Raw genomic sequence first — 57,671 nt, forward strand, 5'->3', positions numbered from 1 at the left:
AAATGAAGGAATAAAAGTGCTGTTTTGATGCCCCTTTAACTCAAATTTCGTAGCAAAGTCTTCGTGTCCTCACCGAGCGAAGCAATGGCAAAAATTCAAGAATAGAGCGAAAATGTCCGTTAAATCCGTGTCCTTCGCGTTCCCAAAAACTATCACGAAGCGAAAGATGCTCAAAAAGAACCAACAATCAAAGATAGAAACTCCAAATGTTATAGAACATCCCTCAAAAACAATCCGCAATGCCGTGTTGGTCGGCACTGCGGAGAAATAAGCGATAGTCGGTCTTACCCTGTGGCAATCGCTATTTTAGAGACTGCCATTCGCCAAGAAGGTCGGCAAGAGGCTTTGCGGCTTCATTGCCAATCTTGGTTATGAATGCTTGGGCATCACTTTCCTGATAAGGCTCGTTCTGGTCGTTGGTATAGGTTTTCTTGCCGTCTTTCTCCGTAGCGGTGAAGAGTTCATTGAAACCCTCGCTCTCTGTCTGCTCGTAATATGTGGTTTTGTCCTTATCGTTCACCACGAGCGCACTGCCCTGAATACTGAGCGTCTGACCGTCTTTTAGCGCGATTCCATCGAAGTTTTCTGCATCTTTCATGTCTTTGTAGAACGACAGCAGCAGGCAATCTTTGCCGTCCTCACTGCCCACAACCACATAGTCGCCGGCAACAGCGTATTTGGTGAATTTCTTATCACCAAACGTCATTTCCCATAAAGCCTGAATGTCCTCCTGATGGCTCTTTATGTTGTTAAGCGCAACATCCATGCCCTTGTTGTCTGTTGCCACTGTGTCCGCTTTGCTGACTTCCGTTTCTTTCACTTCCGGTTTACCCGTGCAGCACACAAACAGCATTCCAACTGCTATTATGCCGACAATGCTGCATAAAATGTTCCTTCTTTTCATGGTTTCCTGATTTGTTTTTTATAAAATTTTTGTTGAACATATTCATTGCAAATTTAGAATAAAACCTACATTACACCAAACAGAAAAAGTGTGGACTTTCAGTATTTCTTCCAAAAATCAACACCCCTGCCACCCCTAGCTTCCATGAAACGCTTTTTAACCGAATCTGTTGTCTGTTTTAGGAAGAAACGTTATTTTTGCGTTTCAAATCAATAAGAAACCTTATGCCATTTTATTGTTTCTTGGCGCTTTTCGCCTGCGGAGTCACGTCGATAGTGCTTTCTGTGGTACTCGCAGGAGTTAAGATACGCAAGGATGAATCTTTGACTAAGTATCGCACTGCACACTGGTTCCTGTGTGCAGCCCTGCTCTTCTACGGCTTGTCAAACTTCTTTCAGATAAGCCTCGAAGACGCACAGGAAGAAACGCTCTCGGGATTGCTCATGATAACTGTCGGAAGCCTGCAGGCAATGATGTTTACAATGGTGGCCCTCATTTTCATCCGGCCTGCCGTTGTTACCTTGAGAAACGTTTCTGTACAGTTTACCATAATAGCCTTGCTTTCAGCATTTCTCTTCTTTGCGCATTTCACCTTCCCGCCGAGTGTATATACAGTCATCTTCCGCTTTTACATCGCAGCCTATGTGACACTGCTGGCAATATATACTTACATCTTCCTGAAGAGTTACAAAGTGTTCAGGAAGCAGATGATGGACTACTATGAGGAAGAAGAACTGCTCTATCGCACACGCCGGATAAAGTGGATCTTCTGGTCGGCTCTCGCAGTGGGCATCATGGCATTGCTGCTCAACATCGACAGCCATTACGTAAACATGCTGTTTACCTCCCTTTTCACGGCATATTTCATCCTCGTTACAATCTCGTATATCAATTATCAGCAGTATGCACAACTCATAGTGCATGCGTACGATTCCACAACCACTCAGCAGGACACACCACAAAAGTCATTGACACCGGAAGAGGCAGACGAACTGAAGACAAGAATCCATGAGTGGGTAAGACAGAAAAAGTTTGCTGAAACGGACAAATCTGTCGATGAAATCGCAGGAGAACTGGGTACCAAGTGCAACACACTGCGGGAATATTTCACGAATTGCGTAGGCGAGGATTTCCGCAGTTGGCGAAACAGGATACGCATAGAGGAAGCAAAGCGACTCATCGATGCCAATCCGTCCATGAAGATAACAGAAGTGATGGCACAAACAGGCTTCAACGACCGACCCTATTTCTACCGCATTTTCACAAAAATCGCAGGAACATCACTTGCTGATTACAGAAAAGACAAAGCCGAGAGACAACTCCCGGCAAAGTCGTAAAGTATGTTGCGACTCAGTCGCAACACACTAACTCTCAACAGTCAACTCTCCTACCTCGTTCTGATAGGAACCTTTATGTTCTCAACAACTGTCTTAGTATTTACTCTTATAGAAAGTGTAGAAACACTCAGGGGAATAGCAGGATATTCTATCTTAAATGTGTATGGTCCATCGTAACTACTACCCAAAGAACTGAAGTTTAATCCTCGATTTACAGACCAACTCTTTTCTGTATCATAATCTACTAAGCTGCCTATGACAACATTACCCGTACTGCCCTGACCAGTGTACCGCAAATGGACTATGGTACTCTTGTTGGAGCGTATGACTTTTGTAACCTTGTAGAGTCTGTTGTTGGCGGTTTGGCTGGGGTTTTCGAAAGAAATATTGTAACCATTCGTAAGCAGGGCATTCTTGTCATACACCTTAGGCTTGTTTGCGGGCGGATTGTTGGATGCAGCAGGTTTGGTGGACGTTGCAGACTTGTTGGTTGTCGAAGTATTGTTTTGAATCGGCAATGCAATGTTCCTGACTACCCACCCGTTTTGCGCTTTTGGAGATGCCTTGAAAGTAACCACGGACGTGTTGCGGGGCAACGGCGGAAATTCTATCTTGTACGTGGCAGTGCCCACATACTTCGTGCCCCACTTGAAATTCAAGGCAGCAGTGGCTGTGTAAACTTTTCCTGTGGCTTCATCGGTCAGTATAGGAGTAGCATTTATCCAACTATTGGTATTAGCATTTTCAGGCGTATATTTCAGATAGACCACGGTGGAGTTTGACGTTCTTTCAACCTTTATCACCTTCAGGTTTTTTGATGCCTGGCCCTGACGGGGATTATTGTAGGTCTGTGCTGCAACAGTCATTGACACAACGAGCACCACCATCATTAAAAGCAGTTTTTTCATGACTTTTCTTTTTTCTTTGTTTTATGGGATAATACTTTTATAATTATTTCGAACCGTTGCTAATTGGCCGACATGGCAATGCGCAAACCCAGGCTGCCGAATACGTAACCTGGCGTATATCCACGACTCGACACACGACAACCGTCGCCTTTTTCATCAGAAAAATTGCCGCCACGAACAACCTGTCCTTTCGACTTGCCGGGATTCTCCACCATCGGGTTATCCTTGTTCTTTTTGCTGTAAGGGAGGTAGTCGTCAGCGCAATATTCATCTACATTGCCGCTCATGTCGTAAATGCCCAGTTCGTTGGGAGCCTTGCCTTTCACCGCGTGCGACTTGTAGTCCTTGTCGTTGAACCATGCCACCTCCGAAAGGTTGTCTGAGCCGGCATATTTGTAGCCCTTGCTCTTGTTGCCGCCACGAGCAGCATATTCCCATTCTGCCTCTGTAGGCAGTCGGAATGTGCGACCGGTAAGGGCACTGAGTTTTTCGATAAACTCCAGGCAGTCAACGATATATAACGTCTCTGCAGGCAAGTCCGCACCGACGTTGTCTGAAGGATTTTCGCCCATGACGGCCTCGTACAAGGCCTGAGTAACCTCTGTCTCACCGATGTAATAGTCAGAAAGCGTAACGTTGTGTGCAGGACGCTCATCCTTCTTGGCATCCTTGCCCTGCTCTTTCGTGGCACCCATCATGAACGTGCCGCCCTTAACGAATACCATCGTGAAGGTTACGCCTTTCACTGTGAACGACACATTCTCTTTGTCTATACCGTCTTCGGGGCTGCCGACAGTAGGTTTCGACATTTCATTTATAGCGGACATGGGCACTGCCGCAAGAACAAAAAGCGCTAAGGCAATAATCTTTTTCATCTTCAAAGACCTTTTAATCATTTGCTGTTAGTAAAATTCAAAAAGAACCATTTGTCGGCTTCATACCCCTTCTGTTCAGGGTCTTTGCCTACAGGCTCAAACTCCATGGCATCTTCACCGGCAGGCTTCATTGCCTCAACCTTCGCCTTGAAGTCGTTGAAATCTGCCTCGCTGCGGAAAGCAATACTGCCGTAAGCCACCGACTCGGCTGTGATGTAAACGATTATGGCGTTGTCCGATTCGGCTGTGGATTTCGTTAATTGACCTTCGCCGTCAAGTTCCACGGCTGCACCTCTGCCAAAATAGTACTGCATGTTGTCGCACTGAGCATCTTTCGCTTCTTCCTTAAACTTCTTCAATACCTTGAAGCCTAAGTCGTCGAGCATGGTCTGAGGTACAGAGTCCCAGTCTGCATTTACCAAAGCCTGTATCTTTTCCGGTGTTACGCTCACTGGAGCCTCGCTCGCGGGTGTTTCGCCGCCTGCAGCAGCCACTGTGTCTTTCTCCTGACTGTCCTTACCTGTAGAAGGGGGCGACTGACATGCTGCAACAAGGAAAATAACCAAGGCAGACAAAATCACAAAAATGCTGTTCTTCTTCATAATTCAAAATATTTTGGGTTTAGTTATTGCATATCATGCTAAGCCATTTGCAAAAATATCTTCCTTCTGATTAAAACGAAAAAAAAGAAATGTGGACTTTTGCAATTTACACCAAAAGTCCACATTTATTATAAAAGAAAGGTGCTTCGTTAAGCCCCTAAATCGTATCTTCTTCGCCTTCTGCCAGACAGCGCTGGAAATGAAATTCTTTTTCCGACTTTTCCCGACTGAAAGCGAAGTAGAGACAGGTGCACGTCGTACAGAGTTCGCCCGCTGCATCATACAGTTCGCCTTCCACTGTTACGAGGTTCCTGCGCTGTTCCTTGATGCGGGCGCGCAGGGTTATGTCGCCGTCTGTGGTGCGCACAGCCTTCCTGTAGCGCGTCTCCATCTGTGCCGTAACGCCTGCTGTCTGCAACTTGCGGAAAATCACCCAACCGCAGATTTCATCAAGCAACACGCATTGCACACCGCCGTGCAGGGTGTCAATCCAACTCTGGTGGTTCTGTGTGGGCGACCAATGGCAAACGATGTCGTCGCCGTCCTCCATGAAGTGCATGTGAACACCCATGGGATTAGTAGGCGAACAACCGAAGCAGTTGTAGCCCTCAACACCGATATAAGGATTTTGTATTTTCTTCATGGTTTCCCTGATTTACAGAGCAACCCCTTAAATGGGATACCACTCGCCCTCTTCGTCATCTTCTTCCGGAGTATCCTTCTTGGCAGGTTCCTTCTTAGCCGGCTGTTCCGGAGCATCTTCTTCATATATGGGGTCGTCCTCGCTCTCGTCATAGACGGGGTCGTCGTCCTCTTTTTCCGGCTGCTTGGGCGTCTCTTTCTTGGCAGGCTCTTCCTTGGCAGGTTCAGTCTTCGTAGGCTCGGGTTTAGCAGGTTCAGTCTTCGTAGGCTCTTGTTTAGCCGGTTGCTCGGGCTGGGCAGGTATTGTAGGAGTAGGCTCTTCCTTGGCAGGCTCTTTCTTAGTCGGTTGCTCGGGCTTAGCCGGTGCTTCGGGCTGGGCAGGTGGCGTAGGAGTGGGCTCTTCCTTGGCAGGCTCTTCCTTTTTCGTAGGCTCCGGTTTAGCCGGAGCGTCCGGTTGGGCAGGCGCGGGTATTTCTTCCGACGGAGTGTCGTCATTGCCCGTATCTGTTGACGGGAGGATAGGAATCTCTTCCGTCTGTCCGCCCGTGTCGTCGGTCTTTTCTTGCGCAACGGGGATGTCCTCGCCTTCGTTCGCACTCGGTGTGGCAGGAACGTCGATGGGGATTTCCTCGTATTGTTCGCCGTTGTCGCCGCTGATGTCGTATTCGTCGCCGTCGTTCTCGTCTGTGATGCGGTTCGCTTGCGGGTCATCGGGTACTTCGTCCTCGTAGTACATCTTTACGGCAGGATCTTCGTCAACGGTCAGCGTAGAGTCGAGTTTGAGCGGAGCAAACATCTTCTCATAGTATTTAGCGTAGTCATCGAAACTATAGTTCACGCCGATGAGTTTCTGGTTCTTTTCGCTCACAAGGAAGATGCGCGTGCGGCGGAGTGTCGGCGCGAGGTCTTTGTCCTGGTATATCTTGTGGGCATAGCCGTGTGCTTCCCTGTGGTTCTCAAAACCGGTGATGCGGAACTGTGTCAGACCTCTTGCCGACTCTATCGACATGTCGTAGTTGCGCGAGGTGTATTCGCCGAAGTTGAACCTCGCGAGGTTGTAGAGCAGCGTGTTGTCGTCCAGTGAGTCGGAGGGGTAGGCTATGATGCAGACGAAGGGGATGTCGCGCTCGGCCGAAAGTTGGTTGGCGGCAGAGGCGGAGTCTAATGCCACGGAGTCGCTCGATGTGCGGTAGGACCATAGCGAACTCATATCGTAGCCGCCTTGTCCCACTTTGCGCCCTGCCTCTATGCCCTTCACTATCATACCTGCCAGTTTGCTCACGTCGCTGTCGGGGAATTTCTTTACGAGTTCGCGAAGTTCCTTGGCTATTTCCTTGTCGGTCTCGGGGGTGAGACGGCTTAGGGCACTGACGAAGAGGAATTTCGGGCGGTTGATGCCGTCGGGGAATTCTTCGCCGGAGATGCGGGTGTTTTCTTCCACTGTGGCATAGTCGTGTAGTTTGAAGGCCTCGTAGGTCTCGGTATAAAGCCTGTCTTCCAACTCTCGTCCGAATTTCATGTTACGCTCGAAATTGGGGTTCGTAACAATCTTCGTCGTGTCGCTCTCGGGATATTGCTCTTGCAGGAGTAACTTGTAGCGTTCGGCTTTGTCGGGCTCATTCCAGCGCAGATACATCAGGAACAGTTGGTAATACACGTCCTGCATCTGGCTGTATGTGGGGTATTGGTTCACCACGCGCCCCAGCATCGATTCGGCAAGGTCCTTGTCCTCCATGTCGTCCTTCATGATGACGCCGGCATGGTGCAGACCGTCCATGATGATGAGGTTTGAAGCATCTTTCTGTTCTTGGGTGAAAGGTATCTGCTTCATGTAGTAGTCGCGCTTGAGCGGATTGTTCACGTCGAGGCTCATGCTGTCCTTTTCAGCCTTCGCTATGCTGTCGGCACGGGCTTCTTCCTGCGCAAGGCTGTCTTTCTGCTCGTCGGTGAGGTTGTCGAGATCTATCTCTTCCTTGATGTCTGCCAGAACGGTGCGGTTCGAGCGTCGCCAGTTGTCTTCATTCTTGCGCTGACCCCATATTTTCCGGAAGTTCTCCTTGCCCTGAAGCACAGCCTGAGGGTTGTAGAAGTACCATGTAACCGTCTCGCCGGTGTTGTTGGCGTTGCCTTTGCTGTTGTTGCGGTTGTTATTGCCAGGGAGGGTACCATTGTCGCCATCCATCTCGTTGGCACGCGCCTGAGCGGCAGAGTCTTTCTTAGCCTTGCGTTCAGCCTCCTGACGTGCCTTTTCCATTTCTATGGCACGGTCGATGGCGGCATTGCGGTCCTTCTCGTCCATCACGGAGAGTGCCTGAAGGGAGTCCTGCAGATGTACGGCATTAGTGTAGGGCACCAGTTTGTCAAGCACCTTGGAGCGACGCGTGGCTTCGTCGTAGCCCTCGCGCTTCTTGTCGAGCATGCCGATGGCTTCGCTGTAGCATTTCTGTGCATGGTCGTAGCGGCGGATGTCCCAGTAGAGTTCGCCCAGTTTCAGCAACAGCACACCTTTCTCGATACTGCTGCTTGTGGATTTCGTGCGCCCTTTCTCATACGACGCGATGGCATTGGTCGTGTCCTCGCGGGCAAGGTAGATGTTGCCCATCGCAAAGTACACCTGTTCAAGGTGATCCTTGTACTTCGGGTTGTGCGACATACGTTTCAGTTTCGAAATCATGCGCACACCCTGACTGCTGTTTGTAGAGAGCACCTGTGTCTGCATGATGCGGGCTGCGAAGTCAAGTTCGAAGGGAGGATTCTTGCTGATAGTCTTGCTCAAAGACTTGTAGGCGAGTTTCGTGTCGCCCTTCATGCGGTAAAGTTGGGCTAAGAGGAACCACAGCCTTGCCTTCTGCAGACTGCTGCCTGTGTGCTTGGCGGAGTAGGTCAGGAAGGGGATGGCGGCATCAAATTGTTCCTGTCGTACCAGTAGGTCTGCCATCGACAGTTGGTATTCCTTGCTGATGCGGCTCGTCATGGAGTCCTTGCTCACTAAGCGCAGGGTGTTTTCCGCATCGTAATGCCAATCGATGCCGCTGTAGCAGCGCGCCAACCAGGTGCGGGCTTCGTTGGCTACTTTCGGCTCAGCAGCATACATGCGGATGATATAACCGAAGGTGGAGGCGGCTTCGATAAACTCACCTTTGTAGAACTGCGACTTACCCATCATCATCCAGGCGTTCTTCAGGAAGGGGTTGTATTCCACCATGGCAAGTTTCTGCTTGCCTTTTGCCGAACGACGCTCGCGGGCACTGAGGTCGGGCTTTGCCTGAATGGAATGTGCCTTGATGGCTTTCTCGGCTTTCTTTATGGCGGTCTCGAAATTGCTCTTGCCGGCAGAGCGAGTGGATTCGTTGCCTACCGGAAAGACGGGGATAATCTGTGTGTAGTCGTCCTTGTTGCTCTTCTCCTGCGACTGCACACCTTCTGTAAACGCCTGATGACCATTGAAATAGGTGTTGTAATTAGCCGTGAAGGAATGGTAAAAACGAGTCATTGCCGTGTTCTTCTGTGTAGAGCACGACACGGTCAGCAGCATAGCAACTGCCAACAAAATGACTACAGATATATGCTTCTTACGCAAAATCCTCATATCGATTGTGCGGCACCATCTCCTTCGGTGCATCCCTGTCTTTATGTCGAAAACAGTGTTGCTAGAAAGCGAGCCGACATTTTTTTAACGAATTACATGCCCTTTTATTATGAAAGGCCATAAGTTTTTAGAGCGTTCTGCAAATTAGGCTTGAATGATTTTTGAATTATTTTGGTGTGGATTTTGATTTAAAATACCTAAAAGAACCGAAAATCAACATGACTGATAAAAAGATTAAAACTCTAATTTATAGAACACCCTGCAAATAACCGGAGAAGACGGCCACAAGATAATAGCCCCATTTCTTCGGTATAATCTCTATAGTTTCTATAGCCTCTATAGTATCTATAGTTTTCAGAACTTCATGGCACAACTGATGATGACGTTACTGGTTTGTGCGTGTTTACCGTCGAGTGTGATGGCATCGAGTATGCCTTGCCTGTATCGTGCGTCGATGCCGTATCTGGAGTTGATCCAGAGTGCGCAGCCTATTTCTCCTCCTATGTCCCACTCGTTCCAGTCCTTGTACCATCTGCCTGTGCCTATGTCGCCGTTTACGGTTTGTTTGTAACCATCGACCACTATCCATGCATCGCGGCTACCTCCCACGTCGTAGGAGGCATATATGCCGATGTGCGGGTCGAGCGCCAGACGTGGGTTCTTGAGTGTGTATATTTTTCCTGCGCCTATGCCGATGCGTATGGCGTTGGCTTTTTGCTTGAAATTCAGATGCTCGGCACCATAGTCCCTTTCGCCGCTCTCCTGAAAGCCTCTTGAACTCATACCGATTTCTGCATTGCAGTAAAGACCGCTTGTGTTCAGTTTGTGCTGCGCACCGGTGGCGACGTCATATCCCGACTTGAATTCGGGTGATGGCGAACCAGTCATGCCGTTATATCCCCATCCGATGCGCCCGTAGAATGTGAGCGACTTGACGAACGGGTCGTTGCTCGCCTTGGCTATAAATTTCTTCACTTGTGCCTCCGATGTCAGGCACAACATGGCAGAGAGTGCCAGCAGTATAATGCTCTTGTATCTCATATTATATTGAAATTCAATGTAATGGGTGCTGTGAAAACCAATTCTTGATTCTTAGTACCGCAAAAATACATAAAAATAATGGTGTTTTGTCTTTCAGGCACTTAAAATCCATCCTGTTTGGTGCTATACCCCGCTTTCAGCCCAATCGGAGCGGTCGAGGTTGCGGTCAGCGAGGTCGGAGAAGTGCGCAGCTTGTATCTCTCATTTCAGGTCGATACTGTCGGGGGATTTTAGTGTCTGTTTTCGTTTTTATACTCGAAGCCATGTAACACTTACTTGTCATCGAATAGGCCACGAATCTGTTTGTCGAAATCTGAGTCAATCTTTTGCGTAGGATTGAAAAGCTTGTATTCCTCTTCAGCCTTTTGATCAGCTTCCTCTCGGCTAATCTTTCCTTTGTCGGGTAGGAGTGCATAACGTCGGAAGGTCAAAAACTCATTGACCGATGCTGCGAATTGCTCCATGCTGAAAGCGTTCTCGCGCTCTACGAGATCTTCTATGTAGTCGAAATAACCAGAAACGGCACGTTCCAAGCGACGAATTTCCACTTTTGGCAAGTAGTTTTTTGCTATCTTGGTGTCACTCAGCAAAACACGTCCATCCGGAGCATTCTTCCATGTCTGTAAGCCCATATCTTTCTTCGTATGGTCGGAACGTGTATAGATAATCTCTGGAGCCGTCTGTCCTGTGATGGCATAATGAAAGCGGTTTTGCACCATTTGGTAGAACTCTCTGGTAGTAGGTGAATTGCGGTCGTAGTCAAAAGAACATTCTGCATAAATATCCGTTATCTGTTGCCAAATACGTCGCTCACTGGCACGTATGCTTCGCACCTTCTCCAACAATTCGCGGAAGTAGTCTTTGCCAAATACGGCCGTGCCTTGCTTCAAGCGTTCTTCGTCAAGCACAAATCCTTTCCTGATGTACTCATTCAGATTTTTTGTTGCCCACTGACGGAACTTTGTGGCTCGCGCAGATGAGACACGGTAGCCAACTGCGATAATGGCATCTAGAGAATAGAATGCCGTTTCACTCTTTTGGGTCTTCCCTTCAATGGCACCATGCTGAGTGGTTATTTCCATTTTGGAAAAAACCACTTCTTTATCCAGTTCTCCTTCTTCAAAGATATGGTTAAGATGCTTGCTGATAGCAGGTATTCCTACGCCAAACAGTTGTGCTATCGCCTTCTGCGTAGCCCATATCGTTTCGTCTTTAATAACTACCTGAACCTTGCCTTCTTCGTCTGGTAACTGATATAATATGAATTGTATTTCGTTGTTCATTTTTATATAGTAATGTCATCCATTAAAAAAGAGGCGATATGTTTTCTATTTACTCCCAAATTAACTAGAATATCAATCTTCTCTTCTAAATGTTCTTCTTTGTCTTCTAAATCCTTAAATGAAATCTTCCATATAGTGTTATTATCTATTATAGTCCATATTCTTTTAAAATAAGGAAAATCAATATCATTTATAGAATGCCCTATTATTATAATTGTAGATATTTTTTGTAATGAAGAAAAGAATTCGTTGTTGGTAGTAATTATATTTTCTATTGGTTTTAAAGTTTTTTTAAAATAATTATTTTGTATGATTCTTTCACATTCAAATAACCTAATATCATCGAAATCATTTTCTACGACTGGTAAGACATCTAAATTATGTCCAAAAATTATGGAGTTAGGATTATCTGTTATACCATGAATATGAAGAATTTGTTCAGAAGATATTTTATAATAGTCCTCTAATGTTCTTGTATAATTAAAAGTTAAATAAATCGCTTTTTCATCCAAATCTAATCGTTTAGTTGCTGCTTTAATGTCTACAGAACAAATCCAATTGCTAAGATATTCTTTTAATTTGTTTGACAGAGAATCAAGTAAAGTCTGTGTCATGAATTGAACTCTGTGATTGTCTTCATCACCCCAATTATCCGAACCTAATGGTGTAAGATTGTTATTTATGTATTGCCATAATAAGTCTTGGTCAATCTCCTTGAGACCCTTTTCAAAATTTTCCCATAAAGAAAATGATTCAACCATTTGGTTATAATAAGTGGGAAACCAGTCAAAAAGTAGAAGATAGAATTCTTTATTATGATATTTGATGTATTTCCCAAAATCAAAAAAAGTTGTTGGTAAATTATGAAAGCAGTCAAACCCATTACCAATTATATATAAAGTCGAGGATTGCATTTTCAAGTCTAATTTATAGTAAAAAATTATTAGCCACTAGTGTCCACTTAATTATTGAGAAATGAAAAATAGTACATATATTGGTTATAAAAATGTCTTTTAACCCTTTTTTATGCCAATTCACTGGTGTCCCGTTAAAATTCGACATTATGAATTCTATCCGCTTTCGGAGCTATAAAAGCCCTAAAAACAATGCTTTTTATTCGCAAATTGCTGATTCTCAACATAGATGGTGTTTCAAATCGTCGCGCTTATATTTCACACATAAGACCTTGATATTCAACCGATAGCATGGATATAATCAAAATTTTACCGGACGCTTATGATGCCAATTAGCTAATTATCTAGAAAAAGAGCTTTTCAAGTCCGTTCGCATGTACTTGTATTGTAAGTTTTTTCAGCATTATATTGCATCTTTATATTATTTTAGTGGACAGTAGTGATTTTTAGTCATACTTAAAAACCTAGAACCCTTTTAGTTATTTCATAAGTTTCATTATCTCTTCCAGGTTGGCAATAATTATAGTCACAATTAACTGTACCTCCAAAAAATGATGAAAGTCTTTCTATGTTATGACTTGTGTGTATAATACATTCGCCTTCTTTGTTAATATAATCACGATTATTTACTAAAGCTAAACCTTCAGAAAAATCTTCTGCAGAATAGTAGATGGGTGGAATAGAAAATTCTAGATTTTCATTCAAAAAACCATACTTATTTCCTATTGATACCAAAGCTCTACCTTCGATAAAACAGTGAGCACAACGGAAAATAGGAGGACATAAAATTTTTCCATCTATCCTTTTAAAACCATATAGACCATTTTCTTTAAACGGTTCAGGGGGTTCTAATTCAATTAAACACTCCTGATTATACTTTTTACTGTTTGATAGCAAAACTTTTTTATAAGACTTTATAACATCATTGGGAGAATAAAAAACACATGGTAATAACTCATTTAGGTTATAATCAACTAATCCAAAACGTGTACCTTGTTGAACTACAGAAACATTTCCACAAAAATTGTATGCCCAATCGTATTTGTTAGGAATGAGGATTTCGTCTTTCCCTTTTGTAACAATAATGTTTCCTTTTGTGTCGATATAGCCAAATTCTGTATCATATCGTACTCTTGCTCTACCATTAGAAAAATAGTTTATCTCATTATACTTGCATTTAATTACCTCAACACTATTGATGTTAACATAGCCATAGCCTCTATGACTGTCATAAACAGGAATAAGCCCATCACAAACTTTAGAACCAATTATATCATAATTTTCACCCCATTTAAATGTTAGAAAGTCATCAGAACGATTTAGATTTTCTACTTTTTTTAATGAAATTGGGAAAAACACACCATTTGTATCTAAGAGTCCTTTATTTGATACAGCAATCCATCCTTTTGTAATTTTATCCATTTGAAAAAGATCGCAAGTGTAAAGGACTTTTCCTGTTCTAATATTTATGAGTTTTGTACCGTTGTCTACTATTGCGACACGTTCATCATAATCTTCAATCCCTTTGTATTTTGTTGGCAATACTTCCTTGCCATTCCCATTAATTAATCCATATTTTTCATCCAATTCTACTAAATATAACTTTTCTTTTTTTGATTCGAATATTTTGTAATTTATATTATCAAATATAGGTTCAACAATAATTTCACCATTTTTATTAGCTATGCCGTATTTACGTATAGGGAAACTTTTTTTATTGGCGATAATATCTTTATAAATTAAAATGAGATCATCAAAACTTTCCCATATTTTAAATGGAAGCTCAATTGTTTTACCAAGTGTATAACAGAGTTTATTCCCTCCTTTTTCAAAAAAGGGAATAGAATCTGTTTCAATTCTATTTAACGGGGCTAAGGTATTATCTTTTTTCTTTTTTTTCTTTTTGGGAATTATATTAATCTTTTTGCTTCTCATTGAATGAATATCACCTATATAAGGTGATATTGTCCCCGTTGTATCCATGTGAAAGCATTTTCCGTTTTCAGCTACTATAAACTTTTCATTTTCATTTATTATAAACCATTCAAAATTACTATCAAATGTAGAAGCCCAAACTTCTTCATAATCTATAATTTTTGATGTCTTGTCATTAGCGTTATAGATTAAATAGGAGTTAACTTTATCGAGTTGTGTCCCATGAATTCTTTTTCTAAATTTTGATCGAAAATTAGGCAACCTTAATAGGTAAATGCCTTTTAGAGTTTTAAAACTAAATTTCATAACAGTTTTTTATAATTCTATGTTTCAGCTCAATTGTTGCGCTATTTGGACTATATGTTTTACGCTCCAATAAGGTCTATTAAAGTGAATGCTTCTTTGAATATTTGGAAGATAGTGTAGAGAGTTTTATTGTGATATTGATTTGCATTTATTTTCATGAAAATTCTCTTTCTTATTTTGCAATAGCATATATGAGCATTCGTTGGCGTCATAAAATTAAAATAACGTGAGTTCGGCATAAGAAAATGTCGAAAAAATTGTGGTAGTGAGATTTTTATTGTATCTTTATTGCTGAAAATCAAATAATTAATAATAAAATCTCAACTCCCATGACAACTGCAAATTTAGTAGAAATTTATTGTATTTTTGACGAATTTTGTAAAATTTTCAATCCTGAACTAAAAAAACACCTTATTGCTGCTGATGGAAAACAGCATCGCAACCGTTCCTGCCGTGTTTCGGACGCTGAAATTATGACAATGCTGGTACTTTTTCATACATCCCATTTCAGAGATTTGAAAACGTTCTACCTCGGTTACATCTGCCAACATATGCGCAAGGAATTTCCAAACACGCTCTCTTATAACCGTTTCGTGGAACGTCAGCAAAAATTTTTACTGCATTTGCTCCTGTTCTTGAATACATGCGCCTTAGGTAAATGTACCGGCATGTCCATCATAGACTCTACGCCATTGTCTCCTGCCATATCAAGCGAGCACACATGCACAAGACCATGAAAGGGCTTGCGGCCAAAGGAAAGTGCACGATGGGATGGTTCTATGGATTCAAGTTGCATCTTATCATTAACGACAGAGGGAAAATAATACAGTGGATGCTGACACCTGGTAATGTTGATGACAGGGAACCGCTAAAAAAAGAAAAAATCACGAAACAATTTTCGGAAAACTTTTTGCCGACAGAGGGTATATAAGCCAAAGCCTCTTTGAGCAGCTGTTCATCGATGACATCCACCTTGTCACAAAAATAAAGAAGAACATGAAAAACTCACTGATAATATCTATGACAAAATCTGCCTCAGGAAACGTGCCGTAATAGAAACTGTAAACGATGAACTGAAAAACATCTGCTGCATTGAACATACAAGACATCGTTACGTCGACAATTTCCTGACGAATATGCTCTCAGCAATGATTGCTTACAATTTCATGCCGAAAAAGCCGAGTATGAACATAGAAATTATTGATAAAAGCAGACTGATTGCTTCTTAACTTATACCGAACTCACGTTAAAATACTATACGGGCATTGCACGCAATTACACTAGCTTGTGAACAATACGTAAACTCTCATCTTGCCTTCGCAGCCAATGCCTCACGCATTCTTTCCTTCAGCTTTCAGACTTTGTTATATTTCTCCAATATGCTGCTGCGTCTTTACTTTCAGTAAGAATGGTACAGACGTCGACTACTGGAAAAACCCTTTTCTCCTCCACGTCATCATACATGGCGCGAACTTTTTCTCTTCAAAGAGTTTTATTAAACTTTGTCATTCCTTTAATAAGGAAGTAGGTCATATAACCCAGGAATGTTTTAAATTCTCGTACATTCCATAAGTTTTGTCGGCTATTAGATTTCTTCTTTCTCTATACTTTTATTTTCATCCGTTTTCTTACGTGCCTACACCCCGTTTTCAGCCCAGTCGCTACGGTCGAGGTTGCGGTAGCTGATGGCTTCGGCGATGTGTTCGGACTGTATATTTTCTTGTGCTGCGAGGTCGGCTATGGTTCTTGCCACCTTGAGGATACGGTTGTATGCTCGGGCGGAGAGTTTGAGGCGTTCCATAGCCATGCGCAGTTTTTCCATGGACAGTGCGTCTAGTCGTGCATATTGCTGTAGCATGCGCTCTGTCATTTGTGCGTTGCAGTGTATGCCTTTGTGGGCTTTGTAGCGTTCCTCCTGTATATGCCTTGCCCGGATGACCCTCTCCCGTATTGCCGCCGACGGTTCGCCCGGTGCCATTTCTGCGAGGTCGGAGAAGGGCACTGCCTGTATCTCGCATTGCAGGTCGATGCGGTCGAGCAGTGGTCCTGATATCTTCGACATGTAGCGCATGATTTGTCCAGGTGTGCAGTGGCACTCGTGTGCCGGGTCGTTGTGGTAGCCGCAGGGGCATGGGTTCATGGACGCCACGAGCATGAATGAGCAGGGCAGTGTGGCAGTGTATTTTGCTCGGCTGATGGATATTTCGCGGTCTTCGAGCGGTTGTCGCATGGTTTCGAGTGCCGTTTTGGAGAATTCGGGGAATTCGTCGAGGAAGAGTACACCGTTATGCGCCAGACTGATTTCGCCCGGCTGGAACGACATGCCGCCACCGCAGAGTGCCACGTCGGAGATGGTGTGGTGTGGCGAGCGGAAGGGTCGCTGTGTGATGAGGCTCGTGTGTTGCTTGAGTTTTCCTGCCACACTATAGATTTGTGTGGTTTCGAGGCTTTCTGCGAGTGTGAGTTGCGGCAGTATGCCTGGCAGTCGCTTAGCCATCATGCTTTTTCCACAACCGGGACTACCTACGAGGAGAATGTTGTGTCCTCCCGACGCAGCCACTTCGAGCGCCCGCTTCACGTTTTCCTGACCTTTCACCTCAGAAAAGTCGAGCGGATAGTCGGTCTGTGCTGCATAGAAATCTTCGCGTGTGTTCACAATGGTTTGTGTGAGGGTAGGGTTGCCATTGATGAAATCTACGACATCAGTGATTTTGCTTGCTCCGAACACTTTGAGCCGGTTCACCACTGCTGCCTCTCTTGCATTTTCTGCAGGAACGATAAGGTTTTCGTATCCGTTTTTTCGTGCGAGTATGGCAATAGGAAGTGCTCCTTTGATGGGCCGTACTGAACCATCGAGTCCCAGTTCTCCCATAAACATAGTTTTTTCAAGCGCATGTATGTCAGCCATTTTTGCCGCAGCGATGAGGCCTATGGCGAGTGGCAGGTCGTAGCCAGAACCTTCTTTTCTGACGTCGGCAGGTGCGAAATTGGCAGTAACGTAGTTGGGCGGGATTTTGTAGCCTGAGTTGGCGAGTGCAGATTTCACGCGCGTCTGGCTTTCTTTCACTGCATTGTCAGGCAGTCCTACCATGATGATGCTTTTCTGCTCATCGCTTCTGATGTTTGAAGAGAGGTCAACTTCTACTACTATTTCGAGTGCTGTCAGTGCGTTGACTGCTGCTGTGTGAACTTTTACGAGCACGACTGTATATGGGTTAATGTGTGGGTTGTGATAAATCTCTATTTGAGTTGTTTCAGTCTGTCGGGGAGTTTGGCGTCATCGACGTCGCGCTCCACTATTCTTCCGTTGCTTCCGATAAGAATGTTTCCTGGCACGTACGTTATGCCGAAGTTCCTGACATTAGGCGAGTCGAATGCCATTTGGTCGCATAGGACAGGCGAAACAATGGAGTCTCTCTCCACGTGTTGTTGCAGTGTGCGTGTGTCATAGTCGAGTGCTATGACGAGTATGTTGAAATTTCTGTCCGGCATTCTTTCGAGATTGCGTATGGTCTTGAGTGTAGAGACGAAATGGTTGCTCCATGAGGCTGTGAAGTAGAACAATGCAGGTTTTCCTGCGAAATTGTCCTTCGAAACGATGTTGCCGTCAAGTGTTTCTCCGGCAAATTCGGGTATAGTCATTCCTTCCGAGCCGGCAATTCTGGCTTCTGCGAGAGGCACCATCGTCTTTACTGCATGGTTCTTTCCTTGTGCGTTCTGCAGTTTTTCGATGAGTTCCTGTGCTTGTATGGGGTTGACATCTTTGTTTTCGAGGAAGTACTCCCGGAATACTGCTATTGCGGTGAGCGACTTGATGTTGTCGTTGATAAACTGCACTGCAGCGAGTCGTTTTTCCCTGTCGCTTTTTTGCAGGTTTTTCAGTCTGAATTCCGTGAGTTGGTCATTCATCTCACTACCATGTATTTCTATTTCAGCGAGTTTTTCAGCCGATGCCTTGAATGTGATTTCCTTGTCGGGTTCTGCGATGAAACTTACCTGCGAGAAACTGGGCAATAGTAGTGTCATAACGATGGGCTTCTTCAGCGGAATGTCTGTTTCGAACTTTCCGCCGGAGATGTGGATGGTGTCCACTCTTGAAAAACTTTCGTCTGTGGAATAGATAAAGCAGTCAGCCTCCTTTACCTGTGAGATCTTTCCCGAGAGCCTCACATGCCCTTCCGGCACACCACATGAGCAGAGTATCAAGGTGATGATGCCCGATAAGAAAATATATAAGTGTTTTTTTCCCATTGTGTTGCAAATATAGTGTTTTTGTTGTGATTTTTCTGAAGGTTGCGACAGGATGTTAATGCTTTATTTCTTTGAATTCAAGGTCCTTTTCCACGTGTCCTTTGAGGTGCCGGTCTATTTTTATAGCATCGTTGAGCAACATTGTTGCCTGGTTAATCTTATTTTGCCTTGCTGCACAGATGGCGAGCAGATAGTTTCCTGTGGCATCTATGGTTGGCAATTCGCAGAGCACTTCCTCTGCTTTCTGATAGTTGTGTATGAGGATGTGTGCGAGTGCTGTAGTGGTAGATTTGTTGTCGGCGAGGCAGGTCAGAGCTTCCTTATAGTTTCCGAGTGCTGTTTGCAAGTTTCCGAGTGCTTCGTTGTATTCGTCTGTCGTGGTAGCCTTTTTGAGGTGTTCTATCGCTTTTTTGTAGTGGTTGCATGCTATTTCGAGCAGTGCTGCATTGAGGTTGGGTTCCGGTGCGTCGGGTGCTACTTCAAGTGCTTTTTCAAGGAACGTTCTTGCCTGTGCAGTGTCCGCTTCGTGAATGGCGAGTGCTGCAATGTTGTTGGCTGGCCGATAGTCATCGGGAAAGAGGTGCACTGCTGCAGCATAGATATTTTTCTTGACCTGTAGGTTCCTTGTTATTGCTGCAGCATAGAGCAGTTCATCGGCAGAGAGGTTTTCTGGGTGGTTGATGCTCAGTCTCATGATTTCTGCGTCATTTTTCCCTATGAGCAGGCGGCTGTCGTTTTGTCGGTTCTGCCTGATGTATGGCAGGACAATGCTTATGAGGTTGGCATAGTCGTCACCGAATGCGGCAATTTGTTCTTCGCACTCCTCTGCTGTTCTTGCTGTTTCGATGACTTGCTTCATCTCATCTCCATTCTCCACATTGCACATTTCGATGAACTTCTTGAAAGTGTCCCAGTCTGCAGGTGAGAATCGCGATACGCTGCCTGCTGTGTAGAGTCCTTCGTATTGGCTGAAATTGTATATGGGTAGTTCTTCCTCGATGTGTCGCAGTGTAAGGATGAAATCATTGATAGACGTGGTTCTCAGAGAACTTCGTCGGGTATAGATTTCGTGGTGCAGTTTCTTGACAAGTTGCAGTTGTCGGTCGGAAATGGCTTTTCTGAACTTGTCCTGTGCCATGGCTGTGTTTGCCGTACAAACTGTTTTTTGTATGAGTGTGGACGTGGCTATGGTTCCCTCTGCTATTTTTATTTCGGGAATATCGATGCTTTTTTTGCCCACTTTTGCATCGAAGTGTAAGAAGAGTTCGCAGCGTTGCATTTCGGGCTTGTACTCAAAAACATCGCGTATGCTGAATGTCTCCTCTATTTTTCGGTTTATAGTCCGGCAGTTGAGTTTTCCTTTCTCCCCTTGGAAGGTGATGGTGCTGCCGTTGGTTTGTCCGCCTTCGTAGCGGAGCAGTGGTGTCATGTTGACTACTGCATTCGGTGGCATTGTTCCTTTGTGAAAATGTCCGAAAATGAGCACAGGTATTTCGTTTCTGACCACTTCCAGCGGTGATGTCTTAGCCGCGAAATCGCTTTCGGTAAATTGCAGTGTCTTTCCACACGACGATAGCAATGTCAATGCAAGGAGGAGGCAAGCAATGCTTTGCCACAAGTATGAGCGAAAGTGCAAAGAGGCGTTCATACCTTAAAATATCGATGAAATGGCTTGTTTTTATGCAATTTCCTTCTTTTTCTTTTTGCCTGGCGGTTTGATGAGCATCCACACCCCGATGATGATGAAAGGAATGCTGAGCATCTGTCCTTGATTGAGCCCTATGGCATTTACCATATCGTTCTCCCAACCTTCCTGTACCTCTTTGAGGAATTCGATGAAAAAGCGGAAGATGAAGATGTATGCCAGGCAGAGTCCGCAGAAGAATCCCGTTCCGGCTGTCTGTCTATGCCATTTGTAATAGACATATAGGCTTATGATGAATAGTATGAAATAGGCTATTGCTTCGTAAAGTTGTGCGGGGTGTCTTGCAAAGTCCTCGCCATTCTGTACGAAGATGAACCCGATTGGTGATTCGGTGGTTTTTCCTACTATTTCGCTATTCATGAGGTTTCCGAGCCTGATGCAGCAGGCGGTAATAGGTGTGGCTATGGCGATGTTGTCCACCACCGTCCAGAGCGGTACTTTTACCACCTTGACATATATCCAGAGTGCAATCATAAGCCCCAGCGTCCCGCCATGGCTTGCCAGACCTGCATATCCCGTGAATTTCCAACTGCCATCGTCCATCTTGTGCATGGGCAGAAAAATTTCCAGCGGGTGGCTGAGGAAATAGCCCGGTTCGTAGAGTAGGCAGTGTCCGAGGCGTGCTCCGAGGAGGATTCCTACGAAACAATAGAGGAAAAGCGGTTCAAACTTGCTGTCCTCAATCTTTTGGTGCTTGTATAGTTTGAGTACAACGAAGAAAGCGATGGCAAGTCCCAAGATCCAGAACATGGAATACCACCGCAGTTCAAATCCTCCGATGGAAAGGATTGTTTTGTTGGGGTCCCAGATGATGAATGAAAACATATAGTGCGGTATGTTCTAAAGGGTCAGAATGAGAATAATGAGCCGTAATATAAAAGTTACACGTTGAACCTGAAATGCATAATGTCGCCGTCCTGCACGACATATTCCTTTCCTTCGATGTGCAGTAGTCCTGCGTCGCGCACTGCTGCTTCGCTGCCCAGACGTATATAGTCGTCGTATTTGATGACTTCTGCGCGTATGAAGCCGCGTTCGAAGTCGGTATGTATCACGCCTGCGCATTGCGGTGCCTTCCATCCTTTGCGGTAGGTCCATGCCTTCACCTCCATCTCCCCAGCAGTAATGAATGTCTCGAGGTTGAGCATCCTGAAGGCGGTCTTTATCAAGCGGTTGCAGCCGCTTTCGGTGAGGCCGGCATCTTCGAGGAACATTTGTCGTTCTTCGAAACTTTCGAGTTCGGCGATATCCGCCTCTGTGCGTGCTGCCACAACGAGTATTTCCGCCCCTTCGTCCTTCACTGCCTCGCGTACCTGTTCCACGTACGCATTGCCAGTTGCTGCAGAGGCTTCATCCACGTTGCAGACGTAGAGCACGGGTTTTGTGGTGAGAAGGAAGAGGTCGTGAGCCGCCTGTTGTTCTTCTTTCGTGTCAAATTGCACAGTGCGTGCGGACTTGCCCTGAATGAGTGCATCGTGATAGGCTTTCAGCACGGTGTATTCAACTTTTGCGTCCTTGTTGCCGCCCATGGTGGCAAGTTTCTCTACTTTAGAGATTTTGCTCTCGATGCTTTCAAGATCTTTGAGTTGGAGTTCTGTGTCGATGATTTCCTTGTCGCGCACAGGGTCAACACTGCCGTCTACATGCACCACATTTCCATCGTCGAAGCATCGCAGCACGTGTATGATGGCATCCGTCTGCCGGATGTTGCCGAGAAACTGATTGCCGAGTCCTTCGCCTTTCGAAGCGCCTTTCACTAGACCCGCAATGTCCACTATTTCCACCGTCGCAGGCACGATGCGTCCTGGATGGACTATTTCAGCCAGCCTGGTCAGACGTTCGTCGGGTACAGTGATGACACCCACGTTGGGTTCAATAGTACAGAACGGGAAATTTGCTGCTTGTGCCTTGGCGTTGCTCAAACAGTTGAAGAGAGTTGACTTGCCCACGTTAGGCAGTCCTACTATGCCACATTGTAATGCCATTTCCTTTATTACGATTTATTCATGCAAAATTACGAAGGTACGCGCGATTGGCAAAAGGAATTTGGAAAAAACGCACTTTTGTGGCAAGCGTGAAGAACTTTGAAAAAGTTTGCAGTACCAGAACGACAAATGAGACGGAAAAAATGTCGATGGGAGCAAATGCTGTCACATTTTTGGGTTCAAAGACAAGAGTTATACATGAAAATAGACAAAAATTAACAAATTAAGCGTGATTTTGTAAAATAAAGTTTGCAAAAGTTTGGTTTATTAAAAAAGACCTTATATATTTGCAGTGTAATTCAATTCCTCGAAGCGTTGAGGATTCCAAATTTTATTTCGTTTTGCCTGCGTGCAGGTTATGCACAAAGGCAATGTCTTTTCATCTTACAATAATACCATCTATGGCCGTCCAGATGTGAAATCTCGACGGCTTTTTTTTGTGCATATCAATTAGTTATAGTTTTTCTGTACGGATACTAAAAAGAAATCTCCCGATTTCATCGGAGAAACCGGGAGATTTAGATGAGTATATGTATTTCTGTTATAGAAATTTTCTATAGGATGCCGAGTTCTCCGACAAGGAAGAGTGTTCCATAGCCAATAATGAGACTTATGGCACCTACGATAAGTCCGATTTTTGCCATGTCTTTCTGCTGTACGAGGTTTGTGGAGTAGGCAATGGCGTTTGGCGGTGTGCTGATGGGTAGCACCATGGCGCTACTTGCAGCCACTGCGATACCTACGAGTACCACTGTTGTGCCACCAATAGCGGCGAGTGAGTCGCCCATGCCTGCGCATACGGTAGAGAGGATAGGCACGAGGAGGTTGGCTGTTGCAGAATTGCTGATGAAGTTGGACAGTGCATAACAAATCAGTCCTGAAATGATAAGGATTACGATTGGCGACCATTGCGCGAATGGCAAAGCCTTGACCGCTGCTTCAGAGAGTCCTGACTGCTTGAGTGCTCCGCCCAATGCGAAACCACCCGCCACCATCCAGATGACAGACCAGTTGATCTCCTCCAAGTCTGCGCGTTTGATGACGCCTGCTATAGCAAAAATAGCCATTGGAATAAGTGCTACGGTATTTGCATTTATACCAGTTATTTTATCAAGCATCCAAAGTAAGATTGTTATAACGAACGTAATGATAACCACGATAGTCTTCACACCCGGTTTCAGTCCGCTTTCTATTTCGATTTCGATGGTTTTCTGTGTGAAGGGGAACAGTTTGAGCAAGAGGAACCATGAGATGAAGAGAACGATGATGACCACGGGTATCATAATCATCATCCATTGTCCAAATCCTATTCCAAGATTGAGTTCGTTGAGTTCTTTGAGTGCTATGGCATTCGGTGGTGTGCCGATAGGTGTTCCCATACCACCGATATTTGCTGCGATAGGTATGGAAAGCGTCAGTGCTATGCGTCCCTTTCCTTCGGGTGGCAGTTGTCGGAACACTGGGGTGAGAAATGCCAGCATCATTGCTGCTGTAGCCGTGTTACTGATGAACATGGAGAAAAGTCCCGTAATGACGATGAAACCGAGCAAAACGTTAGAACTCTTCTTTCCGAATGGTGTGAGGAGAACGCGTGCTAAATAGGTGTCGAGACCAGTCTTTGTAGCCGCAATGGCAAGGACAAATCCACCGATGAAGAGCATCACGGTGGGATCAGCAAAGGCGCCCATCACTTTCTTATAGTCGAGTAAATGTTCGGGGTCTGCCGTTTGGAAAGACAAGAAAGCACTGTCGCTACATGTGAGCAGCAGCAACACCATTATCGCCACGGACGTTGCCCATGAGCTCACCACCTCGAAGATCCACATGAGTGTGGCGAAAGCGAAGATGGCAATGACACGTTGCTGAACTGCTGTCAGTCCCGGAATGCCAAAACTGTCGGCAGGCAGGTTCCAGAGCGTGAGTGTAACAACGAGGATAATGGCACTGAAAATAGCCTTCTTAATCAGTTTGCCTTCGCTCTCGGGTTTATCGTGCTTTGCCTTGTGGTAAGCATCGAGCAAATGGAAACCATGAAAAATCTTAAACATGTGTCTGTAATTTTTTATTTTGTCTTTTCGAAGCGCAAAATTAAATGTTTTTGAATAAAAAGATTTTTATTGCAAAGCAAACATTCCAAAATACGCCCTTTTTTGGTGTGGAAGGTGATAAAATGTAAACTTAAGAATACAACTTCAGTTCATTGAACATGTTATCAGGTCGTTCGTTCTGTTTCTGCTTTTGCGTTTTCAGCGCGTCTTTGCTATTGTTCATAAGCATTCAGAGGCATTGTCTCAGGCTATGGGCTTTCAATCCGTTTTTCTGGATACTAATAAAAGAACGTGATTTTTCGTATTTTTGCGAAATATTAGATTCAAATTCTTGAAAAATGGGAAAGAGGGTATTCAAGTCGAAAGTAGATGCGTGGCTCATCATAGTGATGGTTGCAAGCACGTTGTTGGTTGCAGGCGCATGTTTTTCCATAGATAACTCAGAGTTGTTGGCTTATATCATCAATATAGTCCTTGTGGCAGTCATGGTGTTTGTCTTTTTCGCAATTTTCAATATCAGGTATGAGGTAAGCGAAGACACACTTTTTGTAAGGAGTTTTATTTTACTCTCATATACCATACCTGTTGCTGATATTCGCGAGATACGTGCCAGCAGTTCATGGCTGGCTTCTCCTGCAGCATCGCTCGATCGTTTGGAAATCAGATACAGTAAACGCAGAACTATTCTTCTCTCGCCCGCAGACAAACAGGGATTTATTGATTGTTTGAGAGGCATCAATCCTAATATAGTTTGCAAGAACGAATAGGGATCTCTTATTCAAAATAGCAACCTACTGAAAACAAATCTATAAAACGTCTCAATATATTAATAGAGCATACCTTAATAATTTTTGTTTCGTATTTTGGGTGTCCCAGCGACGATGTAGAGAATACAGTTATGGCGGGTAATGTCATTGTTTTTCGAGTTTATTTTGGTTCAAAAACGCTTGATGTGAAAATTTTAACATTTTTTAACAGGGGGGGGGTATTTTTTTTAATCTTATAACTCTATTTTTGTAATTGGGACAATTAAACATTAAAAGTACGATTATGAAAAAACTATTCAATTTTATTAGCGTGGTGGCGTTATTAGCGTTCTTTTCATGCGGTGGAGCCACTTTTATCACACCAGACAAAAATTCCGTTGATTTTGCAATAGAGGGCGGAGAACAAACAGTGAACATCAGCACAGATGGCACTTGGGAATTGATGACGTCGCCCGACTGGGTACAGACGGAGGTTAAGGATAGCGTGTTGGTGCTCAAAACGACCCGTAATGAGACTGGCGCTGTTCGTAAGGGGGACGTTGTGCTAAAGGGCAAAGAAGATGTTGAGATCACTATCAAGGTGACTCAAGCCACCAAGTGTACCCATATCACACCTTCAAATGACAAGTTAGCATTTGAAAAAGAAGGAGGAACAGAAACCGTAGATATAGATACTGATGGCGAAATTCAGGTTAAGTCAGAAGCATTTGAGACATCTTATGAGAACGGCGTACTTACAGTAACTGCACCAGCAAATGATGGAGGTGCCAAGTATGGTGATGTTGTTTTAACCGGTGATGACCAGATGGCAGTAATTCACGTGAGCCAAAAGGGTAATATTTGCTCCAAATGTGGCGGTTCAGGAAAAGTGAGGTGTTCAAGGTGCGGAGGAAGAGGTTCCTATGATCAGCATTTTGACGGACCTCCTTTCGGTGCAACTAATGGATGTACCAGATGCGGTGGTTCTGGCTCTGAAGCTTGGGCTGGACAAGGTGCAGCGGATAGAAGTACACTTCGCAGGGGTAGCGGTCGAATGAGATGTCCCAGTTGTGGAGGGCAAGGTCATTGACTATAGAAGTAACAATAAACTATCTGTGTCCACTATGATAGAATTATAGAGACTCATAGCTGATAAGTACAAGTGTTAGGGAGAATGCATTCATTTATCTTACTTTTTGAGATTGATATAGCATTCTTCCTAACATTTGGTTTTTATGCAGAAAGCACGTTTACTTGGTAGTAATAGAAAAATACAGAAAGAGGAGAGGTCTTCAACGATTTTGGCGACAACCCCTTAACCCAAGTTGAATAATTGATTATATAAACCACGGGCAAAGCATTTTAATTTGCTTCGCCCGTGTTTCTTGTTTGTTTGGTTAGTTCAGGGATACGAGTAATTATTCGTATCTCTTGAGGAACTCAACGTTCTTTCTTTCTGTGCTGTTGAAGCTGGCAGATGCCTCGCCCATTGAGAGATAGCCGTTGTACCATGACTTTCTGCTGAAATGGTTGATCATTGCAGAAGTCTGGAAGGCATAGTGGTGGCGTGCATAGATGGAGTTTTTCATCACTTTGATTTCGTATCTCGACATATTACTGATGTCATCATACGTTGCAAGTCGATAGGATAGCCAGTCGTACCTTGAAGAAGGGTCATAGCCGGCTCCTCCGCCGCGTCTTGGTGCAGGAGGGTCTGCTCTTGGTGCACGTGGTTGTACTACGGGTTCCTGTTGTGCTTGACGTGCAGCCTTTTTTGCTGCTTCTGCTCTGGCTTCTGCCTCTGCTGCCTTTGCTTCTGCTTCTGCTGCTTCCGCTTCTGCCGTTCTTGCTTCAGCCTTTGCAATTCTCTCCTTGGCGCTGTTATCTTCCACTACTTCAGTTTCTGTTTCGGTGGTGGGTTCTTCAACAACTTCTTTTTCAGCCTTTTCAGCCTTGCTGCTTTCAGTTGCTTCGGGAGTGGATGAACCCTTGTCGCGTTGCAGGAACGGGAGTTTGTCGCAAGATGTCAGACTGATGCAAAATGCTATTGCTGCAATAGCAGTAAGCATTGTCAATGGTTTTCTGAATAGTTCTTTGTGGGTCATGATGAAAAGTATAAAAAGTGTGATTAGAATGAGAATTCAAATTTGAAACGTATGCCCCATCGGTGAGTGTCGGGGTTGCTCAGGTATGTGAGTCGACGGAAATACTCTATGCGGAAGAACTTGAACACGTTGTGCACTCCGGCATAGACTTCCACATAAGGTTTCGAACTGTTAATGCTTCTCGAGAGGTATCTGAACTCTCCGTTTTCGTTGAATCGTCCCGGGAAGAAGAACAGGTCTGGATCGTCAGGATTGACGAAGGGATCGTTCTTCGATGTGAGATGCCCCCAAAGCACGTTGCATCCGAAGAGTTCGCGCCACTTGAGTTTACGGATGAGAGGAATACGATTCAGTATTTTTCCGTTCATATCCCATGATCCGAAAAACGAGAGCGCTCGGTCGCTGAGGAATTCCATGTTGTCAACGAGGCTGAATGTGCCGTCCTCCATAAAGTAGGAAAGGTCGGCTGAAGGAAGGATGAGGTATGGATAAGGCACCTTGTTCCATTGAATGTCGCCTCTGAGGAGGAGGTCTATCTTACCCCAAGAGCCCACCCAGAAGCGTTTGTAGATGGATGCTTCGGTAAGGTTTGAGGCATGTTCTGAACTCAGTACATTTTTGAACCCGAATCGGTGCTTGAACCGCAGAATCGGTGCATCGTAATTAGATTCATAGCGATTCTGCTTCGTGTTGATCCATGTAACGCCCGGCTGGTACTGAATGCCAATTTCAGCCTCACTCTTATGTATGTACTTGATGTGGTCTGCAGGATTTTGGCTTGGTCCTATGAGATTTGTTGGCTGGAAGAACATTTCGAGTGTGGGTTCCATGCGCTCGTGGTATAAGCCACCCCAAATCTGTAAGCCGTTACCCCATTCTTTTACATAATTGATGTCGAAAGAGCGGACATAGTACATGTGGTCGATGGTTGTCCATTTGAGGGCCTTGAACACATTGTCTTTATCCGGACCAAGGAATTGGTCGCTCGGCGAAATGACATCATCCTTGAAGGCGAATGTGAGGTTGTGGCGTGGGAACTCATGTGGGCGATATGCTTTCTTGTTGAAAGAATATATGGTTTCCAACGCGCCTTTCCAACGGTGGTCTTTTACGCCGTATGCCATGTAGCCTTTGAAGAAAAGGTGTGGGTTGAGGTTGGCAGTGGTTTGTGCAGAAGCTCTTAAACGTAGGCCTTCAACTTTGTTCGATGAAATGGATGAAACCACAGGACCTATGTCAATTTTGCTTGGTGTTTTTTCGCTACCCGTTTCGATGAAGTTTTCCATCACAGCCTGAATGATAGGCATAATGACTTTATACCCTTTCGCTTTCTTTACAGAGGTTACCACACGATTGACAGCCTCTTCATCGTTGTTCAGATTGTTGGCACGCCTATCGTCCCAGAATTGCTCGTCACGCATCAAGGCATTCGCCTCCGTTCGTGTGTCACCATCGAATTTGAATGTGCGGTCGGGGATGACACCGAAGTCGAAGTGGGAATAGTAGTTGTCGCGCGTAACCTGGAACTTATGAAGGAAGTTGGTGAGTTCCATCTGGATAATCATCTCGTCCTGCTCGATGACGTGTTCTCCTGTGGGCAACTGCGCATAGGTCTGTATAATCTGCATATCCTTCACGAAGTTTACGTCGGAGCGGTAAGGAATACCCATCTTGAGGTGTTTTACCCGGTAGGACGAATCGCTCACCACCACGTACAGATGGCCGCTGAAGCCAAAGTCTTGCGAATTGTTCGGCGTGAATGTTACGTCCACGCAGCGGTCTGTTCCTATGTTGATGGTGTCGCCCAGGAAATAGCGGTAGAATCCGATGGCATTCTTTGACGAGATAGGACTAAGGAAGGGGTATTGCAGCAGTCTGATTTCGTCCTCGTAGATGTCCACATCGGTGAAGCAGTCCTTCAGTATTACGTTGAACATTTCTCCTGTTGACTTGAGGATATCTTTGAGTCCCTTTGTACGCTGACCGGTAATGATGGTTTTCTCAGTGTTGGTTTTCTTTCGCCATACTTGTGTGGACGAAGTTTCGTCTATGGATATGGGGAGGGTGAGTTTTCCCGTAGCGTTGCACACTTCGAGACCGTCCTTCATGAAACTGAACGGCTTCATGATGCCACTCTCGAACGACTGCTCCGTAACCTCGTTGAATGCAAAGACCATCTTTGTGTACTTCTCGTAGGAGAAATAGTCGTGGCTATGGAGGTCAGTCTGCTTCTTGTTAGCAATGACCTTCTTCATCAGTTCCACCGCAGGATTGTTCTTGCGGTCGTACTTCTGTTTCTTGCCTTTGACTATAGCCTTTCCGCCAGTATTCTCCAATGGTAGCAGTGTTACCTCTATGGTATCTTTCAGGTGCTTGATGGAGATGGTTTTGGCATTATAGCCCACGCATGCCACGTGGAGTTTGCTTCGCTGGTATTCTTTTGTGAATTTACCCTCGAAGTCGGTCTGTGAGATCACGCCGTCGTCGAAGAAAACGTTTGCCATAACGACAGGCTCGCCGGTAATTTCATCTATGACTGTGCCCACGATAGTTTTCTGCGCTTTTGCTACGAGCACAGACAAGAGGAGTACGGTGAAAATCAGAGACTTCTTCAATGTCGCAAATTTTTTTTGCGGAAGCAGAATTCCGCGTCTCATTATAATCAAAAATTAACAGTGGGGGCAGAGGTGTTGTCCTCTTTCGCCCCGGCTGTTAATCGTTAGATGTTGTTTTCTACAGAAGGTTTATTCCAGTTCTTCGTCGGGCTCATAGCCTCCGAGTTCGCGAATCTTGTTCTTGAACATGGTGTATTGCTGAAACAAATCGTGAATAGGTTCTTCGCCTTGTGTGTAGTCGTGCATTGGGCTCTTCAGGAAGAAACTCATCCAGCGCTGTGTGCCTTTCAGTCCTGCACGCAGAGCGAGGTCGGAGCAAAGCACGAGGTCGAGTACGATAGGAGCAGCAAGAATAGAATCGCGGCAGAGGAAATCGACCTTAATCTGCATGCCATAGTCCTGTCCCATCCATCCGAAGATGTCGAGATTGTCCCATCCCTCCTTGGCATCGCCACGAGGCGGGTAGTAGTTGATGCGCACTTTGTGGAAGATGTCGCCGTAGAGTTCGGGCTGGTCTTCTTTCTTCAAGATGGTGTCGATAACGCCCAGTTTGCTAACTTCCTTTGTCTTGAAGTTTTCGGGGGCATCGAGCACTTCGCCGTCACGGTTGCCGAGGATGTTTGTGGAGAACCATCCGCTCAGACCGAGGCAACGCGTGCGCAACATAGGGCTCAGAACGGTCTTCATCAGTGTTTGTCCTGTCTTGAAGTCTTTTCCTGCAATGGGCAGGCCTTTCTTGTCGGCGAGTTCCCAGATGGCAGGTATGTCAACGCAGATGTTCGGTGCGCCCATCACGAATGGTGCGCCTTCTTGCAATGCTGCGTATGCATAGAGCATCGATGGAGCAATGTTGGCTTTGTCGTTGGTTTTGATGGCATTCTCGAAGTCTTCCAGTTTACTGTGAACTGCAGGGTTGTAGTCTATGAACTTCTCTGTGGATGCCGCCCAGATTACTACGACGCGGTCGCAGCCATGTTCGCTCTTGAACTTGCGGATATCTTCACGCAACTGCTCAACCAATGCTGCTCTGTCGCCATCCTTGATGTTACCGCCCTGACCTGCCAGGCGCGAAACATATTCAGGGTCGAATGCAGCCTTCATGGGTTTGATGCTTTCAAGTTCATCGCGTACTGGATCGATGTCCTTCTGCAATAAAACCTTTGCATTCATCGCGCTTTCGTACGCATTCATCGGGAAAATGTCCCATGAGCCGAACTCGATGTCCTTGCAGTCTGTCAGTGGTACTATCTCACTCACTTTGAGGTATTTGCGATCTTTTCCGCGTCCAACGCGAATTTTTGCCATCTGGGTAACAGACCCTCCGGGAAGACCTAAGCCTTTGCGGTACATCAGTGTACCAGCCATAAAGGTGGTAGTTACGGCACCAAGACCTACAACCAAAACACCCAATTTGCCATTTGCTGTTTCCATTATTATTTTTTGATCCTATTGATTGATTCTTTCTTCCTAATTCCTATTTCTTGATACATCATCTTAGGCAGAGATGCTACAGAAAAGAAAGCCTTTTCCCTATATAAATGCTCTATTAAGCGACAGGAGTTCTTAGTGTAGCGTGCAAATTTATACAATTTAAAAGAAACTGAAAACTTTTTTGGATTTTAAAAATATATTGCCGTTTTTTATGTTCAGAGTTCGCCTTTGAGATACCACTTATAAAGCAAACTAACTCCTTCCTGCAGTTCTATCTTGTGGTGCCAGCCCAATTGGTGCAGTTTGCTCACGTCGGTAAGTTTTCGGGGTGTGCCGTCTGGTTTTGAAGCGTCCCACCGCAGTTCACCTTTGTAGCCAATGGTATCTACTACAAATTCAGCAACCTGCCGGATGGTGTGCTCCCGTCCCGTGCCAACGTTGATGTGGCAATTCCGTACCTCTGTGTCGTCGGGCGCGTAAGTGTCGGCAAAGTCAACGTTGAGTAGCACGTGCACGCTGGCATCTGCCATCTCCTCGCTCCAGAGGAACTCGCGCAGGGGTGTGCCTGTTCCCCAGAGCATTACTGTTTCGCGCTCTATGCCGTACTTCTTCAGCACTGTTTCTATATCGCTCATTGCGGCTTGTCCGTCGATACCTTCCACGGGTCGCAGCATGAGGTCGCGGCGCAGGGCTGTTTCGTTGCCTTCGAGGAGGAGATGGGAGAGGTGCACCTTACGCAGCATAGCGGGGAGCACATGGCTCCGCTCGAGGTGAAAATTGTCGCGAGGTCCATAGAGGTTGGTAGGCATCACGGCAATGTAGTTGCAGCCATATTGCAGCGAGAAACTCTCACAAAGTTTCAGTCCGGCAATCTTGGCAATAGCGTATGGTTCGTTAGTATATTCGAGTGGCGAAGTTAAGAGTGCGTCTTCGCTCATGGGTTGCCGCGCATTACGCGGATAGATGCAAGTGCTTCCGAGAAAGAGCAATTTCTGTACGTCGTGGCGGAAACTTTCTCCTATGACGTTCTGCTGTATCTGAAGATTCTGATAGATAAAGTCGGCGCGATAGCGGCTGTTCGCCATTATGCCGCCTACATGCGCTGCTGCGAGCACCACGGCATCGGGTCGCTCTGCATCGAAAAAGGCACGTACAGCCGCGCCATCCAGCAAATCGAGTTCGGCATGTGTCCTGCCAATGAGGTTCGTGAAACCGCGATCACTCAGATTTTTCCAAATGGCAGAACCCACCAACCCACGATGGCCAGCAACATATATTTTGGCATTCTTGTTGATCATAGTAGTTGCGTTAGAGTTCTTTTGGACGAAGATAGAGTTTGCGTGTAAAACGCAAATCGTGTTCCACCATGATGTGGACAAGTTCTGCAAGACTGGTCTTGTGTGGATTCCATCCAAGACGCGTTTTAGCCTTTGTTGGATCACCGAGCAATTGTTCTACTTCTGCCGGTCGGAAGTATTTTGGATCAACTTCTACAAGCACTTTTCCCGTTGCGGTGTCTATGCCTTTCTCCTGCAATCCTTCTCCTTCAAAACGCAACTCAATGCCTGCCTCTCGGAAAGCCAATTGGCAAAATTCGCGAACTGTGTGATACTCTCCTGTGGCAATGACATAGTCTTCAGGTACATCTTGCTGAAGCATGAGCCACATGCATTCCACATAATCGCGAGCATAGCCCCAATCGCGTAAGGCATTCAAATTGCCGAGATAAAGTCTGTCTTGAAAACCTTGTGCTATACGCGCTGCAGCAAGTGTTATCTTGCGCGTTACGAAGGTCTCACCACGTCGCTCGCTCTCATGGTTGAAAAGAATGCCGTTCACACAATACATGCCATAACTTTCGCGATAGTTCTTCACAATCCAGAAACCATATTGTTTAGCTACACCGTAGGGTGAACGTGGATAGAAAGGTGTGGTTTCGCTTTGAGGAACTTCCTGCACTTTTCCATAGAGTTCGCTCGTGCTGGCTTGGTAAATGCGGCACTTGTGTTCTAAACCACAAATGCGAACAGCCTCTAATAGTCGTAATACACCGAGTGCATCGGCATCAGCGGTGTATTCTGGCACATCGAAAGATACTTTAACATGGCTTTGGGCAGCGAGGTTGTAAATTTCTGTAGGTTCCACTTGGCGAATAATGCGTACAAGCGAAGAAGAATCGGTCATATCGCCCCAATGCAAGTTGATGAGGCGAGCTTTTTTCATGTCGCGCACCCATTCGTCAAGATAAAGGTGCTCTATTCGCCCTGTGTTGAACGATGAAGACCTACGCATAATGCCATGAACCTCATAACCTTTTTCAAGAAGAAATTCTGCAAGGAAAGATCCATCTTGCCCTGTAATACCTGTAATTAAAGCAACTTTTTTCATATACATATTTTTTATAATTTTTTATAAACCACGAATTACACGGATTTTTGTTCTCCATGTAATTCGTAGTTCTTTATTAGTGAAAAATGTGGTTCGTTATTCGTTCACGATTTCTTCTTCTCTGCTGATAACATTGCCGTCCTCATCGTATGTCGTGATGATACGCTTTACTGTAGTCACTGTTTCAGTGGTCTTTGCAGCAGATTCGTCAGGGTTGAATGATGCTCCATGGTCGAAACAGATTTTCCATTCGCCACTGTGGTCTTTGCGTAATGTATAGGTTTCTTCTCCAAATTCGCCGTTATGGTATTTTATAAGCACTTGCACAAGTGCGTTGTTATTTTTGACAGACTCGTCCTTGATGCTGAACGACTTGATGCGAGGTGCCGATTCGTATCTTCTTTGTAGTCTCTCATTGGCTTCTTTCTCCACCTTCGACTTCTTCATGCCGTAGTCGAGTTGGTCGTCGATATAGACATATTGTCCGAGATGCTTGAATTCGAAATTGACCAAATGGTTGTAGAATTCGTTGACCACGTAAGCAGGATTGCCTTTTACTATGGGTATGGGCTGTACTTCTATGTCTTGAAATGATGTGAGAGAAGCAAATGCCAAAATGGCGATGAACACTTTGAATAATTGTTTCATTGTCGATATTTTTTATGTTAGAATTTCTTGTTAAAAAAAGTTCTTATAAGACCACTTTCCATACACTGTCTTTCCTGATTAAGGTGTATTTGTCGCCGTGGATGGGTCCGATGCCATCAGTTTTAATGACAACTATGGCAGTGTCGCCGACGATGTTTTCTCCAGTGATTTTGTAACTGTTGATATGCACACCATTGATGTATGTATAAAGTAGGTCGGTTGCTTGTCGGTTTTCCTCTTCTTCAGAGAGTTTTACGTCTCTGCCATGATAGATTTTTGAGCGGTCAATTAGCGTGGCGGCCTTGTCGATGTCTCCTTTCTGTATGTAGTTGTAGAACTCGCTCATTGTTTCGGCAGGGCTTCCGGCTTGTATCTTAAACTCATCCTTTCGGAAAATCAGGAGGAGGATAAGTACTGTCAGCATAACGCACACTGCAGTTATCAGAATATTCTTCTGTTTGTTTGTCAGTTTGATGTTCTTGAGCGAGAAGGTGGGCATGACGTAAGGTAGTTAGTTATTCTTCACGGACTTTTCTGCCTCTTCAACGGGTTTCTCATCTGGGTAGGCGATGCGTGTATGATACATCTTTTTCAGGCTGTCGATAAGTGTGCGTTTGGCGAGTTCCAGTTCGATAAAACTGATGGGACAGCGCTTGAAGTAACCATTATCTATCTGTCGCTGTACAATCCTGTTCACCATATCGAAGATGCTCTTGGCTGTATAGTCCTTCAGACTGCGTGCTGTGGCTTCTACTGCGTCGCTCATCATCAGAATAGCCTGTTCTTTAGTAAGCGGGTTGGGACCAGGATATGTGAATGCTTCGATGTCGTCCTTGCCGTGGTTTTGCTTGTTACGCCATTGGTCGTAGAAGTATTTCGTATAACCTCTACCATGGTGTGTCAGGATGAAGTCGATAATTTCCTTCGGAAGGTTGTGCTCTTTGGCTATTCTGACGCCCTCCGCGACATGACTGATGATGATTTTTGCGCTTTCCTTCTCATCGGCGATGGCATCGTGTGGATTTACTCCCATCTGGTTCTCTGTGAAGAACGTTGGGTTCGCCATCTTGCCAATGTCGTGGTAGAAGGCTCCACACCGCACGAGTTGCACCTTTGCTCCAATCTTCTTGGCCACGTCGGTGGCAAGGTTTGCCACGTTCATTGAGTGGTTGAAGGTGCCTTGAGCGTTTTGAGAGAGTTGGCTCAAAATGTCGTTGTTGATGTTCATCAGTTCTATCAAGGTCATCTGAGAATTGAAGCCAAACACCCGTTCCAGTAAGTAGAGCAAGGGGTAGGAGCAGAGGATCATGATGCCACCACCCGTGATGTATTGGTAATGTGCGCCTTGCAATTCATGAATCTGTCGCCCTTGTGCGAGGTCGAACACCAATGAGAAAACCAGACTCACGATGGTGATATAGAGCGTTATCTTGAGCAATTCTGAGCGCTCCGTGAGTTCGGATACGGTAAAGATGGCAGTAAGACCCGCCACCACTTCGATGAGCACGAACTCGTATGGGTTGCTCAGTCCGAGCGATGAAATAAGTATCGTAGTGAGAAGAGCCATGAATGCCGTTCTTGCATCGAAGAATATGCACATGAAAATCGCTACCATAGCAAATGGCAGCAGATAGACGTTGAGCATCTGGAACAACAGGAGCAGATGTGTGATAAGCGGGAAGATGGTAACTAACGTGAAAATGAGCATGACACTCCGCTTGTTTCGCAAGATGTCGCGTCGGAAGATGTAGAGAAACACACCCAAGGCAAGCAAAAGCCCGAGGAAGAAGAGCGCCCGCCCTACGAGGAGTTCTGTCTGACCTTCTTTGCTCGACAGGTTCTTTTCGTTTATCATTCTCACGTATGAATCGATACGAACCTTTTTCTCTGCATCAATCACTTCTCCATAGTCGATAATTTTTTCGCCCTTCTTCACACTGCTTTTCGTTTCTCCCACTTCTGCCAGGCGGCTGTTGAGTTGGGAGGCACTCATCTCAGCATTCAGAATGATGTTGGGGGTGATGAGGACGGTGTTGTCGTGGTCGAATTCTGAAAAAATGGCATTGAGAATTTCACGTTTAAAGTGTGCAGAATCGCGGTTCATGACATACTCGTATGCCGTTTGCGGTGTGAAAAGGGAGTCGATGTCATAAAGGTTGCTCTCTTTGTCCAGCGCAACGTTAATTTCCGTCTGTCCCTTGCTTTTGGCTTCGTTCAGTTCGTTGGCAGAGACTATACCCCTTTCGTACGCAGTCTTGATGCCTTCCTTGATATAGTTGATATACGCGGGAGGGAATTGTGCGAATTGGTCATCTTTCGCTTTTGAAGAAACAATGGCAAGCGAAGAGTCAACTTGCGATACATTTATTTTGAAGTATGGCTTGAAGTGTTTCCTGATGCTGTCCTTTTGTGCCTTTATCTCTGCTTCCGACTTGTAGAGCGGGAAAGCCTCGTCAGCAATCAAGGCTTTCCTTCCCCACACCTCGCCGTCTGAATAGGACGACAGGCTCACGCTGTTGGGCGGGGGAAGTGTGAGTGTGAGCAGGATGACCGATACAATCACCGTAGTGATGATGGTGAGGTATTGGATGCTGTTGTCGAATATGGATTTTTCTGGATCCTTTGCCATTTTTGTTTTCGTTGTACCGCAAAATTAGCATTTTACTGACAATCTCGTAAGAAAAAGTCAAGAAAAAAGCGAGGTGCCTCAGTGGTTCTGGCGCGGTGTTTCGTATTTCTTCCGTTGAAGTTACCAACCCACCAAATACTCTGCCCTTGCGTCGCCGTCGTCTATGCGTCGATATATTTTGAATGCGATGGTGAGGAAGATGGGTGCAGAGATGAGGCCGCAGATGGAGTCGATGAGATAGTGTGCACTGATGTACACCGTAGCGCCACAAAGCAGGATATACAGTGGCAGGAATATCCAGAACGTACCCTTTCTGAGGCGGTAAGTGAGCAGCATGACGATGGTGCTCATACCCACGTGGCTCGAGGGGAAGGCGGCAGTGGGTCTCTCTCCGCTTTCCTGAGTGAGTGAGACGAGGCTTTTGAAGAACCCGTCTGTGGCAGAAGCAGAGGGTGGAAGTTGTATGTGGGTTCGGAAATAATCGTGGAGTTCGGGATATTGCCCGGAAACCATAGCATCGTGCCCGATGGTGGGGAAATAGTAATAAGGTCCTGCCACAGGCAGGAAAATGTAAATGGTGTAATAAAAGAAGAAACAGATGAGTATGACGGACACCGTCTGACCCAAGTATTTGCGCTTGCCGAAAAGTGTCAGCAGGACACAGATGAAAATCATTGGAAAATAAGCGAAATAACCTGCATTGAACAGTTCACTCCATATTTTACCGGGAAGCACCTCGCTGAACACCATGGACGGCTGGCAGCCAAACAATTCAAGGTCGATGCCGGCGAAGATGTGGTCCAGATTGGGGAATTGGCGGCAGAACTCATACGTTTCAGGATACCAATATGGCAACAAGAACAAGAGTGCTACCTGGCGTATGAAGTAGGTCGTTTTTGTGGGTCGGAACTGGTAGATGCCATATATCGCAGCAATTAGCAGTATGACGCACCCACGTATGCCAAGCATTGTGAGCGGTGAATTCATGCCCGTCCAGAAGATACCAATCAGAATAGTGGTAAAAAGGATATAGCCTAATGTAACTTTTTCTATACCTAAAAGACCTGTGGGTCGATGTTCCATACGTAGATAGTAGTGTTTTTTAATTACCTGAATACTGTTTCTATAACCATCCTGCTTTCTTATACCATGCCACACTCTCTTTCACACCTTCCTCAAGTTTGTATTTGGGGACATAGCCAAGCAACTCCTGAGCAGGCTGGATGTCGCACTGCCAGTTGCGTTGCCGCAGGATGTGGTATTTGTCCATATTGAGCGTGGTGGTTTTTCCTCGCCATTTAGCCAGTGTGCCCGAAATTTTGCAAACTCCGTGGAGCAGCCACAAGGGAGCCTTTATATGAAGAACACAGCGCACTCCCATCTCGGCTTGGAGTAGATTGCTAAAGGCACGACTATCGTACACTTCGCCGTCGGTCAGGAAATAAGCCCGTCGGGAGGGCCCATTGCTAAGCGCAAGGCAAGCGGCATCCACGAGGTCGCGTACAAAGATGAACGTGATTTCCTGTGGTTTGAAGCCAACGGAAAAGTCGATGTGCTGCCTGATGCTTTTCGCCATCAAGAAGTAGTCCTTTTCGCGAGGACCATAAACCCCCGTGGGACGAAGGATGACATAATCCAGATCCTTTATGGCTTCAAGGGCGGCTTCAGCGCGTAGTTTGCTCTGACCATACGCACTGTTGGGCATGGGAGTATCGCTTTCCGTTATCTTGGCATAATGAAACTTTCCGTTGCCTGTGGGTTCTTGACGTACAGGTCCGAACACACTCAGCGAACTGAAATAGATGAAACGACCCTTGATGGTTTGTGTCTCAATGAGTGCTTCAGCAAAATGACGGGTGCCATCCGTGTTGATAGTGAAGAAATCAGCAGCGTTTTTACATTTTGTGGCTCCTGCGGCATGAATGACATGGTGCCAAGGACCATGGCTTTTCAGTTGATCAGAGAGCGTGCCTTTGTCAGAGAAATCTAACTCGAGAAACTTGATACGTGAATCTTGTAAGTATTCACGACTGCTTGATTGCCGAACACCAGCCCACACTTCTGCCCCGAGTTCCAGTAGCCGCTCCACAATGAAACTGCCGATAAAGCCCGAAGCACCAGTGACCAGTATCTTTTCGCCCTTGAAATTCACGGCTGCAAAGGTAGCGAAAAAATAGCGAAACAATAAGATTGGCTGCTGACCAAATCGGTTTGATGGCAGATTTGGGTTTAAAAGCCTGTCATTCCGACTGTTTGTTGTTGTCTTTCTATAAGTTTTTGATGTATAAATTTGTATAAAAGAAAAAAAAGAAAGAACTTTGCAGATGGAATAGAAAAACTTCTTCAGAACTTCTGTAAAATAAGAGGCACAAGATGGTAGAAAAGTTTTTTGGTATCAACTACGAATTTGACTTCGATGCAGCCATAGCCAGCATCGATGAGAAGTTGCGTGTTGGAGAAACAGGCTACATCTGTGTATCGGACGGCGTCATACTCAACACCTACCATCGGAACGAAGGATACAGAAATGTTGTGGACAATGCCATGTTCTCCATTTGCGACAGCAGTTATGTGCCAATATATATAAGGAGGATATATGGGTTGGAGCGGAAGCAATGCAGTGGAACGAAATTCATGGAACTCATCGTTTCCCAAAGAAAATATACCATGGCATTCGTCGGAGGCGATAAGACTATCCTTGAGTCGCTCAAGGAGAACCTCATGAAGATGAACCCAGATGTGGAGAATATGCTTTTCTACGAACTGCCTTTCTGCAAGGTGGCAGACTTCGATTATGAAGGCATAGCAGCAGAAATCAATGAAGCAGCCCCTGATATTGTGTTTGTCTCTCTTGGTGCACCGAAGCAGGAATTCTTTATGTCGTTTCTTGACCCCCACCTCAAGCGTGGCGTAAGCATAGCAGTAGGGGCGGCATTCAAGTTTCATAGCGGCAAAGGAGAGAAACGTGCTCCGAAGTGGATGCTTAAATGCCATCTTGAATTCCTCCACCGCATATTCGAAGACCCCAAGAAGCAAATACCACGTTGTTTCTGGATTCTTCGCACAACGCCCGGGATACTTTGGCGCGAATGGCGAAAAGTGAGAAAAGAGCGCCGGCAAACCAAGAATAAAGAGGAGTAAGCATTATTTCGCTAATAGTTTTGTCCCGAAAAGAATACAGTATAAAAATTCTATTTTGCTGAATTTAAGAAGGTTGACAAAATCGTAAAAAATATATTTAAAATTTTTTCAAAAAATCTTTGGTGGGAATAAAAAGTGTTTGTACTTTTGCACCCGCTAATGACAAATCGGGCATATCCCGTCTGTGTCTTGAGCATAGTTCTTTGAAATTTTTCCATTACTGAAAAGAGAAGTACAAGAGAGATTCTTGCTTATTGTTCATATTATTTTGTACATGAGCGAGAAAGGGTAAAAAAATTTTTTTTTACATCTCCGTCAATTGAAGTATTCGATACTCCATTTGATCCACGACTTTATAATTAGTCACCGAGCCAAGGAAACAATTTATTATATTTTTTACAATGAAGAGTTTGATCCTGGCTCAGGATGAACGCTAGCTACAGGCTTAACACATGCAAGTCGAGGGGCAGCATGCAGGAAGCTTGCTTTCTGTGATGGCGACCGGCGCACGGGTGCGTAACGCGTATCCAATCTACCCTGCACACGGGAATAGCCCTGCGAAAGTAGGATTAATGCCCGATGTTCTTTTTTTGTTGCATGACAGAGAAAGCAAAGATTTATCGGTACAGGATGAGGATGCGTCCCATTAGGCAGTAGGCGGGGTAACGGCCCACCTAACCTACGATGGGTAGGGGTTCTGAGAGGAAGGTCCCCCACATTGGAACTGAGACACGGTCCAAACTCCTACGGGAGGCAGCAGTGAGGAATATTGGTCAATGGTCGCAAGACTGAACCAGCCAAGTAGCGTGCAGGATGACGGCCTTACAGGTTGTAAACTGCTTTTATGCGAGGGTAAAGTGTGCCACGTGTGGCATATTGCAAGTATCGCATGAATAAGGACCGGCTAATTCCGTGCCAGCAGCCGCGGTAATACGGAAGGTCCGGGCGTTATCCGGATTTATTGGGTTTAAAGGGAGCGTAGGCGGTAGGATAAGTCAGCTGTGAAATTGCGTCGCTCAACGTCGCGACTGCAGTTGAAACTGTTTTACTTGAGTGCGCACAGCGGCGCTGGAATTCGTGGTGTAGCGGTGAAATGCTTAGATATCACGAAGAACTCCGATCGCGAAGGCAGGTGCCGGGGGCGCAACTGACGCTGAGGCTCGAAAGTGTGGGTATCAAACAGGATTAGATACCCTGGTAGTCCACACAGTAAACGATGGATACTCGCGGTATGCGATATACGGTATGCCGCTGAGCGAAAGTATTAAGTATCCCACCTGGGGAGTACGCCGGCAACGGTGAAACTCAAAGGAATTGACGGGGGCCCGCACAAGCGGAGGAACATGTGGTTTAATTCGATGATACGCGAGGAACCTTACCCGGGCTTGAACTGTGGTGGCCGTTGGGCAGAGACGCCTGATTTCCTTCGGGACCGCCATAGAGGTGCTGCATGGTTGTCGTCAGCTCGTGCCGTGAGGTGTCGGCTTAAGTGCCATAACGAGCGCAACCCTTTTCTGCGTTTGCCATCAGGTTATGCTGGGCACTCCGCAGATACTGCCATCGCAAGATGTGAGGAAGGTGGGGATGACGTCAAATCAGCACGGCCCTTACGTCCGGGGCTACACACGTGTTACAATGGAGGTTACAGAGGGCTGCTACCTGGTGACAGGACGCTAATCCGTTAAAATCCTCCTCAGTTCGGACTGGAGTCTGCAACCCGACTCCACGAAGCTGGATTCGCTAGTAATCGCGCATCAGCCATGGCGCGGTGAATACGTTCCCGGGCCTTGTACACACCGCCCGTCAAGCCATGAAAGCTGGGGGTGCCTGAAAGCTGTGACCGCAAGGATCGGCCTAGGGTAAAACTGGTGATTGGGGCTAAGTCGTAACAAGGTAGCCGTACCGGAAGGTGCGGCTGGAACACCTCCTTTCTGGAGGCTTTGGTGATATAGTTGATATAGTTATTTTTTTAGGAGATGTTTTTTCCCATCTTTCCTGTGCTGTCTCTTTCGGTAATTGGATTTATTGGATATAACGGCGGGAATAAATGATGCTGAGCGTTGATGTTGCTAAACATTATATTTATGTGAGGCAATCCGCTGAAAGCGGGGGATTAGCTCAGTTGGCTAGAGCGCTTGCATGGCATGCAAGAGGTCATCGGTTCGACCCCGATATTCTCCACACCCGGACTTAAATCCACTTTATTGCTGTGGTAGTCCGAAGCGATCCATGACATGTTGTACAAACCGTAAACAATCGTAAGAAAACAATTTCATTAAGGTGATCTGAAAAGAAGTACAGCTTTTAGTATATGCGTCTTGCGTTTTACGGAATGTTTTTTTTCATTTCCGTATGATGTGATATAGACAAGTAAGTACGAAAGGGCGTACGGTGGATGCCTAGGCTCTTACAGGCGATGAAGGACGTGACAAGCTGCGATAAGCCGCGGTTAGGCGCAAATAGCCTTTGACCCGCGGATTTCCGAATGGGACAACCCGGCAGTATGAAGTACTGTCATCCCTTTTTTGGGAGGCGAACCCGGCGAACTGAAACATCTTAGTAGCCGGAGGAAGAGAAAACAAAAGTGATTCCCCAAGTAGTGGCGAGCGAACGGGGATTAGCCCAAACCACGGGGGTTCCGGCCCTTGTGGGGTTGTAGGACAGCGTTATTGTACATCAGATGGCGAGCGGAACGTATTGGAAAGTGCGTCCGTAGAGGGTGACAGGCCCGTACGCGAAGTTATCTGTGACATAGCTGTATCCTGAGTAGCGCGGGACACGAGAAATCCTGTGTGAATCCGGCGGGCCCATCCGCCAAGGCTAAATACTCGTAAGAGACCGATAGTGTACCAGTACCGTGAGGGAAAGGTGAAAAGCACCCCGTGTAGGGGAGTGAAATAGTTCCTGAAACCGTACGCCTACAAGCGGTCGGAGCCATATTTTTTATGGTGACGGCGTGCCTTTTGCATAATGAACCTACGAGTTGTCGTACGCGGCGAGGTTAAGCGCAATGATGCGCGCAGCCGAAGCGAAAGCGAGTCTTAAAAGGGCGGCTAGTCACGTGCGGCAGACGCGAAACCAAGTGATCTACCCTTGTCCAGGGTGAAGTCCCGGTAACACGGGATGGAGGCCCGCACCAATAAGCGTTGAAAAGCTTCTGGATGAGGTGAGGGTAGGAGTGAAAGGCCAATCAAACTTGGAGATAGCTCGTACTCCCCGAAATGCATTTAGGTGCAGCCCCGATTGTTTCCTGCATGAGGTAGAGCGACTGATCGGATGCGAGGGCTTCACCGCCTATCAAGTCCGGACAAACTCCGAATGCGTGCAGGTTAAGATTGGGAGTGAGGGCGCGGGTGCTAAGGTCCACGCCCGAGAGGAGAAGAATCCAGACCGCCGGCTAAGGCCCCGAAATAATGGTTAAGTTAGACTAACGAGGTGTGGTTCCGGTGACAGCTAGGATGTTGGCTTGGAAGCAGCCATTCATTCAAAGAGTGCGTAACAGCTCACTAGTCGAGGGACCGTGCATGGATAATAATCGGGTATTAAACCATTTGCCGAAGCCGCGGGATGCATATTTATTGTGTATCGGTAGGGGAGCATTCCCTTCTGCCTTGAAGGCGCATGGTGATGTGCGCTGGAGCGTTGGGAAAAGCAAATGTAGGTATAAGTAACGATAAGGAGGGTGAGATGCCCTCCCGCCGAAAGACCAAGGTTTCCCGGGCAACGCTAATCGTCCCGGGGTTAGTCGGGTCCTAAGGATAAGCCGAATGGCGAGGCCGATGGCAGAAACGGTTAATATTCCGTTACTGCCGCAACGGGCGATGTGGAGACGGAGAAGTGACACTCCCGCGCGCTGACGGAATAGCGCGTTTAAGGATGTAGGTGTTGATGGGGGCAGGCAAATCCACCCCCTGAGCTGAACTCTGAAAGTACGCAAGGCCTTCGGGCTGCGCGAGTGGAGGTAATCATGCTTCCTAGAAAATCCGCTAAGCTTAACCGTTGCGGCACCCGTACCGTAAACGGACACACGTGGTCGGGTAGAATATACTAAGGCGCTTGGAAGATTCACGGTTAAGGAACTAGGCAAATTGACCCTGTAACTTCGGGAAAAAGGGTCCTCACATTTTAGTGAGGCGCAGAGAATAGGTCCAGGCAACTGTTTACCAAAAACACAGGGCTGTGCAAATTACAGAGAAGACGTATACAGCCTGACACCTGCCCGGTGCTGGAAGGTTAAGAGGAGAGGTCATCCTTCGGGTGCAGCCTTGAATTGAAGCCCCAGTAAACGGCGGCCGTAACTATAACGGTCCTAAGGTAGCGAAATTCCTTGTCGGGTAAGTTCCGACCTGCACGAATGGTGTAATGATCCGGACACTGTCTCAACCGTGATTCCAGTGAAATTGTAGTATCGGTGAAGATGCCGATTACCCGCGATGGGACGAAAAGACCCCGTGAACCTTTACTACAGCTTAACGTTGTGACCGGGCCGTGGATGTGTAGGATAGGCCGGAGGCTATGAAGTAGGTACGCCAGTATTTATGGAGCCGCCGTTGAAATACGGCCCTTCCGCTGTTTGGTTTCTAACGCGCTTGTTGCGCGGACAGCGTTTGGTGGGTAGTTTGACTGGGGTGGTCGCCTCCAAAAGCGTAACGGAGGCTTCTAAAGGTGCCCTCAGGCCGATTGGTAACCGGCCGCAGAGTGTAATGGCATAAGGGCGCTTGACTGGGAGGCCGACAGGCCGCACAGGTAGGAAACTAGAGCATAGTGATCCGGTGGTTCCGTATGGAAGGGCCATCGCTCAAAGGATAAAAGGTACTCCGGGGATAACAGGCTGATCCCTCCCAAGAGCTCATATCGACGGAGTGGTTTGGCACCTCGATGTCGGCTCGTCACATCCTGGGGCTGGAGAAGGTCCCAAGGGTTGGGCTGTTCGCCCATTAAAGTGGCACGCGAGCTGGGTTCAGAACGTCGTGAGACAGTTCGGTCTCTATCTATCGTGGGCGCAGGAAATTTGCGGGGCTCTGACACTAGTACGAGAGGACCGTGTCGGACTGACCTCTGGTCTGCCGGTTGTGCCGCCAGGTGCACTGCCGGGTAGCCATGTCGGGATCGGATAAGCGCTGAAAGCATCTAAGTGCGAAGCCGGCCCCAAGATTAGATTTCCTTATGAGGGTCGTCATAGACGATGACGTTGATAGGCTGCAGGTGTAAAGTCGGCGACGGCAAAGCCGAGCAGTACTAATTGCCCGAAACTTACTGTTTATTATGGCGCAGATACTAAGCGCTGTATGATACATGAAGATTGGTCTGAGAATTGTTTTTTATCAGATTGTTTTCGGTTTTCACATGTCACTGTTATTTACGGTGGTTATAGCGCCGGGGTTCCACCTCTTCCCATTCCGAACAGAGCAGTTAAGCCCGGTCGCGCCGATGATACTGCATAACTGCGGGAAAGTAGGTCGCCGCCATTTTATTCTGGTCCGCCAAGTGCGGACCTTTTTTGTGCCTAATGACAAAGTCTTGACTATCCAGACAAATGTATATTAATAAACAAAGGAGTGCTTATACTCCATTAAAAAGCGGGAGCAATAGTGCTCTCGCTTTTTTTCTCTGTGATTTTTATTTCTGTCCGTTAGTTGGAGTATTTGTTTGGTTTTGTGCCGGTCTGTGGGGACGTTGGTTATACCATCCCGGTCGACCTTGCCATTGTTTGCCACGTTGGTTTGGTTTTCCAGCCTTGAAAGGTCCGTGAGGTCTTCCAAGTTTCTTCATGCCTTCACGCTCCATTCCATACATCTTCTTAATCTGGCGTGGATTGAGGAACTTGCGGAATTCGTTGTAGTAGCGTTCACGAACGTCGAGAATCTCGCGGCTCATTGCGAACTGATCCTTTATTTCCTTTTCGATTTCAGCATCGGTTTTCCTCGATTTCTCTCCTTCGGCTTTAGGAGTGCGCTCGGGGCGTGGGTATTTCTTCATGACTTCGAATATGTCATTTTTGAAATTCTTGTAGGTTGTGATGAATCTTTCGCCAGTTTTGTCATCTAGCGACAGTGCGTCCACCATTCTCATGGCCTGCTTGTTGATTCTCTGTTCAGGTGTTTCGTTTCGGTCTCTATGGCCTTCGTTCTTGTTCTGTGCCATCATTGTCGTCATGCCTAAAGTGAGGCATAATACAATCATTGAAAAAATTTTCTTCATTTTTTTATTTTTTTGTGGGTTAATTATTAGTTGTTTTGTTTAGTCTGAGTATTGGTTCATGAAAATATCGGCTTCTGCCAAGTCCATGAGCATTTGTTCTGACTGTGCATCAGTGGCATCTGGCGTGTAGAGATTGAGTGGATCACTGACCTTAGCAGCCGGCTGTTTCTCCACTTTTTTTGCAGCAGGTTTTGTTGCTTGTGGCTTTGCAGCATATCTCTTTTCTGTTGTCCTTGTTTTAGACTGTTTCAGCGGTGTATGTTCGTTTGTTACAGCAACCGTTTGTTCAAGTGTTGTTTTTCCCTCTTGCTTTGTCTGATCTGTTGAACTGTTTTGAGTGTGAATTATGCTGTTGTCGGGTGTATCCACCTTGGCTATGCCCGTTTCCCCTACACCTTCTGGAGAAAGCGGCCGTTTAGTCATGATGAGAGCACCGGAAATGAGCGCAATGACCACTGCGGCTGCCACGCCGGTTACCTTCCAAATGGATATGATGTATGTGCGTTTCGCCGGTTTGCCATTTGTTGCTTCCCGCAAACGATTGTCCATTTGGTCGAAGAAACCTTCCGGCACTTCGTATGGCATGTTTTTACCTGCCTTCCTGAATATGTCGCTGTTAGTATTCATTCGTATTCCTTGAGATATTGTTCTATGCGCTGTTTCGCGTTGTGGTAATGCACTTTTGCCGTAGATTCACTAATGTTCATTACGTTGGCTATTTCCTTGTAATTCATTTCGTCGTAATAGCGAAGGTTGAATGCCACTCGTTGTGCCTCTGTCAGTGTGAATATTGCCTTTTGGAGCAGTTGTGTAATCTCGTCACCAGTAAGTGTCTCGTTCTGGTATCGTCGTTGCAGTTCTTCCGATGTTTCCACGTCGATGTCCTGTGCAGCATATTTCGTAACCTTTCTCAGATGGTTATGTGCTTCCCTGGTAGCAATTCTGTAAAGCCATGAAAGGATTGCAGATTTATCTCGTAGTTCGGAGTAATGTTCCCATGCAGCGACATACGTATTCTGCAAGATATCTGCTGCGTCTTCATGCACTACCACGAGACGGCGTATGTGCCAGTAGAGTTGCCTGTCGTATGCTGCAACTGCACTGGAAAACCGCGCCCTCTGCGCTTCGATATCGTCTTGTTTTTTTCTTCCGAACATCGGCTGCTTTGACTTTGTTGCCTGGAGTGCAATTCCGTGCAGCGGCTCACACCTATAAGAGGCTTGTTTTGTTGAAAAGTTTATGAAGGTAAATAAAAAAAGCGCGTCTTTTTGGTGACGCGCTTTTCAAAGGTTTTTTTTATGTTGTTTTTCTTTATTCCTTCTCGTCAGCACTTGCCACGATACGTTTGCGGTCGAGCAGACGGTAAGCAATCGGCGAAGCGAGGAAGATGGAAGAAAGGGTACCGAATATAACACCTAATATCATTGCGAATGCGAACGAACGAATACTATCACCGCCCAGGAAGAAGATACAGAGCAGAACGAGTAATGTGGTCGTTGATGTTGTGATTGTACGGGTCAACGTTGAGTTCAAAGAGTCGTTGAGCAACTGTCTTGTTGGACGTGTCGGGTAGAGTTTCAAGAATTCGCGGATACGGTCAAAGATAACCACCTTGTCATTGATGGAGTAACCGATAGCGGTCAGTACGGCACCGATGAATGTTTGGTCCACTTCGAGCGAGAAGGGTACCCAACCATAACATACGGAATACATACCGATGATGAACAGTGTATCGACCACCAATGCGCCTACTGAACCTACAGAGAAGGCAACGTTGCGGAAGCGAATGAGAATGTAGATGAAGATGGCAATCAGGGCGAGAATCACACTGATGATAGCACCTTTCACCATATCTGCAGCAACAGAAGGTCCTACCTTCTGGGCACTTATGATTGATCCGCCAGCCTTGTTGTCACGATCTTTGAACGTGTCGTAGTTAGCTTTAATCAACTTGGCATCGGTCAGCGACTGCCAAATGATTTTTTCTATTTCTTGGTCAACATTTTCGCTGTCATCATCAATCTTGTAGTTCGTGCTCAAACGAACAGCCTTGTTACTTGTTGTTACAATGCTGATAGCACTAACCTTAGCGTTAGGCATGTTCTTAGCCACAGCATCTGTAACTTGCTCAGGCGTAATGTCTTTCTGCTCGAACTCAATGACGAAGTTGCGACCACCAGTAAAGTCAATACCTGGCGAAAGTTGACGGATGCCAAGACAAGCAATGAATGCCACGATGAGAATGCCATAGATGACGAATGTCTTGTTCGACATCTCCATGAACTTCACCTTCGTGTTTGTCAAGAAGTTGCTGAACATCTTGGTTGTGAAGGTCAAGCCGAGCCACTTGTCGCGGTTCAAGAAGTGTTCGTAAACAATACGTGTGAGCCATACGGCTGTGAGGAATGAAGCTACGATACCAATACCGAGTGTCATGGCGAAGCCCTTGATAGGACCTGTACCGAAGTTGTAGAGGATAATAGCTGTGATGATAGAGGTAAGGTTGGAGTCGAAGATGGCAGAGAAAGCATTGTCATAACCACTTGCCACAGCCTGCTTAATACCCTTACCAGCACGAAGTTCCTCTTTAATGCGTTCATAGATGAGCACGTTGGCATCGACAGCCATACCGAGCGAGAGCACCATACCTGCAATACCACTCATAGTCAATGCTGCTTGGAATGCTGTGAGAATACCGAACATGAAGAAGAAGTTCAGCATCAGCGCACAGTTGGCTACCATACCAGCAGTGAAACCATAGGTGAGGCACATGTAAATCATCAAAAGGATGAATGCCACGATACAAGCAGTGAATCCAGCGCGGATGGAGGCGTCACCAAGTGATGGACCAACGGTTTCTTCCTGCACGATTTTTGCAGGAGCAGGCATCTTACCTGAGTTGATTACCGTAGCAAGGTCGCGTGTATCGTCAGTAGTGAAGTTACCGCTGATTTCAGTGTTTCCGTTAGGAATTTCGTTCTGTACGTTAGGAGCGCTATATACATATCCATCAAGAACGATAGCCACAGCACGCTTGTTATCGGCTGCTGCACGCTTGGTCAGGTTAGCCCATTCACGAGCGGCACTCGTACTCATCGACATAGATACGATAGGACGGTGGTTCTCAGGATTGAAGTCGTCCTTAGCTTGAGCGTTCACATTATTCATTGTAGCTGTGCCCTTCTCGTTGGTCTTCAGAGCATAGAGCACATACATGTTGCCTTGTTCTGGCTTCACACCCCATTTCAGGCGGAGGTTCTTTGGTAAGCGGTTAGCTGCTACATCAGAATAGATGATGCGGTTAACGGCTGCTGTATCAATGGCGCGAGCGTTAAGCACTTCGCAACGGTCAGCCATAGGCACGAGCATGTCGCGCAGGATACCTTTCTTGCTTGTAGCGGTTTCTGCTTTCTTTTCATTAGCAGCGGTAGCTGTTTTTGTGCTGTCGCCCTTTGTGCTATCTGCAGGAGCAGCATTAGCCTCGTCTTTGCTTTCAATTGTGCCACCATTTGCAATGATGTCATCTACTTCAAGCAACTGGCTACGGATTTCGCTTAGGCGGTAAGTCTCCCAGAATTCGAGGTTTGCACTACCCTGAAGCAGTTTACGAACACGCTCAGGTTCCTTGATACCAGGAAGTTCTACCATAATTTGACCCATCTGGCCGCGACCTTGAAGAACCTGTATGTTAGGTTGAGCCACACCGAAACGGTCGATACGTGTGCGAACAACTTCGTTTGAGTTGTCAACAGCAATCTTGACCTGGCTATTCAGTGCGCTACGCACCTGGTCATCGGTGGACTGATAGGTAATTTTGCTTTCTTTAAGTGTGCTTGCGAAAACACCGCCTAATTTGTTCTGACCATTTTTCTGCTGATAGGCTGTGATGAAGTTGTCAATGAAGTTCTCACCGCCTTTCGACTGCTTTGTAGCCGTTTCGAATGCTTGCTTGAAAGCAGGCGTTTCGGCACTTTCGCCAGCCAAATTTTTTACAACGTCGGGGATGGAAACTTCGAGAATTACGTTCATACCGCCTTCGAGGTCCAAACCGAGACCTAATTGCAGTTTTTCGCATTCTTTAAGCGTTCTGCCCAGATAGACATTCTCATTACGCATAGAGTCGAGATAAGCGTTCTCTGTAGCGGTAGCGATGCTGTCTAATTGTGCAACGCTCAGTTTGTCATTTGCCTTCTTTGCCTTATCCTTTGCTGTTAAACCTACTTTAGCAGCCTCATCGTAAAAGTGATCTGTTACGAAAGAAAAGCTGAAATAGTAGATGCAAATCAAGGCAAGAAGCGCTGCAAACAGTTTGATAAATCCTTTGTTTTGCATTTGGAGATTAAATTATTTTTTGTTTGAATTATTTCTCGTTTCAATACCATTTGACCACACCAAAAAGACACGCCTATGGCATGGACACAATAATTAGCCTGCAAATTTACTGTAAAGTGGCGGATAGACAAAATAAATTTCAATTATTTTACGTATTGTAGATTCAGGCTCTCGAATACCTCCTCTACATTGTCACCCCATGCAATCTTGATATCTGTCTTGATGGTGTCCTCGCCCATTTCGTCATCAAGAACATCTCTACCATAACTTCTGATTTTACGATATAAAGACTCATGTCGTTCCTTTATCGTTTCAAAATCCTGATAGGCATCTTCGTTGTTCAGAAATTCACGAGCGAGTTCCCTCATTTCATTCTCAGTCAACTCAACATCAAAGTCGAATCCAGTTCTATGTCCTGAGGCAAATTCACATCCAACATACATTGACAATTTCATAGTTCTTTCACTTGAAAGTTAAAAAATAATAGCCGTAGCACAAAGGTAATAGTTATATTTTAGATTTGGAGCAGTATCTTTTTTTATCTACTTAGTAAATGTTTTCCTTGATGAAAGTTGGAGCGGGGAAACCTTGTTTGTTGCGGAGGTCAGCGCGTGTGAAAGGTTGCCAGCCGTAGCGTACGGAACAGGGTGCTTTAACGTTTTTGTTTTTCAGCACGATTCGGTTGTCGGCTATTCGCGCTTCAGCGGGATAGTAGAGTCCATCGTCGCCTGCTATCTCGAAGCCACGTGTTATGCTCATTCCGTCGGCATGGCTGAATGTGAGTTCGAGTGCATCGCCAGCGCGGCGTGCGTCTTTCAGTTCCGGTCCTTCCGACTCGATGTTGTAGTTGTAGGTATGGTTCAAAGCGAGTGCTGCGAGACGTTCGCCCACCGGTCGCTTCATGCGCGGGTGTACGTCGAGGCTGTCGCCAACGTCGATGGTTACTGCCATCCACACGTTGTTGATGCTCTTGGCAAGGCGTCGCTGTGCATCGCGGAATTGTGGGAAGTGGTGGCGGTTAAGGCTTGAAAGTTGTACGGTGTAGAAAGGCAGATCGCGCTTGTTCCAATTGTTGCGCCAACTTTTCACAAGCATGGGGAAAAGTTTGTTGTGTACTTCAAGGCGGTCGGCATTCGATTCGCCTTGATACCATAGTACACCACGGATATTGTATTGTTCAAGAGGTCGGATGCCTGCTTCATACATATAGCAAGGTTCGTATGGATGGCGTTGCATGTTGTTCGTAGCATTCTTGTTATTCTGTTTTGCGCGGCCTCTTACCCAAGCCTGAGTGAGGTCGTTTTCAGTCCAGTTGCGAAGAATTTGTGGGAATTCGTTTTCAATGCTTGTACGATCTATCCACGATTCGGTAGTGGTGCCACCTACGGCATTGCAGATAATACCAATGGGGATGTTAAGGCTGTCAGCGAGTACGCGGCCAAAGTTGAACGCAATGGCAGAAAAATCCTTAACACTCTCTGCTGAACTATTTTCCCATGGTCCCATGCGCAGATGTTCCAACATATTATTCTTTTTCAATACACTATCGGGCCAAACCACGTTGTCGGTACGTGTGAGCGCAGGCATATTGAAGATGTGTAGGTTTTTTAGTCGGTTGGCATCGAGATAGTCTTGTTGGGCCGTATTGCTCTGACATACTTTGAACTCCATGTTCGATTGTCCGGAACAGAGCCATACTTCACCCACCCAGGCATTGCGGATGATGTATTTACAACTTTTTGCCTTAAATGTTATTTCGTATGGTCCGCCAGCGTCCATTTGCGGGAAAGTAACGTCCCAATGTCCTTGATCGTCACCTATTGTCTTGCGTTTCATGCCATTAAATTCCACTGTGACTTCTTCGCCATAGTCGGCTATGCCATGAAACTTAATTGACTCGTTCCGCTGAATTACCATGCCGTCGGTATAGAGCGCAGGAATTTGCAATCCGCTATAATCGCCGCTGATGGCACCATAAACAGTTTTGGCAAGTATCATTGCGCCATCTGGATTGGGATGGAGTGCATCGGGGAACATTTCTGGATGGCAGTGAAGCGGTGTGAAGAGGTCGATAAGACGAACCTGGGAAGTGCGGGCTATCTGCTCAATGCGGGTCTGAATTTGTGCGTGCCAGTCGCGTGTGCCGCTCTCAAAACGTCTGTGCCCATGGAAAATGGGGGTCATCTTGCAAATCCAGATTTTGGCTTTGGGGTTTGCCACACGGAAACTATCTATCAGGGCGCGATAGTTGGGTATGAACTCTTCTTTCCATTCTGGCCAGTTGCGTGGGTCGGTGTCGTTAAGACCAAGGTGAATGATGACCAAGTCAGCCTTGAAGTCCATAGCATCGCGGAATTCCTGTACTTTTATATATGGTTTGTGTCCTTTAAAGAGAAGTGTAGTACCGCTGTTGCCGAAGTTTCTTACTTCATATCCATCGCCAAGCATCTCTTGAAGGCGTGTAGGGTAACAAGTCTGCTCCCTATCGGATAAGCCGTAGCCGTAGGTTACACTGTTGCCCACGCATGCCACGCGGATTTTCTTTTGCGACATACTAGGCAGATAAAGGAGTGACGCAAGCAAAAATAGGATAAAAGTTCTTTTCATGATGTTATGTATTTTTTCAGTTTTAAAACGGAATGGTTAATTTCGTCTTGATGTTTTTATAAATTTTTTTTCGACATCCTGTAAAGGTAGAATGCCAAGTGGCTTAATCCGAATAAAATGCCAATGGTAAGCAATGTTTTGTCTTCGTTCCAGCCTACAGTTTGTTGATGCCAGAAACCGGTGACAATACAAAGCGCGGAAGTGGTCAGCCCGAGAATATAGAGTGTGGTCATACCTTTGCGACGTCCTTCAGTTATAGGCTCGAGTCGGCTGTGACGCACGCTGTAGAGACTATAGATGTCAAGACCTATAACCATCCATAAGACAAGACGTATCCAAGTGTCGGCAGGAAGGAAAAGCATCAGACAGAAACATGTGAGGATGCCAAGAATGGGAATAAATGGCACAAACGGAGTCTTGAACGAGCGTTGTGCATCAGGCATCGACTTGCGTACAATCAGTACACCGGCACAAACAAGCGTAAATGCCAGCAATGTGCCAATACTCGTCATTTCTCCCGCTAAACGTGCCGGTACAAACATAGCGAGCACGCTGATTACTATCATGAAAATGACGTTGTTCCATGCAGGTGTACGAAAACGTGGATGAATCTTCGAGAAAATGGGGGGCAATAACCCGTCATGGCTCATTGACATGAAAATTCTACTCTGAGCCATCAGTTGCATGAGCATCACTGAACAATAGCCGATAAGGATGGCCAAAAGAACGCCTTTATTCAGCCAAGGATAGGCTGGTTGCACCACACCTGAGGCATCTGCAGGCCCCATGTGGTTCACTGCCACCGCTACTGGTGCAATGCCTTCTTGCCCTGCAAAATCAGTATAGTTGGCCACACCGGTCATAACGTAACCGAAAAGGATGTAGAGTATGGTGCAAATAAGTAGCGAAGCAATAATGCCGATGGGCATATCGCGTTTAGGTTTTTTCGCTTCTTGAGCCGCAGTGCTCACAATGTCAAAACCCAAAAAGGCAAAAAACAGAACAGCAGCGCCACGGAATATACCCGACCAACCGAATTGACCTATATTTCCCGTATTTTCAGGAATATAAGGGGTATAGTTGTCAGTGTTAATGTACATAAAGCCGAGCACAATGAAAACAACGATGACACCAACCTTCAAGAAAACGATGATGTCGTTGAAAATGCTACTTTCCTTTGTGCCACGAATGAGCAGCAAACTGAGCAGGATAATGATGCCGGCTGCAGGTATGTTGCAGATGCCGCCATCGCTTGGACATGCGGCGAATTCCGGGGGTATGTGTATGCCGATATCACCGAGGAAATTAACAAAATACTGGCTCCAAGAGATGCTCACCATAGTGGCTGCAACAGTATATTCCAACACGAGGTCCCAACCGATAATCCAAGCCATCAGTTCGCCCATCGTGGCATAAGAATAAGTGTAGGAACTGCCGCTCACTGGTATCATTGAAGCAAATTCAGCATAACAAAGCCCTGCAAACGCACAGCCTATGGCTGCGATGATAAACGAGAGGGTGATGGCAGGACCTGTGTATTCTGCTGCCACAAAACCTGTGACAGAGAACAATCCCGCACCGATGATGCTACCTACACCGATAGCCGTCAATCCGCCAGGACCCAACACACGTTTGAGGGAGCCTTTGCCAGAATCTTCGGCCTCTTTAAGAAGTAAATCTATTGGTTTGCGAATAAATATCGACATTATTCATCGTTTTTTATTCCGCAAAGATAACCAATTATAACTTTTAACGTCCATTATCCTTGTTTTTATTCGTATTTTTGCAGCAATAACAATTTATATAATTATGAACGTAAAGCATTTTTCCATTGTCCTGTCGTTTGCTCTGTTTTCTTTCAGTGCTATGGCACAGGGCATCTCCGAGCAAACATTGAAGGACATACAATCAGTCAGACCAATGACGCAGGCAGACCGTGCGCTGCGAAATGCACTCAACGGGACAAGTATCAACCAACTGACAAAATCACCCAACAATCCTGCCACGAAGGACGTGTATTTTTCCAACAGCGTCAATTCGAAGGGCGTCACTGACCAAAAACAGAGCGGAAGGTGTTGGCTTTTCACAGGTCTGAACGTGATGCGAGCCAAGGCGATACAACGCTATGACCTCGGTAACTTCCAATTCTCGCAAAGTTATCTTTTCTTCTATGACCAACTGGAAAAGAGCAACCTCTTTTTGCAGAGTGTCATCGACAATGCAAAACAACCCATGACAGACCGCAAGGTGGAATGGCTTTTCAAGAATCCCCTCAGCGATGGAGGAACTTTCTGTGGTGTGCAAGACCTTGCTACTAAGTATGGTGTTGTTCCTGCAGATGTAATGGCAGAAAGTTTCAATGCGAACAACACTTCACGTATGGCGCAAATCATTACACTGAAACTCCGTGAATACGGGCTGGAACTTAGGAAAATGGTTGCAGATGGCAAGAAGGGCACAGATATTCAGGCGAGAAAGGTGGAAATGTTAGGTGATGTTTACCATGTACTTGCCATTTGTCTCGGTGAACCTGTGAAAAACTTTAAGTGGACACGACGTGATGCCAAAGGCAAGGCTATAAGCACTAAGGAGTATACACCAAAGTCATTCTACGATGAATTTGTAGGAGCCGACCTCCAGAATGGCTATGTAATGCTTATGAACGACCCTTCACGCCCCTATTACAAAATGTACACCATCGACCTTGACCGTCATGTTTATGACGGGCATGATTGGACTTACCTCAACCTGCCAATGGAAGACATTAAGCAGATGGCAATAGCATCAATCAAGGATTCCACTATGATGTATTTTTCATGCGATGTAGGCAAGCAGTATGACTCAGAAACAGGTGTACTCAGTATGGATAATTACGACTATGCCACACTCTTCGGCACCACGTTCCCAATGAACAAGGCCGACCGCATACGCACATTTGCTTCAGCATCAAGCCATGCCATGACACTCATGGCTGTAGATCTCGATGCCAACGGAAAGCCCACAAAATGGAAGGTGGAGAATAGTTGGGGTCCGAACAGCGGTGTGGCAGGGCATCTCATCATGACAGACGAATGGTTCGATGAATATATGTTCAGACTCGTAGTGGAGAAGCGTTTTGTGCCTGAAAACCTTCTTCCGCTCTTCAACCAAAAACCAGAAGTTCTGCCTGCTTGGGACCCACTTTTCTGATTTTAGGAAAATTCCTAATTGTATAAAAAAGAAGCGCTTCTAACCCTAAAAGTGCTTCTTTTTTTTTAACTTTGCGCATTGAATGATTTAAAACCTTTTAAAAACATGAAGATATTCCGTAAAGCACTATCTATTTTGATGATGTTCGTTCTGACATCAAGCTTATGTCAAGCACAAGTGGAAAACTACTGTCTCCGGCTTTCTCAAGGCGGCAGTGTAAACTGTGGACCTATGCCTGAACTGGATGGGTTGAGTTCGTTTACCGTGCAGTTGTGGTTCAATGCCGACCAGTGGACAGAGGGAGCGACACTGCTCTCTCGTGGTGATGATTTAAGCGTAACGTTAGGTAAGGCAAACATAATTAACGTGAAAATGCGCGGAACAACTTTCAGTGCGAAAAGTAATGATTTTGTAGCGGGTAAATGGATTCCTTTAATGATTTTGTCAACAGCCAATGCCACACAAGTCTTTGTGGACAATACTTCGGTACGAACATTGTCTATGTCTCGTAAACAACCTGAAACAGGTGCAAGTTTTATTATCGGAGGCGACAACTACATTGGACGCATTGATGAAATCAGACTTTGGAGTGCAGAACTCTCATCTGAATATGAATATTTCACTCATACCACATTGAATAAGTGGGTGCCGCAACTCAGCGATCTTGTAGCATATTTTAAATTCGATCAGCCATGGTGCGACAATATAGTTGACTATAAACCACTTTTCGATACTAAGGCGCAAAACAATCACCACGGAATACTTTCTTCAACAGGAGCCAGCCGTGAAAAAGTTACAGACAATTCAGAAGGTCTTCCTTATCTTCTTATGGGAGGATATACAGAAACGAAAAGGTTTTTCGATAGTGCCATTGAGGTGGATAAATATCTGCTTTCTAACGACCTGATTATTCTCGGACTGCAATCTTACAGTGATGGGCACGTTAAGCCACACACCTCAAACGATCACGCAACAGTGCGTAATGGCACTTATTTAGAAAACTATAAAACCACGAAATTCACCGGTGTTATTTCGCTCAATGGAAGTTTGAACTCTTATATACGTTGTCCCGAAACGGTTTTCTCACCTTCAAACGGATTTACAATAGAAACATGGATTTGTATTGATGAATGGCAAGAAGGCGCTTATATTTTCAAGAAAGAAAATACAAATGTTGGTAAAGGTTTTTCTGTGCGTCTCGGCTCTGAATCGTCTCGTGAACTTATCGTACGCATTGACGGACGTGAGTATTTCTTTACTAACACTCTGCGCACAGGGAGTTGGGCACATCTTGCCATAACACCCGGTTCGGGT

At 45.8% G+C, this 57,671-nt stretch carries 40 protein-coding genes, 1 tRNA gene, 3 rRNA genes and 1 pseudogene (1 of these 45 only partly in view); 12 read left to right on the forward strand and 33 right to left on the reverse strand.

The features are described 5' to 3' along the window. Nucleotides 1–301: 301 nt before the first annotated feature. On the reverse strand, nt 302–904 hold the full coding sequence (locus C7Y71_RS07235; RefSeq protein ID WP_146739401.1) for a hypothetical protein: 603 nt from the start codon (nt 902–904) through the stop codon (nt 302–304). A gap of 224 nt (nt 905–1,128) precedes the next feature. Here C7Y71_RS07235 and C7Y71_RS07240 point away from each other — a divergent pair, with 224 nt between their 5' ends. Then, nucleotides 1,129–2,241 carry a helix-turn-helix domain-containing protein gene (locus tag C7Y71_RS07240; protein ID WP_111898269.1) on the forward strand — a complete coding sequence of 371 codons (1,113 nt, stop codon included), beginning with the start codon at nt 1,129–1,131 and terminating at the stop codon, nt 2,239–2,241. A gap of 50 nt (nt 2,242–2,291) precedes the next feature. Here the strand turns inward: C7Y71_RS07240 and C7Y71_RS07245 are convergent, their stop codons facing one another. The 9 genes from C7Y71_RS07245 to C7Y71_RS07285 all read right to left on the reverse strand — a co-directional run bounded on the left by C7Y71_RS07245 (nt 2,292) and on the right by C7Y71_RS07285 (nt 14,336). Beyond that, nucleotides 2,292–3,149 carry a hypothetical protein gene (locus C7Y71_RS07245; protein WP_146739400.1) on the reverse strand — a complete coding sequence of 286 codons (858 nt, stop codon included), beginning with the start codon at nt 3,147–3,149 and terminating at the stop codon, nt 2,292–2,294. Between the two features lie 59 nt (nt 3,150–3,208). Continuing rightward, nucleotides 3,209–4,024 carry a formylglycine-generating enzyme family protein gene (locus C7Y71_RS07250; protein WP_193215866.1) on the reverse strand — a complete coding sequence of 272 codons (816 nt, stop codon included), beginning with the start codon at nt 4,022–4,024 and terminating at the stop codon, nt 3,209–3,211. Between the two features lie 17 nt (nt 4,025–4,041). Continuing rightward, nucleotides 4,042–4,626 (reverse strand): hypothetical protein, encoded by a 585-nt coding sequence (locus tag C7Y71_RS07255; protein ID WP_111898266.1) that lies wholly within the window; start codon nt 4,624–4,626, stop codon nt 4,042–4,044. Nucleotides 4,627–4,783: 157 nt separating this feature from the next. Then, nucleotides 4,784–5,269, reverse strand: a complete 486-nt coding sequence (locus C7Y71_RS07260; protein ID WP_111898265.1) for a PaaI family thioesterase — start codon at nt 5,267–5,269, stop codon at nt 4,784–4,786. A 27-nt stretch (nt 5,270–5,296) separates the two neighbouring features. After that, on the reverse strand, nt 5,297–8,857 hold the full coding sequence (gene porW / locus C7Y71_RS07265) for a type IX secretion system periplasmic lipoprotein PorW/SprE (RefSeq protein ID WP_193215867.1): 3,561 nt from the start codon (nt 8,855–8,857) through the stop codon (nt 5,297–5,299). A gap of 354 nt (nt 8,858–9,211) precedes the next feature. After that, entirely contained in the window at nt 9,212–9,898 is a 687-nt protein-coding gene (locus C7Y71_RS07270; RefSeq protein WP_111898263.1) for an outer membrane beta-barrel protein, read from the reverse strand. A 272-nt stretch (nt 9,899–10,170) separates the two neighbouring features. Then, nucleotides 10,171–11,181 (reverse strand): RhuM family protein, encoded by a 1,011-nt coding sequence (gene rhuM / locus C7Y71_RS07275; RefSeq protein WP_111898262.1) that lies wholly within the window; start codon nt 11,179–11,181, stop codon nt 10,171–10,173. Between the two features lie 2 nt (nt 11,182–11,183). Continuing rightward, nucleotides 11,184–12,095 (reverse strand): bacteriophage abortive infection AbiH family protein, encoded by a 912-nt coding sequence (locus C7Y71_RS07280; RefSeq protein ID WP_111898261.1) that lies wholly within the window; start codon nt 12,093–12,095, stop codon nt 11,184–11,186. 456 nt (nt 12,096–12,551) lie between these two features. After that, nucleotides 12,552–14,336 carry a WG repeat-containing protein gene (locus tag C7Y71_RS07285; protein ID WP_111898260.1) on the reverse strand — a complete coding sequence of 595 codons (1,785 nt, stop codon included), beginning with the start codon at nt 14,334–14,336 and terminating at the stop codon, nt 12,552–12,554. Between the two features lie 329 nt (nt 14,337–14,665). Between C7Y71_RS07285 and C7Y71_RS12220 the strand changes: the two genes are divergently transcribed. Together C7Y71_RS12220 and C7Y71_RS12225 are read left to right on the forward strand one after the other, a co-directional pair. Then, nucleotides 14,666–15,073 carry a hypothetical protein gene (locus C7Y71_RS12220; protein WP_394366600.1) on the forward strand — a complete coding sequence of 136 codons (408 nt, stop codon included), beginning with the start codon at nt 14,666–14,668 and terminating at the stop codon, nt 15,071–15,073. Next, a pseudogene (locus tag C7Y71_RS12225) lies at nt 15,070–15,565 on the forward strand (IS982 family transposase). The gene C7Y71_RS12220 and the pseudogene C7Y71_RS12225 overlap by 4 nt, the downstream one beginning before the upstream one ends. Nucleotides 15,566–15,972: 407 nt before the next feature. Here C7Y71_RS12225 and C7Y71_RS07295 read toward each other — a convergent pair. The 6 genes from C7Y71_RS07295 to C7Y71_RS07320 all read right to left on the reverse strand — a co-directional run bounded on the left by C7Y71_RS07295 (nt 15,973) and on the right by C7Y71_RS07320 (nt 24,325). After that, a complete protein-coding gene (locus tag C7Y71_RS07295) occupies nt 15,973–17,538 on the reverse strand; it encodes a YifB family Mg chelatase-like AAA ATPase (protein WP_111898259.1) in 1,566 nt (521 codons plus the stop codon). A gap of 38 nt (nt 17,539–17,576) precedes the next feature. After that, a complete protein-coding gene (locus tag C7Y71_RS07300; RefSeq protein WP_111898258.1) occupies nt 17,577–18,587 on the reverse strand; it encodes a TlpA disulfide reductase family protein in 1,011 nt (336 codons plus the stop codon). Nucleotides 18,588–18,642: 55 nt separating this feature from the next. Beyond that, complete coding sequence (locus C7Y71_RS07305) at nt 18,643–20,235, reverse strand: tetratricopeptide repeat protein (RefSeq protein WP_146739399.1); 1,593 nt, start codon at nt 20,233–20,235, stop codon at nt 18,643–18,645. Nucleotides 20,236–20,265: 30 nt separating this feature from the next. Continuing rightward, nucleotides 20,266–21,117 carry a prolipoprotein diacylglyceryl transferase gene (gene lgt / locus C7Y71_RS07310; protein WP_111898256.1) on the reverse strand — a complete coding sequence of 284 codons (852 nt, stop codon included), beginning with the start codon at nt 21,115–21,117 and terminating at the stop codon, nt 20,266–20,268. Between the two features lie 56 nt (nt 21,118–21,173). Beyond that, nucleotides 21,174–22,277 (reverse strand): redox-regulated ATPase YchF, encoded by a 1,104-nt coding sequence (gene ychF, locus C7Y71_RS07315; RefSeq protein WP_111898255.1) that lies wholly within the window; start codon nt 22,275–22,277, stop codon nt 21,174–21,176. Between the two features lie 554 nt (nt 22,278–22,831). Then, nucleotides 22,832–24,325, reverse strand: a complete 1,494-nt coding sequence (locus C7Y71_RS07320) for an SLC13 family permease (protein ID WP_111898254.1) — start codon at nt 24,323–24,325, stop codon at nt 22,832–22,834. 338 nt (nt 24,326–24,663) lie between these two features. Between C7Y71_RS07320 and C7Y71_RS07325 the strand changes: the two genes are divergently transcribed. After that, nucleotides 24,664–25,092 (forward strand): PH domain-containing protein, encoded by a 429-nt coding sequence (locus C7Y71_RS07325; RefSeq protein WP_111898253.1) that lies wholly within the window; start codon nt 24,664–24,666, stop codon nt 25,090–25,092. Between the two features lie 310 nt (nt 25,093–25,402). Further along, nucleotides 25,403–26,161: a BACON domain-containing protein gene (locus tag C7Y71_RS07330; RefSeq protein ID WP_146739397.1), complete on the forward strand. Its 759-nt coding sequence runs from the start codon at nt 25,403–25,405 to the stop codon at nt 26,159–26,161. 328 nt (nt 26,162–26,489) lie between these two features. Here C7Y71_RS07330 and C7Y71_RS07335 read toward each other — a convergent pair whose 3' ends face one another. The 10 genes from C7Y71_RS07335 to C7Y71_RS07380 form a co-directional block, all read right to left on the reverse strand. Then, nucleotides 26,490–27,176: a YARHG domain-containing protein gene (locus tag C7Y71_RS07335; RefSeq protein WP_111898251.1), complete on the reverse strand. Its 687-nt coding sequence runs from the start codon at nt 27,174–27,176 to the stop codon at nt 26,490–26,492. Between the two features lie 23 nt (nt 27,177–27,199). Next, entirely contained in the window at nt 27,200–29,791 is a 2,592-nt protein-coding gene (locus tag C7Y71_RS07340) for a DUF5686 family protein (protein ID WP_226943413.1), read from the reverse strand. A gap of 129 nt (nt 29,792–29,920) precedes the next feature. Then, nucleotides 29,921–31,222, reverse strand: coding sequence for an inositol-3-phosphate synthase (locus tag C7Y71_RS07345; protein ID WP_111898250.1), 1,302 nt, complete (start codon nt 31,220–31,222; stop codon nt 29,921–29,923). A gap of 215 nt (nt 31,223–31,437) precedes the next feature. Then, a complete protein-coding gene (locus C7Y71_RS07350; protein WP_111898249.1) occupies nt 31,438–32,520 on the reverse strand; it encodes a GDP-L-fucose synthase family protein in 1,083 nt (360 codons plus the stop codon). A 10-nt stretch (nt 32,521–32,530) separates the two neighbouring features. Continuing rightward, nucleotides 32,531–33,610 carry a GDP-mannose 4,6-dehydratase gene (gene gmd, locus C7Y71_RS07355; RefSeq protein ID WP_111898390.1) on the reverse strand — a complete coding sequence of 360 codons (1,080 nt, stop codon included), beginning with the start codon at nt 33,608–33,610 and terminating at the stop codon, nt 32,531–32,533. Between the two features lie 96 nt (nt 33,611–33,706). Continuing rightward, entirely contained in the window at nt 33,707–34,258 is a 552-nt protein-coding gene (locus C7Y71_RS07360) for a DUF4878 domain-containing protein (protein ID WP_111898248.1), read from the reverse strand. Nucleotides 34,259–34,301: 43 nt separating this feature from the next. After that, complete coding sequence (locus C7Y71_RS07365; RefSeq protein ID WP_111898247.1) at nt 34,302–34,757, reverse strand: DUF4878 domain-containing protein; 456 nt, start codon at nt 34,755–34,757, stop codon at nt 34,302–34,304. A gap of 12 nt (nt 34,758–34,769) precedes the next feature. After that, nucleotides 34,770–36,887: an HD family phosphohydrolase gene (locus tag C7Y71_RS07370; protein WP_111898246.1), complete on the reverse strand. Its 2,118-nt coding sequence runs from the start codon at nt 36,885–36,887 to the stop codon at nt 34,770–34,772. Nucleotides 36,888–37,007: 120 nt separating this feature from the next. Beyond that, a complete protein-coding gene (locus C7Y71_RS07375) occupies nt 37,008–37,970 on the reverse strand; it encodes a phosphatase PAP2 family protein (RefSeq protein WP_111898245.1) in 963 nt (320 codons plus the stop codon). A gap of 40 nt (nt 37,971–38,010) precedes the next feature. Next, complete coding sequence (locus tag C7Y71_RS07380; protein ID WP_226943414.1) at nt 38,011–39,072, reverse strand: NAD-dependent epimerase/dehydratase family protein; 1,062 nt, start codon at nt 39,070–39,072, stop codon at nt 38,011–38,013. Nucleotides 39,073–39,260: 188 nt separating this feature from the next. Here C7Y71_RS07380 and C7Y71_RS07385 point away from each other — a divergent pair, with 188 nt between their 5' ends. The 5 genes from C7Y71_RS07385 to rrf all read left to right on the forward strand — a co-directional run bounded on the left by C7Y71_RS07385 (nt 39,261) and on the right by rrf (nt 45,499). Beyond that, the gene (locus tag C7Y71_RS07385) at nt 39,261–40,028 is read left to right on the forward strand and encodes a WecB/TagA/CpsF family glycosyltransferase (RefSeq protein ID WP_111898244.1); all 768 of its coding nucleotides are present in this window, start codon (nt 39,261–39,263) and stop codon (nt 40,026–40,028) included. Between the two features lie 398 nt (nt 40,029–40,426). Next, nucleotides 40,427–41,959, forward strand: a 16S ribosomal RNA gene (locus C7Y71_RS07390). A 176-nt stretch (nt 41,960–42,135) separates the two neighbouring features. Beyond that, nucleotides 42,136–42,209, forward strand: a tRNA-Ala gene (locus tag C7Y71_RS07395). 187 nt (nt 42,210–42,396) lie between these two features. Further along, a 23S ribosomal RNA gene (locus C7Y71_RS07400) occupies nt 42,397–45,289 on the forward strand. A gap of 99 nt (nt 45,290–45,388) precedes the next feature. Continuing rightward, nucleotides 45,389–45,499, forward strand: a 5S ribosomal RNA gene (gene rrf, locus C7Y71_RS07405). Together the 16S, 23S and 5S rRNA genes with 1 tRNA gene alongside form the textbook arrangement of a ribosomal RNA operon. Nucleotides 45,500–45,647: 148 nt before the next feature. On the opposite strand, the gene C7Y71_RS07410 is transcribed toward rrf, so the two are convergent. The 7 genes from C7Y71_RS07410 to C7Y71_RS07440 all read right to left on the reverse strand — a co-directional run bounded on the left by C7Y71_RS07410 (nt 45,648) and on the right by C7Y71_RS07440 (nt 54,874). Continuing rightward, nucleotides 45,648–46,229 carry a hypothetical protein gene (locus C7Y71_RS07410; RefSeq protein ID WP_146739367.1) on the reverse strand — a complete coding sequence of 194 codons (582 nt, stop codon included), beginning with the start codon at nt 46,227–46,229 and terminating at the stop codon, nt 45,648–45,650. Between the two features lie 39 nt (nt 46,230–46,268). Beyond that, on the reverse strand, nt 46,269–46,856 hold the full coding sequence (locus tag C7Y71_RS07415) for a hypothetical protein (RefSeq protein ID WP_111897937.1): 588 nt from the start codon (nt 46,854–46,856) through the stop codon (nt 46,269–46,271). Then, nucleotides 46,853–47,386 (reverse strand): RNA polymerase sigma factor, encoded by a 534-nt coding sequence (locus C7Y71_RS07420; RefSeq protein WP_111897938.1) that lies wholly within the window; start codon nt 47,384–47,386, stop codon nt 46,853–46,855. The genes C7Y71_RS07415 and C7Y71_RS07420 overlap by 4 nt, the downstream gene beginning before the upstream one ends. Nucleotides 47,387–47,540: 154 nt before the next feature. Further along, the gene (gene secDF / locus C7Y71_RS07425) at nt 47,541–50,561 is read right to left on the reverse strand and encodes a protein translocase subunit SecDF (protein ID WP_111897939.1); all 3,021 of its coding nucleotides are present in this window, start codon (nt 50,559–50,561) and stop codon (nt 47,541–47,543) included. Nucleotides 50,562–50,704: 143 nt separating this feature from the next. Beyond that, nucleotides 50,705–50,929 carry a hypothetical protein gene (locus tag C7Y71_RS07430; RefSeq protein WP_146739368.1) on the reverse strand — a complete coding sequence of 75 codons (225 nt, stop codon included), beginning with the start codon at nt 50,927–50,929 and terminating at the stop codon, nt 50,705–50,707. 178 nt (nt 50,930–51,107) lie between these two features. Further along, nucleotides 51,108–53,168: a GDSL-type esterase/lipase family protein gene (locus tag C7Y71_RS07435; RefSeq protein ID WP_111897941.1), complete on the reverse strand. Its 2,061-nt coding sequence runs from the start codon at nt 53,166–53,168 to the stop codon at nt 51,108–51,110. 56 nt (nt 53,169–53,224) lie between these two features. After that, a complete protein-coding gene (locus tag C7Y71_RS07440) occupies nt 53,225–54,874 on the reverse strand; it encodes an amino acid permease (protein WP_111897942.1) in 1,650 nt (549 codons plus the stop codon). Nucleotides 54,875–54,977: 103 nt separating this feature from the next. Here C7Y71_RS07440 and C7Y71_RS07445 point away from each other — a divergent pair, with 103 nt between their 5' ends. Together C7Y71_RS07445 and C7Y71_RS07450 are read left to right on the forward strand one after the other, a co-directional pair. Continuing rightward, nucleotides 54,978–56,357 (forward strand): C1 family peptidase, encoded by a 1,380-nt coding sequence (locus C7Y71_RS07445; protein ID WP_111897943.1) that lies wholly within the window; start codon nt 54,978–54,980, stop codon nt 56,355–56,357. Between the two features lie 105 nt (nt 56,358–56,462). Beyond that, nucleotides 56,463–57,671, forward strand: partial view of a LamG-like jellyroll fold domain-containing protein gene (locus C7Y71_RS07450; RefSeq protein WP_111897944.1) — the beginning only. The gene runs 1,251 nt beyond the window's last position; only the first 1,209 of its 2,460 coding nucleotides appear in the window; its start codon is at nt 56,463–56,465; its stop codon lies beyond the right edge, outside the window.

The sequence above is a fragment of the Pseudoprevotella muciniphila genome (genome assembly GCF_003265305.2).
GTDB lineage: Bacteria > Bacteroidota > Bacteroidia > Bacteroidales > Bacteroidaceae > Alloprevotella > Alloprevotella muciniphila.

What these genes read in the sequence shown, in the direction of transcription:
- C7Y71_RS07280 (WP_111898261.1), bottom strand. Translation starts at nt 12,095, where the DNA reads ATGCAATCCTCGACTTTATATATAATTGGTAATGGGTTTGACTGCTTT.
- rhuM (WP_111898262.1), bottom strand. Translation starts at nt 11,181, where the DNA reads ATGAACAACGAAATACAATTCATATTATATCAGTTACCAGACGAAGAA.
- C7Y71_RS07410 (WP_146739367.1), bottom strand. Translation starts at nt 46,229, where the DNA reads ATGAAGAAAATTTTTTCAATGATTGTATTATGCCTCACTTTAGGCATG.
- C7Y71_RS07285 (WP_111898260.1), bottom strand. Translation starts at nt 14,336, where the DNA reads ATGAAATTTAGTTTTAAAACTCTAAAAGGCATTTACCTATTAAGGTTG.
- C7Y71_RS07320 (WP_111898254.1), bottom strand. Translation starts at nt 24,325, where the DNA reads ATGTTTAAGATTTTTCATGGTTTCCATTTGCTCGATGCTTACCACAAG.
- C7Y71_RS07235 (WP_146739401.1), bottom strand. Translation starts at nt 904, where the DNA reads ATGAAAAGAAGGAACATTTTATGCAGCATTGTCGGCATAATAGCAGTT.
- ychF (WP_111898255.1), bottom strand. Translation starts at nt 22,277, where the DNA reads ATGGCATTACAATGTGGCATAGTAGGACTGCCTAACGTGGGCAAGTCA.
- C7Y71_RS07260 (WP_111898265.1), bottom strand. Translation starts at nt 5,269, where the DNA reads ATGAAGAAAATACAAAATCCTTATATCGGTGTTGAGGGCTACAACTGC.
- C7Y71_RS07335 (WP_111898251.1), bottom strand. Translation starts at nt 27,176, where the DNA reads ATGACCCACAAAGAACTATTCAGAAAACCATTGACAATGCTTACTGCT.
- C7Y71_RS07305 (WP_146739399.1), bottom strand. Translation starts at nt 20,235, where the DNA reads ATGAACGCCTCTTTGCACTTTCGCTCATACTTGTGGCAAAGCATTGCT.
- C7Y71_RS07420 (WP_111897938.1), bottom strand. Translation starts at nt 47,386, where the DNA reads ATGTTCGGAAGAAAAAAACAAGACGATATCGAAGCGCAGAGGGCGCGG.
- C7Y71_RS07240 (WP_111898269.1), top strand. Translation starts at nt 1,129, where the DNA reads ATGCCATTTTATTGTTTCTTGGCGCTTTTCGCCTGCGGAGTCACGTCG.
- C7Y71_RS07270 (WP_111898263.1), bottom strand. Translation starts at nt 9,898, where the DNA reads ATGAGATACAAGAGCATTATACTGCTGGCACTCTCTGCCATGTTGTGC.
- C7Y71_RS07245 (WP_146739400.1), bottom strand. Translation starts at nt 3,149, where the DNA reads ATGAAAAAACTGCTTTTAATGATGGTGGTGCTCGTTGTGTCAATGACT.
- C7Y71_RS07435 (WP_111897941.1), bottom strand. Translation starts at nt 53,168, where the DNA reads ATGAAAAGAACTTTTATCCTATTTTTGCTTGCGTCACTCCTTTATCTG.
- C7Y71_RS07365 (WP_111898247.1), bottom strand. Translation starts at nt 34,757, where the DNA reads ATGCCCACCTTCTCGCTCAAGAACATCAAACTGACAAACAAACAGAAG.
- gmd (WP_111898390.1), bottom strand. Translation starts at nt 33,610, where the DNA reads ATGAAAAAAGTTGCTTTAATTACAGGTATTACAGGGCAAGATGGATCT.
- secDF (WP_111897939.1), bottom strand. Translation starts at nt 50,561, where the DNA reads ATGCAAAACAAAGGATTTATCAAACTGTTTGCAGCGCTTCTTGCCTTG.
- C7Y71_RS12220 (WP_394366600.1), top strand. Translation starts at nt 14,666, where the DNA reads ATGACAACTGCAAATTTAGTAGAAATTTATTGTATTTTTGACGAATTT.
- C7Y71_RS07360 (WP_111898248.1), bottom strand. Translation starts at nt 34,258, where the DNA reads ATGAAACAATTATTCAAAGTGTTCATCGCCATTTTGGCATTTGCTTCT.
- C7Y71_RS07250 (WP_193215866.1), bottom strand. Translation starts at nt 4,024, where the DNA reads ATGAAAAAGATTATTGCCTTAGCGCTTTTTGTTCTTGCGGCAGTGCCC.
- C7Y71_RS07300 (WP_111898258.1), bottom strand. Translation starts at nt 18,587, where the DNA reads ATGGGAAAAAAACACTTATATATTTTCTTATCGGGCATCATCACCTTG.
- C7Y71_RS07375 (WP_111898245.1), bottom strand. Translation starts at nt 37,970, where the DNA reads ATGGAACATCGACCCACAGGTCTTTTAGGTATAGAAAAAGTTACATTA.
- C7Y71_RS07440 (WP_111897942.1), bottom strand. Translation starts at nt 54,874, where the DNA reads ATGTCGATATTTATTCGCAAACCAATAGATTTACTTCTTAAAGAGGCC.
- C7Y71_RS07430 (WP_146739368.1), bottom strand. Translation starts at nt 50,929, where the DNA reads ATGAGGGAACTCGCTCGTGAATTTCTGAACAACGAAGATGCCTATCAG.
- C7Y71_RS07385 (WP_111898244.1), top strand. Translation starts at nt 39,261, where the DNA reads ATGGTAGAAAAGTTTTTTGGTATCAACTACGAATTTGACTTCGATGCA.
- C7Y71_RS07370 (WP_111898246.1), bottom strand. Translation starts at nt 36,887, where the DNA reads ATGGCAAAGGATCCAGAAAAATCCATATTCGACAACAGCATCCAATAC.
- porW (WP_193215867.1), bottom strand. Translation starts at nt 8,857, where the DNA reads ATGAGGATTTTGCGTAAGAAGCATATATCTGTAGTCATTTTGTTGGCA.
- C7Y71_RS07350 (WP_111898249.1), bottom strand. Translation starts at nt 32,520, where the DNA reads ATGATCAACAAGAATGCCAAAATATATGTTGCTGGCCATCGTGGGTTG.
- C7Y71_RS07445 (WP_111897943.1), top strand. Translation starts at nt 54,978, where the DNA reads ATGAACGTAAAGCATTTTTCCATTGTCCTGTCGTTTGCTCTGTTTTCT.
- C7Y71_RS07345 (WP_111898250.1), bottom strand. Translation starts at nt 31,222, where the DNA reads ATGGAAACAGCAAATGGCAAATTGGGTGTTTTGGTTGTAGGTCTTGGT.
- C7Y71_RS07255 (WP_111898266.1), bottom strand. Translation starts at nt 4,626, where the DNA reads ATGAAGAAGAACAGCATTTTTGTGATTTTGTCTGCCTTGGTTATTTTC.
- C7Y71_RS07415 (WP_111897937.1), bottom strand. Translation starts at nt 46,856, where the DNA reads ATGAATACTAACAGCGACATATTCAGGAAGGCAGGTAAAAACATGCCA.
- C7Y71_RS07325 (WP_111898253.1), top strand. Translation starts at nt 24,664, where the DNA reads ATGGGAAAGAGGGTATTCAAGTCGAAAGTAGATGCGTGGCTCATCATA.
- lgt (WP_111898256.1), bottom strand. Translation starts at nt 21,117, where the DNA reads ATGTTTTCATTCATCATCTGGGACCCCAACAAAACAATCCTTTCCATC.